Origin of the sequence: Bacillus sp. TH17 (genome assembly GCF_016651125.1) — a bacterium.
In the GTDB taxonomy this organism is placed as follows: Bacteria; Bacillota; Bacilli; order Bacillales; family Bacillaceae_G; genus Bacillus_A; species Bacillus_A mycoides.
The window spans coordinates 3979330-4037000 of sequence record NZ_JAEKEN010000001.1; the positions used below are offsets into that span (position 1 = coordinate 3979330).

The 57671-nt window shown below is 36.4% G+C and carries 54 protein-coding genes and 5 other annotated features (2 of these 59 only partly in view); of the genes, 10 read left to right on the forward strand and 44 right to left on the reverse strand.

Annotation, left to right across the window (positions count from 1 at the left end):
• The 9 genes from JFT95_RS20380 to zapA all read right to left on the reverse strand — a co-directional run.
• Window positions 1-3091, reverse strand: partial view of an NEAT domain-containing protein gene (locus tag JFT95_RS20380; RefSeq protein ID WP_201053094.1) — the 5' portion only. 275 nt of this gene lie to the left of the window's left edge; 3091 of the gene's 3366 nt are visible here — the first part of the coding sequence; the start codon lies at window positions 3089-3091; the stop codon falls past the left edge of the window.
• A 32-nt stretch (window positions 3092-3123) separates the two neighbouring features.
• Window positions 3124-3582 (reverse strand): NEAT domain-containing protein, encoded by a 459-nt coding sequence (locus JFT95_RS20385; RefSeq protein ID WP_201053095.1) that lies wholly within the window; start codon window positions 3580-3582, stop codon window positions 3124-3126.
• Between the two features lie 23 nt (window positions 3583-3605).
• Window positions 3606-4388 carry a heme uptake protein IsdC gene (isdC, locus tag JFT95_RS20390; protein WP_201053096.1) on the reverse strand — a complete coding sequence of 261 codons (783 nt, stop codon included), beginning with the start codon at window positions 4386-4388 and terminating at the stop codon, window positions 3606-3608.
• Between the two features lie 459 nt (window positions 4389-4847).
• The gene (gene brnQ6 / locus JFT95_RS20395; RefSeq protein WP_002184862.1) at window positions 4848-6173 is read right to left on the reverse strand and encodes a branched-chain amino acid transport system II carrier protein BrnQ6; all 1326 of its coding nucleotides are present in this window, start codon (window positions 6171-6173) and stop codon (window positions 4848-4850) included.
• Window positions 6174-6286: 113 nt separating this feature from the next.
• Window positions 6287-6537 (reverse strand) — a binding site (T-box leader).
• Between the two features lie 108 nt (window positions 6538-6645).
• A complete protein-coding gene (locus JFT95_RS20400; RefSeq protein WP_033731387.1) occupies window positions 6646-7335 on the reverse strand; it encodes a 23S rRNA pseudouridine(2604) synthase RluF in 690 nt (229 codons plus the stop codon).
• A gap of 196 nt (window positions 7336-7531) precedes the next feature.
• Window positions 7532-9892, reverse strand: coding sequence for an endonuclease MutS2 (locus JFT95_RS20405; protein ID WP_002129331.1), 2361 nt, complete (start codon window positions 9890-9892; stop codon window positions 7532-7534).
• A gap of 19 nt (window positions 9893-9911) precedes the next feature.
• Entirely contained in the window at window positions 9912-11630 is a 1719-nt protein-coding gene (polX, locus tag JFT95_RS20410) for a DNA polymerase/3'-5' exonuclease PolX (RefSeq protein ID WP_201053098.1), read from the reverse strand.
• A gap of 55 nt (window positions 11631-11685) precedes the next feature.
• Window positions 11686-12225, reverse strand: coding sequence for a CvpA family protein (locus JFT95_RS20415; RefSeq protein ID WP_002129333.1), 540 nt, complete (start codon window positions 12223-12225; stop codon window positions 11686-11688).
• A gap of 2 nt (window positions 12226-12227) precedes the next feature.
• Window positions 12228-12497, reverse strand: a complete 270-nt coding sequence (gene zapA / locus JFT95_RS20420) for a cell division protein ZapA (RefSeq protein ID WP_002112165.1) — start codon at window positions 12495-12497, stop codon at window positions 12228-12230.
• Between the two features lie 123 nt (window positions 12498-12620).
• Between zapA and rnhC the strand changes: the two genes are divergently transcribed.
• The 3 genes from rnhC to JFT95_RS20435 all read left to right on the forward strand — a co-directional run bounded on the left by rnhC (window position 12621) and on the right by JFT95_RS20435 (window position 14213).
• Complete coding sequence (gene rnhC, locus JFT95_RS20425) at window positions 12621-13556, forward strand: ribonuclease HIII (RefSeq protein ID WP_201053100.1); 936 nt, start codon at window positions 12621-12623, stop codon at window positions 13554-13556.
• Between the two features lie 137 nt (window positions 13557-13693).
• A complete protein-coding gene (locus JFT95_RS20430) occupies window positions 13694-13948 on the forward strand; it encodes a hypothetical protein (protein WP_201053103.1) in 255 nt (84 codons plus the stop codon).
• A gap of 13 nt (window positions 13949-13961) precedes the next feature.
• A complete protein-coding gene (locus JFT95_RS20435; protein ID WP_201053105.1) occupies window positions 13962-14213 on the forward strand; it encodes a hypothetical protein in 252 nt (83 codons plus the stop codon).
• A 43-nt stretch (window positions 14214-14256) separates the two neighbouring features.
• Here JFT95_RS20435 and JFT95_RS20440 read toward each other — a convergent pair whose 3' ends face one another.
• The 6 genes from JFT95_RS20440 to JFT95_RS20465 all read right to left on the reverse strand — a co-directional run bounded on the left by JFT95_RS20440 (window position 14257) and on the right by JFT95_RS20465 (window position 21990).
• Complete coding sequence (locus JFT95_RS20440; RefSeq protein WP_000039594.1) at window positions 14257-14391, reverse strand: YuzL family protein; 135 nt, start codon at window positions 14389-14391, stop codon at window positions 14257-14259.
• Between the two features lie 82 nt (window positions 14392-14473).
• On the reverse strand, window positions 14474-15376 hold the full coding sequence (locus JFT95_RS20445) for an SDR family oxidoreductase (protein ID WP_201053106.1): 903 nt from the start codon (window positions 15374-15376) through the stop codon (window positions 14474-14476).
• 131 nt (window positions 15377-15507) lie between these two features.
• Window positions 15508-16899 (reverse strand): asparagine--tRNA ligase, encoded by a 1392-nt coding sequence (gene asnS / locus JFT95_RS20450; protein ID WP_002167595.1) that lies wholly within the window; start codon window positions 16897-16899, stop codon window positions 15508-15510.
• Window positions 16900-16951: 52 nt separating this feature from the next.
• Window positions 16952-17203 (reverse strand) — a binding site (T-box leader).
• Window positions 17204-17354: 151 nt separating this feature from the next.
• The gene (gene pheT / locus JFT95_RS20455; protein ID WP_201053108.1) at window positions 17355-19775 is read right to left on the reverse strand and encodes a phenylalanine--tRNA ligase subunit beta; all 2421 of its coding nucleotides are present in this window, start codon (window positions 19773-19775) and stop codon (window positions 17355-17357) included.
• Window positions 19776-19793: 18 nt separating this feature from the next.
• On the reverse strand, window positions 19794-20828 hold the full coding sequence (gene pheS / locus JFT95_RS20460) for a phenylalanine--tRNA ligase subunit alpha (RefSeq protein WP_002015457.1): 1035 nt from the start codon (window positions 20826-20828) through the stop codon (window positions 19794-19796).
• A 43-nt stretch (window positions 20829-20871) separates the two neighbouring features.
• Window positions 20872-21100, reverse strand: a binding site (T-box leader).
• 92 nt (window positions 21101-21192) lie between these two features.
• Window positions 21193-21990, reverse strand: coding sequence for a TrmH family RNA methyltransferase (locus JFT95_RS20465; protein WP_002015458.1), 798 nt, complete (start codon window positions 21988-21990; stop codon window positions 21193-21195).
• Window positions 21991-22072: 82 nt separating this feature from the next.
• Between JFT95_RS20465 and sspI the strand changes: the two genes are divergently transcribed.
• From sspI to JFT95_RS20480, 3 genes are all read left to right on the forward strand, one after another.
• The gene (gene sspI, locus JFT95_RS20470) at window positions 22073-22288 is read left to right on the forward strand and encodes a small acid-soluble spore protein SspI (protein ID WP_201053110.1); all 216 of its coding nucleotides are present in this window, start codon (window positions 22073-22075) and stop codon (window positions 22286-22288) included.
• A gap of 171 nt (window positions 22289-22459) precedes the next feature.
• Complete coding sequence (locus JFT95_RS20475) at window positions 22460-23017, forward strand: HD domain-containing protein (RefSeq protein WP_201053112.1); 558 nt, start codon at window positions 22460-22462, stop codon at window positions 23015-23017.
• A 139-nt stretch (window positions 23018-23156) separates the two neighbouring features.
• Window positions 23157-23870, forward strand: coding sequence for a CPBP family intramembrane glutamic endopeptidase (locus tag JFT95_RS20480; protein ID WP_201053115.1), 714 nt, complete (start codon window positions 23157-23159; stop codon window positions 23868-23870).
• A gap of 26 nt (window positions 23871-23896) precedes the next feature.
• Here the strand turns inward: JFT95_RS20480 and JFT95_RS20485 are convergent, their stop codons facing one another.
• Together JFT95_RS20485 and JFT95_RS20490 are read right to left on the reverse strand one after the other, a co-directional pair.
• On the reverse strand, window positions 23897-24925 hold the full coding sequence (locus tag JFT95_RS20485; RefSeq protein WP_201053117.1) for a DUF4179 domain-containing protein: 1029 nt from the start codon (window positions 24923-24925) through the stop codon (window positions 23897-23899).
• Window positions 24926-24946: 21 nt separating this feature from the next.
• Entirely contained in the window at window positions 24947-25489 is a 543-nt protein-coding gene (locus tag JFT95_RS20490) for a sigma-70 family RNA polymerase sigma factor (RefSeq protein WP_201053119.1), read from the reverse strand.
• Between the two features lie 146 nt (window positions 25490-25635).
• Here JFT95_RS20490 and JFT95_RS20495 point away from each other — a divergent pair, with 146 nt between their 5' ends.
• Both JFT95_RS20495 and JFT95_RS20500 read left to right on the forward strand, forming a co-directional pair.
• The gene (locus tag JFT95_RS20495) at window positions 25636-26007 is read left to right on the forward strand and encodes a hypothetical protein (protein WP_063218383.1); all 372 of its coding nucleotides are present in this window, start codon (window positions 25636-25638) and stop codon (window positions 26005-26007) included.
• 24 nt (window positions 26008-26031) lie between these two features.
• On the forward strand, window positions 26032-26388 hold the full coding sequence (locus tag JFT95_RS20500; RefSeq protein ID WP_201053121.1) for an ammonia permease: 357 nt from the start codon (window positions 26032-26034) through the stop codon (window positions 26386-26388).
• A 21-nt stretch (window positions 26389-26409) separates the two neighbouring features.
• Here the strand turns inward: JFT95_RS20500 and JFT95_RS20505 are convergent, their stop codons facing one another.
• On the reverse strand, window positions 26410-28203 hold the full coding sequence (locus tag JFT95_RS20505; protein ID WP_201053123.1) for a DHA2 family efflux MFS transporter permease subunit: 1794 nt from the start codon (window positions 28201-28203) through the stop codon (window positions 26410-26412).
• A 12-nt stretch (window positions 28204-28215) separates the two neighbouring features.
• Complete coding sequence (locus JFT95_RS20510) at window positions 28216-28869, reverse strand: HlyD family secretion protein (RefSeq protein WP_002129345.1); 654 nt, start codon at window positions 28867-28869, stop codon at window positions 28216-28218.
• Window positions 28870-29165: 296 nt separating this feature from the next.
• Between JFT95_RS20510 and JFT95_RS20515 the strand changes: the two genes are divergently transcribed.
• Window positions 29166-29783, forward strand: coding sequence for a TetR/AcrR family transcriptional regulator (locus JFT95_RS20515; RefSeq protein WP_002015467.1), 618 nt, complete (start codon window positions 29166-29168; stop codon window positions 29781-29783).
• 41 nt (window positions 29784-29824) lie between these two features.
• Here JFT95_RS20515 and JFT95_RS20520 read toward each other — a convergent pair whose 3' ends face one another.
• From JFT95_RS20520 to JFT95_RS20635, 24 genes are all read right to left on the reverse strand, one after another.
• Complete coding sequence (locus JFT95_RS20520) at window positions 29825-30910, reverse strand: M42 family metallopeptidase (protein ID WP_002129347.1); 1086 nt, start codon at window positions 30908-30910, stop codon at window positions 29825-29827.
• Between the two features lie 69 nt (window positions 30911-30979).
• Window positions 30980-31471 carry a dUTP diphosphatase gene (locus tag JFT95_RS20525; RefSeq protein ID WP_002015469.1) on the reverse strand — a complete coding sequence of 164 codons (492 nt, stop codon included), beginning with the start codon at window positions 31469-31471 and terminating at the stop codon, window positions 30980-30982.
• A gap of 515 nt (window positions 31472-31986) precedes the next feature.
• Entirely contained in the window at window positions 31987-32343 is a 357-nt protein-coding gene (gene rplT, locus JFT95_RS20530) for a 50S ribosomal protein L20 (RefSeq protein ID WP_001138364.1), read from the reverse strand.
• A gap of 38 nt (window positions 32344-32381) precedes the next feature.
• The gene (rpmI, locus tag JFT95_RS20535) at window positions 32382-32582 is read right to left on the reverse strand and encodes a 50S ribosomal protein L35 (RefSeq protein ID WP_001125945.1); all 201 of its coding nucleotides are present in this window, start codon (window positions 32580-32582) and stop codon (window positions 32382-32384) included.
• A gap of 21 nt (window positions 32583-32603) precedes the next feature.
• Window positions 32604-33107: a translation initiation factor IF-3 gene (infC, locus tag JFT95_RS20540; RefSeq protein ID WP_002015470.1), complete on the reverse strand. Its 504-nt coding sequence runs from the start codon at window positions 33105-33107 to the stop codon at window positions 32604-32606.
• A gap of 63 nt (window positions 33108-33170) precedes the next feature.
• Window positions 33171-33291 (reverse strand) — a sequence feature (ribosomal protein L20 leader region).
• Window positions 33292-33497: 206 nt separating this feature from the next.
• On the reverse strand, window positions 33498-35435 hold the full coding sequence (gene thrS / locus JFT95_RS20545; RefSeq protein ID WP_201053125.1) for a threonine--tRNA ligase: 1938 nt from the start codon (window positions 35433-35435) through the stop codon (window positions 33498-33500).
• Window positions 35436-35483: 48 nt separating this feature from the next.
• Window positions 35484-35711: a binding site (T-box leader), on the reverse strand.
• A 31-nt stretch (window positions 35712-35742) separates the two neighbouring features.
• A complete protein-coding gene (ytxC, locus tag JFT95_RS20550) occupies window positions 35743-36624 on the reverse strand; it encodes a putative sporulation protein YtxC (RefSeq protein WP_201053127.1) in 882 nt (293 codons plus the stop codon).
• 389 nt (window positions 36625-37013) lie between these two features.
• On the reverse strand, window positions 37014-37952 hold the full coding sequence (gene dnaI, locus JFT95_RS20555) for a primosomal protein DnaI (protein WP_002015473.1): 939 nt from the start codon (window positions 37950-37952) through the stop codon (window positions 37014-37016).
• Between the two features lie 33 nt (window positions 37953-37985).
• A complete protein-coding gene (locus JFT95_RS20560; protein WP_078175951.1) occupies window positions 37986-39392 on the reverse strand; it encodes a replication initiation and membrane attachment family protein in 1407 nt (468 codons plus the stop codon).
• A 145-nt stretch (window positions 39393-39537) separates the two neighbouring features.
• The gene (nrdR, locus tag JFT95_RS20565; protein ID WP_001203686.1) at window positions 39538-39999 is read right to left on the reverse strand and encodes a transcriptional regulator NrdR; all 462 of its coding nucleotides are present in this window, start codon (window positions 39997-39999) and stop codon (window positions 39538-39540) included.
• A 196-nt stretch (window positions 40000-40195) separates the two neighbouring features.
• Window positions 40196-40579, reverse strand: coding sequence for an adenosylmethionine decarboxylase (gene speD, locus JFT95_RS20570; RefSeq protein ID WP_002003660.1), 384 nt, complete (start codon window positions 40577-40579; stop codon window positions 40196-40198).
• 385 nt (window positions 40580-40964) lie between these two features.
• Entirely contained in the window at window positions 40965-41993 is a 1029-nt protein-coding gene (locus tag JFT95_RS20575; protein ID WP_201053129.1) for a glyceraldehyde-3-phosphate dehydrogenase, read from the reverse strand.
• Between the two features lie 109 nt (window positions 41994-42102).
• Window positions 42103-42705, reverse strand: a complete 603-nt coding sequence (coaE, locus tag JFT95_RS20580) for a dephospho-CoA kinase (protein WP_002129351.1) — start codon at window positions 42703-42705, stop codon at window positions 42103-42105.
• A gap of 53 nt (window positions 42706-42758) precedes the next feature.
• Window positions 42759-43391, reverse strand: a complete 633-nt coding sequence (gene ytaF, locus JFT95_RS20585; RefSeq protein ID WP_002129352.1) for a sporulation membrane protein YtaF — start codon at window positions 43389-43391, stop codon at window positions 42759-42761.
• Window positions 43392-43463: 72 nt separating this feature from the next.
• Complete coding sequence (gene mutM / locus JFT95_RS20590; RefSeq protein WP_002015480.1) at window positions 43464-44294, reverse strand: DNA-formamidopyrimidine glycosylase; 831 nt, start codon at window positions 44292-44294, stop codon at window positions 43464-43466.
• A 12-nt stretch (window positions 44295-44306) separates the two neighbouring features.
• Window positions 44307-46940 carry a DNA polymerase I gene (polA, locus tag JFT95_RS20595; RefSeq protein WP_201053130.1) on the reverse strand — a complete coding sequence of 878 codons (2634 nt, stop codon included), beginning with the start codon at window positions 46938-46940 and terminating at the stop codon, window positions 44307-44309.
• A gap of 284 nt (window positions 46941-47224) precedes the next feature.
• Entirely contained in the window at window positions 47225-48988 is a 1764-nt protein-coding gene (phoR, locus tag JFT95_RS20600; RefSeq protein ID WP_002167588.1) for a sensory box histidine kinase PhoR, read from the reverse strand.
• Window positions 48981-49700, reverse strand: a complete 720-nt coding sequence (phoP, locus tag JFT95_RS20605; protein ID WP_002129355.1) for a two-component system response regulator PhoP — start codon at window positions 49698-49700, stop codon at window positions 48981-48983. Before phoP ends, phoR begins: the two co-directional genes overlap by 8 nt.
• Before the next feature lie 164 nt (window positions 49701-49864).
• Window positions 49865-50101, reverse strand: coding sequence for a hypothetical protein (locus JFT95_RS20610; protein ID WP_201053133.1), 237 nt, complete (start codon window positions 50099-50101; stop codon window positions 49865-49867).
• A gap of 95 nt (window positions 50102-50196) precedes the next feature.
• On the reverse strand, window positions 50197-50670 hold the full coding sequence (locus JFT95_RS20615) for a MaoC/PaaZ C-terminal domain-containing protein (RefSeq protein WP_002015489.1): 474 nt from the start codon (window positions 50668-50670) through the stop codon (window positions 50197-50199).
• A gap of 216 nt (window positions 50671-50886) precedes the next feature.
• A complete protein-coding gene (mdh, locus tag JFT95_RS20620) occupies window positions 50887-51825 on the reverse strand; it encodes a malate dehydrogenase (RefSeq protein ID WP_002131240.1) in 939 nt (312 codons plus the stop codon).
• 19 nt (window positions 51826-51844) lie between these two features.
• Entirely contained in the window at window positions 51845-53137 is a 1293-nt protein-coding gene (gene icd, locus JFT95_RS20625; RefSeq protein WP_002088934.1) for an NADP-dependent isocitrate dehydrogenase, read from the reverse strand.
• Between the two features lie 160 nt (window positions 53138-53297).
• Window positions 53298-54413 (reverse strand): citrate synthase, encoded by a 1116-nt coding sequence (gene citZ / locus JFT95_RS20630; protein ID WP_012261808.1) that lies wholly within the window; start codon window positions 54411-54413, stop codon window positions 53298-53300.
• 419 nt (window positions 54414-54832) lie between these two features.
• Window positions 54833-55294, reverse strand: a complete 462-nt coding sequence (locus JFT95_RS20635; RefSeq protein ID WP_000625507.1) for a DUF441 domain-containing protein — start codon at window positions 55292-55294, stop codon at window positions 54833-54835.
• A 420-nt stretch (window positions 55295-55714) separates the two neighbouring features.
• On the opposite strand from JFT95_RS20635, the gene ytvI reads away from it, so the two are divergent.
• A complete protein-coding gene (gene ytvI / locus JFT95_RS20640; RefSeq protein WP_002143350.1) occupies window positions 55715-56833 on the forward strand; it encodes a sporulation integral membrane protein YtvI in 1119 nt (372 codons plus the stop codon).
• Window positions 56834-57308: 475 nt separating this feature from the next.
• On the opposite strand, the gene JFT95_RS20645 is transcribed toward ytvI, so the two are convergent.
• Window positions 57309-57671 carry the 3' portion of an FxsA family protein gene (locus JFT95_RS20645; protein WP_201053136.1) on the reverse strand. 27 nt of this gene lie beyond the right edge of the window, so 363 of the gene's 390 nt are visible here — the last part of the coding sequence; its start codon lies off the right edge, out of view — the gene reads right to left on this strand; it ends in the stop codon at window positions 57309-57311.

A 57671-nucleotide genomic window follows, 5' to 3' on the forward strand; every position in this document is an offset into this window, starting at 1 on the left:
CACCAATATTATTTGTATCAAATTGAATTTGGACATCGTAGAAGTGGTGGTAGTTCATCTCATCAATGTCTACTTTCACTTTTGCATTTAATTTTTTAAATAAATCTTCTACTTCAAATTGTACTACTCGCGTATTTGCATTTTTATCTTCACTTACTACTTTTGCATCAGCCAAAAGACTATTGTTTTCTGTTTGGAATTTCGTAATCCACGCACTATTTTTCAGCGTCATCTCAATGTACTTTTTACCATCTTTAACGATTAATTTTGCTGGATTTACAGTATAGTCATGCATCTTTGAAAGTTCTTCTGTTTTGTCTTTTAACACTTTAAATGTAATATCATATTGACCATCTACTAAATTTTTCGGATCAACTATTACTTTCGGTGTATTATTTCCACCTTGGTTATCATTTCCGCCTTGGTTATCGTTTCCACCTTGGTTATCGTTTCCACCTTGGTTATCGTTTCCACCTTGGTTATCGTTTCCACCTTGGTTATCGTTTCCACCTTGGTTATCGTTTCCACCTTGGTTATCGTTTCCACCTTGGTTATCGTTTCCACCTTGGTTCCCTAAAGCTTTGATACTATCTTGATCAAATACAAATTGAACATCGTAGAAATGGTGATAATTCATTGAATCAATATCTACTTTTACTTTTGCATTTAATTTTTTAGACAAATCATTTACTTCTACTTCTACTACTCTTGTATTTTGCTCTTTATTTTCACTTAATACTTTTGCATTAACGAGCGAGCCATTCTTCTCAAAATCAAACTTTGTAATCCATGTACTATTTGTTAATGTAAACGATACATATTTCTTACCATCTTTTACTTTCAATACACCTGGGCTTTTTGTGTATGTATTCATCATTGATATTTCTTCTGTTTGATTTTTTAATACTTTAAAGCCAATGCTGTATTCACCGTCTTTAAGAGCGTTTGGATCAATTGTTGTATTATTGCCTTGGTTGTCGTTTCCGCCTTGGTTGTTGTTTCCACCTTGGTTGTCGTTTTCGCCTTGGTTGTCGTTTCCGCCTTGGTTATCATTTCCGCCTTGGTTGTCGTTTCCGCCTTGGTTGTCGTTTCCACCTTGGTTATCATTTCCGCCTTGGTTGTCGTTTCCACCTTGGTTATCATTTCCGCCTTGGTTGTCATTTCCGCCTTGGTTGTCGTTTCCGCCTTGGTTATCTAACGGTTTAATGCTATCTTTATCAAATGCAAATTGAATATCATAGAAATGATGATAATTCATTGAATCGATGTCGACTTTTACTTTTGCGTTCAATTTTTTCGATAAATCTGCTACTTCCACTTCCACTACACGCGTATCAGCTTTCGTATCTTCACTCAATACACTCGCATCAACAAACGAACCATTTTTATCAAATTCAAACTTTGTAATCCAAGCGCTATTCGTTAATGTGAATGATACATATTTTTTACCATCTTTCACTTTTAACACGCCTGGACTCTTTGTATACGTGTTCATCATTGAAATTTCTTCTGTTTGATCTTTTAAAGCTTTGAAATTGATACTGTATTCACCATCTTTAATTGTTTCAGCATCTGGATTTTCTACTTCCGGTTTCTCTACTTCTGGTTTCTCTACTTCTGGTTTTTCTACTTCTGGTTTCTCTACTTCTGGTTTTTCTACTTCTGGTTTTTCTACTTCTGGTTTCTCTACTTCTGGTTTTTCTACTTCTGGTTTCTCTTCATTTTTAATTTCTTCAAGCTTATCTTGTTCAAATAAAAGTTGCACATCATGTGTTTGCTTATAGTTTCTTGATGCCATTTCGATAAATACTTTTGTATTTAGTTTTTTAGATAAGTCGTTTACTTCAAACTCTACTACTCTTGTATCTTTTTCTTTATCTTCACTCACTACTTTTGCATCAACAAACGCACCATCTTTTTCCGTTTGGAAATTTTTAATTAATGAGCTACTTTTTAGTGTTACAATTGCTTTTTTCTTACCATTTTCTACTTTTAATAACCCTGGATTTACCATGTAAGTATTCATCTTAGATTCTTCATCTGTTTGATCTTTTAACACTTTAAACGGAACGCTGTACTCACCATCTTTAATTGTTTCAGTATCTGGTTTTTCTACTTCCGGTTGTTTCTCTTCATTTTTAATTTGTTCAAGTTTATCTTGTTCAAATAAAAGTTGTACATTATGTGTTTGCTTGTAACCTTGTGATGCCACTTCAATAAATACTTTTGTATTTAGTTTTTTAGATAAATCGTCTACTTCAAATTCTACGACTCTTGTATCTTTTTCTTTATCTTCACTCACTACTTTTGCATCAGCAAATGCACCATCTTTTTCCGTTTGGAAATTTTTAATTAAGGAGCTATTTTTTAGCGTTACAATTGCTTTTTTCTTACCGTTTTCTACTTTTAATACCCCTGGATTTACCATGTAAGTATTCATCTTAGATTCTTCATCTGTTTGATCTTTTAACACTTTAAATGGAATGCTGTACTCTCCATCTTTAATTGTGTTAGAATTTGGTTGTTGATCTGGGTCAGGCTTTTGGTCGGGCTTCTGACTCGGATCCGGATTTTCATTTGGATCTGGCTTATTAGCTGGGTCCTCTTTTTCATTTGGTTGTTCTACATGAATCGGTGTAATACTATTTTGATCAAATGCAATACGCACATCATAGTCATGATGATAATTTAAAAAATCAATGTCTACTTTTACTTTCGCATTTAATACCTTCTCTACATCGTCCACATCAAATTCTACGACTCTTGTATCTTTTTCTTGATCTTCACTAATTACATTTGTCGCAATAAACTGACCACTTTTTTCCGTTTCAAACTTTGTAATCCATGAACTATGTTCTAACGTAAAGGATACTTTCTTTTTCCCATTCTTCACTTTTAAAGTTCCTGGACTTACAGAGTATTGATTCATCATGGATTCTTCATCTGATGTGTCTTTAAGAACTTTGAAACCGATTGAATATTCACCGTCAGCTAGTTGACTAGCAGCTTGAACTGCAAGGGGTTGTAGCGTTGATACGAATGTGAAAATCGTTAGAAACATTGCAACAACAATTTTAAAATACCTGTTCAATAGAATGACTCTCCTTTTTAAAAAATTTCCAATTATTTAATGCTGTTCCCATCAAATACAAAACGAATATCATATGAAGCGTTATAATTAATAATTGGGATGTTAATTTTCACCTTTCCTTTTAGTTTTTCTGACAAGTCAGCTACTTCAAATTCTACTACTCTAGTATTCTCTTTTTTGTTTTCACTTAAGACTGTTGTTTCTAAAAATTGACCATCTTTTTCTACTTGGAAACTTTTAATAGAAACACTATCTTTCACTTTCAATGAAACGTATTGTTTTCCATTTTTAACTGTTAATGTTGCTGGACTTTCAAAATAACTATTCATTCTAGATGATTCATCTTTATCGCCTTTCCATACAGTAAAAGCAATATTATATTTTCCATCAGCTAGTTGTGTAGCAGCTTTTGCATCTTGTAACCCTAGTGTTGCTATAAACGTAAATAAGGCAGCAAATACGGCAATAATCATTTTAAATTGTTTAAACATATATTCATCGCCCTTCCAAAGATTTATTTACCTAACTTCACTTTACGAACTAAGAAAACACCTGAAATAAGAAGTAATGCTGCAAATAATCCGATACGTGCTTCATCACTTGTTTTTGGGTTATCTGTTTTTTCAGCTTTCCCACTTTCATTTGTTCCTTTATTTACATCTTTGTTTGTTTCTTTGTTTGTTTCTTTGTTTGTTTCTTTGTTTGTTTCTTTGTTTGTTTCTTTGTTTGTTTCTTTGTTTGTTTCTTTGCTCTCTTCTTTCTTCACTTCTTCTTTTACTTGTGTATTTTTTTGAGTTTGATCTTCATTTTTTGTTGCAGCAGTTTCCTTATTCTCTCCACCTACTGCTTTTACATTTGCATCAAACGCAAAGCGAATTGTGTAGTTATGGTCATAATTTACGTTCGGTACAACAACATGAATTTTTACAGCTGCTGGTTTAGATAAGTCGTCTATTTTAAACTCTACAGTTCTTTTATCTGCAGATTCATCTTTACTAACAACTTTTGCATCAACAAAGTTCCCGTTCTCTGGTGCTTTAAATTCTGTAATCCAAGCACTATGATTCATAGGAATTTGTACTCTCATCTCACCATTTTTTACAATTAACTTAGCTGGTTTTTCAAAATAATCATTTGCCATTGAAGCTGAATCATTTTCTGCTTTTTGTATGACATAGTTAATATCGTAAGTACCGTCAGCTACATTTGCCGAAGCTTGTCCGAATGGCACTACGAGAAAAGCTAGCATACATACGAATGTCATAATAAAAGCGGGTAATACCGAAAACTTTCTCATTTACCTTACTGCCTCCTTGTTTTTCTTTTTTTGAAAATGATAATTATTCTCAATATATAAGAAAAAAATAATCTTTCTATCTCTATTTTATAACGAGTAACACTATGTAGTTAGAAATATATTGATTATCATTCTCATTGATAGACAAAAAAATAATCCCACCAATTTTTCCTATAAGAATAAACATAAAACTCTTTCATCATTTTATTGATTATCATTCTCAACGAATTTCAAAAAAATAAACCGCCTAATTCTATCGTTCTATCACCTCTTCTTACAAAAATGATATAGTCATAGAAAACCTCTTCCCTTCCAATATTTCCACAACTAAGTCAATCTTAGCCTACTGGTAATTTTTTTGTCAACTATATTACGTATAAAATTTTTAATATCTGAATTCTTCTATATATAGTTTTTCTACAAAAAAAGAGGCTTTCTTTTAAAGAAAGCCTCTTTCCCTTATTTTTCTACAGCAATTTCTTGCTTTTGAAATAAAGAAACTACATATCCAATTGCAATTCCAATGATACCCGGAACTAGCCAACCAATCCCTACACTATATAATGGAATTTTATCTAAAATAGGAGCAAGGGCCGCTACTTGAAGATTTGCATTATGCAATCCATCAAAGAAGCTAATTGCAAATGCGCCTACAATACCGCCTACATACATAGCTAATGGAAGACGAATATAGTTTTCAACAAGTGATAATACGATCAGTACGATACCAATTGGGTAAATTGCAATTAAAATCGGCAATGCTAATGCGTTTAACTGAGTTAAACCAAGATTTGCTACCATAAATGCTAATACAGAGAAAATAAAAATGACTTTTTGATAAGAAAGCTTTGGTAATAACGAAGAAAAATATTCTCCACAAGCTGCTACAATACCGACAGAAGTTGTTAAGCATGCTGCTGTAATTGCGATACCTAGTAATAATGTTCCGTAGCTACCAAATAAATGATTCACGACGTTTGTTAAAATAATTCCGCCGTTTGCTCCCATTCCAAGTGAAACACTTGAAGCTCCAAGGTAAGCAAGTGCTAAATAAACAAGAAGTAAGCCAAGTGCTGCAATAAATCCTGCAAAGATTGTTACTTTCGCAATACTGTTCTTATTTGTAATGCCTTTTGCTTTTAAAGCATTGATCACAACATTTCCGAAAACAAGTGCTGCAAGTCCATCTAAAGTTAAATATCCATCAATAAAACCTTTAAAGAGTGGGGCACTATACGCTTCTGTAGGGGCACCAAACTCTCCCATTGGAGTCATAATTGCTTTCGCTACAATAATTGCAATAACAGCTAATAAAATTGGAGTTAACACTTTACCAATGCGCCCCACTAATTTCGATGGGTTTAATGCTAAATAGAAAGTTACTGCAAAGAAAATAAATGTAAAGATAACAAGTGGATAGGATTGACCAGCTATCTCACTTGGTAAAAACGGTGCAACACTCATTTCATAAGCAACAGTCCCTGTACGTGGCACACTAACAAATACGCCTAAACATAAATAAATTGCAGTAATGAAAATTAGCGCGAATACAGGATGTACACGTCTTGCTAATTCATTAATATCTCCCTTTAGAGCTATAACAATAACTCCTAATAAAGGCAGTCCTACACCTGTTACGATAAAGCCAAATAACGCGATCCATACATCTGTTCCAGCACCTTGCCCTAACGCTGGTGGGAAAATCATATTACCGGCACCGAAAAACAGTGCAAATAACATTAAGCTTATTGCAAACATCTCAGAAAACTTTAAAGATGACTTCATTTCTACTACCTCCTAATTATTTTATTGACAAAATATTCTGAATTAAAATCCGTCACATATCCTCTTTCAAGCATACTTCCCCGTAAAAGAACGCAAAAAACACCCGTCCCTAACAAAGGGACGAGTGTTGAAATCGTGGTTCCACCCTTATTCTAATAAAATGAATTTATAACGAAATAAGCTCATTTTATAGCTCGTGTAAATTGATAACGGTTTTATCCGCCAAGAATTACAATGCATCTGCAGTTCACTCTTGAAGTTTAGAGGTGGTAAGTTTGTCTTTCCGTATTAGGAAGCTCACAGCCTAAGGCTTCCCTCTCTGAGAATCGTCAAAAACAACTCATGTCCTCATCATTACTTTTATAAAATATGTTGTCGAAACTTGTTGTTTTTTTATTATATGGGCTATTTTTTAAAAAATCAATAGTTTTATTTTTTCTGACAAAAAAATATAGGGAGAAAACTTTCCTCCCTATAACTGCCCTATTAATATTTCTAATTCTTTAGGTGTAATGTCTCGCCATTTTCCAGCTTCAAGCTCATTTAGCTCTATATTCATAATGCGTACTCGCTTTAGCTTTGTTACAGTAAATCCGAAAGCACGACTCATTCTACGAATTTGCCTATTCATTCCTTGCGTTAAAACGATGCGGAATGTAGACTGATTAACTCTCGTCACTTTACATGGCTTCGTCATTCCATCTTTAATCTTTACACCGCTGGACATCTCATCAATAAACCAATCTGTAAACGGCTTATCAACAGTGACAACATATTCTTTCTCATGCTCATGATCACCGTGCAAAATTTGATTCGCAATCGCACCGTCATTCGTTAATAAGATGAGTCCTTCCGATGCTTTATCTAATCGTCCAACAGGAAAGATTCGTTCTGGATAATCGATATAATCAATAATATTATCTTCAATATGTTCAGCTGCTGTACAAGTAATTCCGACTGGTTTATGGAAGGCAATATACACCTTTTCTTTCTCTTCTTTTACAATAACTTGCCCATCAATCGTTACAATATCACCTTCATTAACGAGTGCACCGTGCGTACATACTTCACCGTTAATACAGGCACGTCCTGCTTTAATGAGACGGTCTGTTTCACGTCTTGAGCAGGATTTTGCTTCGCTTATGTATTGGTTGATTTTCATGTTTTGTTCCTTTTCTTATAGATTAAAAGCGTCAATCCATGGCGATATCATTATGCCAAGATTGACGCTCCTTTACTTCGCAAAAACAACTAAATAAATAACCCCAATTACCAAAAATATTCCGCAACAAGCTAACAATACTTTTGCAAGTTTGTCCATAAACATATAATGGTTTCCCCTTTTGTTTGGTTGTTTGCTATTTTAATTCGACAACTGTTACGCCTAGGCCTCCCTCGCCCATGTCACCGTAGCGGTAGGTTTTCACACCGCGATGTTTCTTCAAGTAATCTTGTACACCTTGGCGAAGCGCTCCTGTTCCTTTGCCGTGAATAATTGATACACGAGGATAGCTTGCAAGCTGTGCATCGTCTAAATATTTTTCAACGCGCATCATTGCATCTTCATAACGTTCGCCGCGAAGGTCTAGCTCTAACGACACGTGATAATCTCTACCCTTCACACTTGCGACTGCTTTTTTCTCAGTTTGCTTCGGTGTATTAATGTATTCCATATTGGATTCTTTCACTTTCATCTTCAGAATACCAATTTGTACGCTCCACTCTGTATCACTTACTTTTTCAAGCAATTGACCTTTTTGACCGAACGTTAACACTTTTACTTCATCACCTGATCGTAACTGTTGTTTCGGCGCTGTATTTTTCACATGTACTTTTTGTTTCTTCACAAGCTCTGGCGCTGCCCCTTCTAGACGGCTCTTCGCTTCAATAAGCTCATGGTCTTTCACATTTACAAGCTGTGCTTTACGCAATTGACGAAGTTCATGAATAATGCCTTCTGCTTCTTTCTTCGCAGCTTCGACTTTCTCTTCCCCTTCTTTTTGCGCTTTTAATAATTTTTCATCGCGCTCATCGTTAAATTCAATAATTTGACGCTGTAATTCACGATGAAGTTTTTCAGATTGCTTACGATGCTCTTCCGCTTCTTTTCGTTCGCGCTCTGCATTTTTTTGGCTTTCTTCTAGCTTTGCAATCATATTTTCGATTTTGTTCGTATCTGTACTAATATGGTTACGAGCGCGATCAATAACGCGATCAGACAAACCAAGACGCTTCGAAATTTCAAAGGCGTTACTACGTCCTGGTACACCGATTAATAATTTGTACGTTGGGCTTAATGTATTCACATCGAACTCAACGCTCGCATTAATAACTTGCTCACGATTGTATCCATATGCTTTTAATTCTGGGTAATGCGTCGTTGCAACAACGCGAGCACCACGGTTACATACTTCATCTAAAATAGAAATCGCTAGTGCAGCCCCTTCTTGCGGATCTGTCCCAGCACCTAATTCATCAAATAGGACTAAACTTTCAAAATCAGCTTTTTCTAAAATATCTACAATGTTTACCATATGAGAAGAGAATGTACTTAAATTTTGTTCAATCGATTGCTCATCACCGATATCAGCAAAGATGTTTTTAAATACACATATCTCTGATTCATCCATTACTGGAATATGAAGACCAGATTGCGCCATTAAGACACAAATACCGACTGTTTTCAGTGTAACTGTTTTACCACCTGTATTCGGTCCTGTAATAACGATTGTTGTAAAGTCTTTACCAAGCATAATGTTATTTGGCACGATAATTTCCGGATCAATAAGCGGATGGCGTGCTTGTTTTAAATCCATGTAGCGTTCATTATTTACGATTGGCTTCGTCGCTTTAATTCGCTTCGCATAAAGAGCTTTCGCAAAAATAAAATCAAGATTTGCAACTACTTCTACGTTTGATAAAACAATATCAGCTTCCACTGCCACTTCTTCCGTTAACATCATTAAAATGCGTTCTACTTCTTGTTTTTCTTTCACACGTGCTTCTTGAAGTGCGTTATTTAATTCCACGATTACTTGCGGTTCGATAAATAATGTTTGTCCAGAAGCAGATTGATCGTGAACAATACCACCATATACGCCGCGGTATTCTTGTTTTACCGGGATTACGTAGCGTTCGTTACGAATCGTTACAATTGCATCTGATAACATTTTTTGCGCGTTTGAAGAACGCGTCATGTTTTCTAATTTCTCACGAATACGGCTTTCCGCAGTACGAATTTGATTACGAATACCACGCAATTTGTCACTTGCGCTATCGACTACTTCACCGCCGTCACCAATACAATTTGTAATCTTCTTTTCTAAATCATATAAAGACACAATTTGCGCAACATGTGTTTCTAAAATTGGAAGCTCAACACCGTTGTCAATCATATCGTCAATGAAACGTTTCATTTGGCGACTACCGTACATCGTACTTGCGATTTCAATTAATTCATAAGGACTTAACATACTTCCAATTTTCGCACGCTTAATATTTGAACGAATATCAGAAATCCCTCCAAGTGGTACATGTCCTTTTAAACGGATGACTTTCGCTGCCTCATCCGTTGTTTCTTGCAATTCCACAATTTCTTCAAAATCTGTGCTTGGCACTAAATTCTTCACTTTATCACGACCAAGTGAAGATGCTGTATGTTCAAGTAATTGTTCTTTTACTTTATTGTATTCTAATACACGCAACGTTCGTTCTAACATGTTGCAGGTCCCCCCTGTATTACTTATTACGTTTAATATAGTCTAATAAACGTTCAATATCCCATGTGTTAATCACGTTATCTTTTTGAATCCAACCTTTACGCGCTGCTGCTACACCTGTTTCCATATCTTCTAACATTTCAAGTGTATGGGCATCCGTATTAATCGCTACTTTTACACCAGCATCTTGTGCTTGTTTTAATAATTTCGCGCTTAAATCTAGACGGTTTGGATTTGCATTTAATTCTAAAACTGTATTTGTTTCTTTTGCGAGCTGGATTAATAAATCTGTATCTACATCGTAACCCTCACGGCGCCCAAGAAGACGTCCTGTCGGATGGGCAATCATTGTGACATGCTTATTCTCAAGTGCAGTGCGAAGACGCTTCATAATCGTTTCACGGTCTTGTGAGAAGCTTGAGTGAATAGCTCCAATGACATAATCTAGTTCTGCTAATACTTCATCGTCAAAATCAAGTGTCGCATCTGGTAAAATGTCCATTTCAATCCCGCGCAAAATTGTAATGTCTGGATACTTTTCATTCATACGTTCAATTTCTTTCGCTTGTTCACGAAGACGCTCTTTCGTTAAACCGTTCGCTACTTTCAAGTATTGCGAGTGATCAGTAATTGCCATAAATTTATATCCATGAGCGCGGCACGCTTGTACCATTTCTTCAATTGAAAAAGCACCGTCACTCCACGTTGTATGCATATGTAAATCACCCTGTATATCAGAGAACTGAATTAAGTTCGGATACTCTTTAATTAATTCAATTTCTTTTCCATCTTCACGCACTTCTGGTGGGATGAATGGAAGGCCAAAGTGGGCGAAGAATGCTTCTTCTGTTTCGAATGTTTTCACTTCACCTGTGTCTAAGATTTCCACACCGTATTCACTAATTTTCTCGCCTCTATCTTTCGCAATTTGGCGCATTTTTACGTTATGGTCTTTTGATCCGGTGAAATGGTGAAGAGTTGTAATAAATTCTTCTGGTTTTACTAAGCGGAAGTCAATTGAAATATCATATTCATATTGAAGACGAACAGATACTTTCGTATCTCCACTTGCAATCACTTCAATCATATTATCAAATTGTAGTAAATGTTCACGCACTACTGCTGGCTCTGTCGTTGCAATGATGAAATCTAAGTCCTTCACTGTCTCACGAACACGGCGTAAACTACCAGCGCGTGAGAAACGAATTATTTCAGCAACATTCGACAATTTCTCCTCTATTTCCCCGGCAATAGGCAATACCATCGCAATTGGTAAACGCTCTGGACGAGAGCCTACTTGATCAATTGCTTCTAATATTTTCTCTTCTGTTTTCTTACCGAATCCAGCTAAAGCTTGTACTTTATTTTCTTCACAAACAGCTTTTAACGTTTCCATATCAACAACACCAAGTTCTTTGTATAACTTGGCCACCTTCTTACCACCAAGGCCTGGTAGTTTTAATAGTGGTAATAAACTGCTTGGTACTTCTTTTTCAAGTTCTTGTAGTACTTCAGATGTTCCCGATTCTATATATTCTTGAATAACTGCTGCCGTTCCTTTTCCGATACCTGGAATCTTTGTGAAATCTTCAATTTCAGAAAGACTACGGTCATCACTTTCTAGTGCTGTCGCCGCTTTACGGAATGCAGATATTTTAAATGGATTCGCGCCCTTTAGTTCCATAAATAGGCCGATTGTCTCTAGTAATTTGATAACTTGTTTTTTATTCACTTTCATCATTGCCCCGCCTTTCTTTCATAGAAAAAAACTTCTCTTTCCGAAAAAAGAGAAGTTACACTCTGCTACCTGTCTGCCATAGTTCCTTCACCTTTTCAGAAAGAATCGGTGTATCGTCTACAATTATTTTGCTAATTGATGATTTTTGTAATGGTGTTTGTATTTGTTCAATTGGAAGAATTGTTCCAACAATAATTAAGACAAACAGAATGATATACACTTCTAAAAAGCCAAGAAGTGCCCCAGCAACCGCATTGACTTGCTTTAAAACTGGGATTTCTGCAAACATATTCAGTAAATTACCAAGTAGTGAAAGTGCGATTTTTGTAATAATAAATAATACGATAAACGCAATTGCTTGATAGAAGACACCCTCAATATTATTCGCATCTATCCATTCTGGAACAGAAACATTCTTATCAAATGGATACGGAATAATTTTCGCAAGTGCTGGCGCTAAATCTTTACAATACCAGTATGCAACGAGGTATGCGATAATAAAGCTTGTTAACTTTACAAGTTGCAAAATAAATCCTCTGCGTAAACCGAGGAAGAATCCCATAACAAGCAATAAAATGATAATAATATCAATCATGTTTATTCAATTCCTTTTTGTGTCATACTTTCTTTCAATTTCTCATGTTCTTCTTTTAATTTTATGTAATCGTGTATGACGTTTACCGCCGTCAATACCGCTAGTCTACTCGTATCAAGCGAAGGATTCTTGGCATTGAGTTCGCGCATTTTATCATCCACAATCGCTGCTACCATGCGGATATGACTTGTACTTTCATCGCCAACAACTGAATACTGTTGGCCATATATTTCTACATTAATTCGACTTTTATTTCCCTTTTGTTGTGACAACTCACCGGCCTCCAATCACGTACAGAATCCTAAAGTTTATCATACCATGAACCATCATAATATGGAAACAGAAAGAACAATCCGATATGATAAAAATAACAACATAAAAAAGGAGCGACCATTTTGTCAAATTCTATCGTAATACAAACAAGTTCTACAGTAATTGAAGACATGAAACAACAATACAAACAAGCACTTAGCCCCAAAATTCCGCAAGGCGGTATCTTTATGGCAAAGGTTCCATCTTGCACAATTACAGCTTATAAATCAGGGAAAGTGATGTTTCAAGGTGGACGTGCTGAAGCAGAAGCTTCTCGTTGGCAAACTGTCTCTCAAACACCAAAATCAGCTGTAAAAAAATCGGTCAATTCACATCGTTATGCGCCGCCCGCTTCCATCGGCACAATGTCTATTCTAGGATCAGACGAAGTAGGTACTGGTGATTACTTCGGACCGATGACAGTAGTTGCTGTATATGTGGATGCAAAGCAAATTCCACTTTTAAAAGAACTTGGTGTAAAAGACTCCAAAAACTTAAATGATGCTCAAATTGCTGAGATTGCAAAACAACTCCTTCACGTTGTTCCTTACAGCTCCCTCGTTCTTCATAATGAAAAATATAACGAGCTATTTGATAAAGGAAACAACCAAGGTAAACTAAAAGCTTTACTGCATAACAAAGCCATCACAAACTTATTGGCAAAAATCGCGCCTACAAAACCAGAAGGCATCTTAATCGACCAATTTACACAGCCTGATACATACTATAAATATTTAGCGAAACAAAAACAGGTACAGCGTGAAAATGTTTACTTCGCTACAAAAGGTGAAAGTGTCCATTTAGCAGTAGCCGCCGCTTCCATTTTAGCTCGTTACTCATTCGTAAAACAATTTGACGAACTAAGCAAAAAAGCTGGTATGCAACTTCCGAAAGGTGCTGGTAAACAAGTTGATATTGCCGCTGCTAAATTAATTCAAAAGCTTGGTAAAGAACGACTACCTGAGTTTGTGAAAGTGCATTTTGCTAATACAGAGAAGGCGTTTCGCTTATTAAAATAGTATCGACAAAAACAGGAGCCTACAAACTCCTGTTTTTTGTTTCGCTTTAGTCCACTCTACTATCGCCTGTGTATTTTTGTTATAATTAAAATATACATATTTTTCAAACATATGAGTTCCTATTACTACTTCTACAAATGATTCTAGATATTTTACTAGGTGATCCACACGAAAAACAGTTCGAAATTAGAGAAAACATTCAGCTACTAAGTGAACAACCAGTGTTCAACGATTTAATAGAGCGCTATGGCCGATCTTTCTTATTAAACTTTCGGATTCGAAAGTTTATCGGGAAACACGATGCTCTCTTGTTAATACACAATCCCGCAAAACTACAACACTTCTGTGAGGAACTTGAATTTATGATTAGAAGAAAAGGATTGTTTACATAGGGAGGGAATTCATATGAACGCTGTAAAAGTTAAAAAGTTATTATATGTTTTCGTACACCTCGTCAGCCCACTTTCTTACCTCACTATTTCTACCATTTGGGGAGCTTTTTTCACTACTAAATCCACATTCGAAAATATATCTGATAATCTTTGTGTGATGGCCATCTATTACGTGCTCATGAGCTTACTGTGGCTTTTCTATTTAGATCGATTAGACAAAGATGTAGATAAGATTACACAAGAGATTCATAACAACAAGATGTAATACATATAAAAAAGGAGAGCCGCCAAGACTCTCCCTTTTTATGTTAGCTTCGTTTCTGCTTCTTATTTGATGAAGATACTTTATGAGAACCTGTTTCATGTGTCGTCGTTCCTTGTCCTTCTACTTCTGGAGAACCTAGGCTTGATCTTGAATGATCTTTTTTCACTTTTTTACTCATCGCACTCACCCCCAAGCTTACTTTTTACTTAAGGGTAAAAAACTATTCAACATAACAATCTGAACAGACACTCGCTACTCTTTTACTCTCGTGTCTGTTTTTCACTAATGTCCCATAGACGTTTTGCGGCATCCTTATCCAAAGCGGCTTCAGACGTTTTTCCTATTTGCTTATCAGCATAGTAACAGCCACTATGGTCAATGAATCGATTTGATTCTGCTAGCCATATTAAAGTTTCAGCACCTTCCTCGGGTGTACGAGAGAAAGGTTTCATTGCCGCCATAGTTAAGCGAGCAACCAGACCATTGTCCTGGTTAAAATTCGTATCCACTAGCCCCGGGTCAAAGCTATAAGCACTAACCCCGGTTCCCTCCAACCGCTGTGCCAATTCAGAGGTGAATAAAATGTTAGCTAGTTTTGTTTGCGCATAACGCATTGTAGGACCGCCCATGAACTTCTTAACACCGAGATAAAGTTGTTCTGCATCTAGATCACCGAAATCAATTCCCTTTTTAGCCATTTTGTGACCGTGAGATGCAGTGGTAATGACACGAGCAGGAGCACTTTCTTTTAAACGCTCCAACAACAAATTAGTGAGTAAGAATGGACCTAAATGGTTTACCGCCCAGGTCATCTCCAAACCGTCCTCCGTAATTTGCCTTGTTTGAAATAATGCACCAGCATTATTCACTAATATATCTATTCTCGGACACCTTTCCAAAATATCAGTAGCTACCCGGCGTATAGATTGTTGGGAAGCCATATCAGCTAAAAATAGATCTATCATCAAATTCCCATTCGTTACATCCTTAATTTGAGCAATAGCAGCATTCGCTTTTTCCTCGTTACGTGCAATGATTCCTAGTTTGGCACCGCGCTCTGTAAATGCCTTAGCTGCCGCTAATCCAATACCACTTGTTGCACCAGTAATCACCACATACTTGTCATGCAGTGTCCACTTTGTATGACTTGGAATCTCCCCCATCGAGCCAAAACCCCTTTCCCTTGCCCATAAATATTTCATTCGTTTTACTATATGTGAGATACGAACGAACCTATGAACAACATTTTTCCAAACAAAAAAAGCGAGAGCAACTGCTCTCGCTTTTTTTGTTTTTAGAACTCAGAAGAACCTGGAGTTCTTGGGAATGGAATTACGTCACGGATGTTAGCCATGCCAGTGATGTACATTAGGAAGCGCTCGAAACCTAGACCGAATCCAGCGTGTTTTGTACCGCCGTATTTTCTAAGTTCTAAGTACCACCAGTAGTCCTCTTCGTTCATACCTAATTCTTTAATTCTGTCTACTAAAACGTCCATTCTTTCTTCACGTTGACTTCCGCCGATTAATTCGCCGATGCCAGGAACTAGAAGGTCAGTAGCTGCTACTGTTTTACCATCTTCGTTCATACGCATGTAGAATGCTTTAATGTCTTTCGGATAGTCAGTTACGAATACAGGGCGTTTGAAGATTTCTTCTGATAAGTATCTTTCGTGCTCTGTTTGTAAGTCAATACCCCATTCTACTGGGTATTTGAATTCAGCACCTGATTCTTGAAGTACTTTAATTGCTTCTGTATAAGTGATGCGACCGAAGTCAGAGTTGATTACGTTGTTCATGCGCTCTAGAACTGTTTTATCAACGAAGCTGTTGAAGAAGTCCATTTCTTCCGGTGCATGCTCTAGTACGTATTTCATTGCATATTTCAGCATATCTTCTGTAAGATCCATTACATCGCCTAACTCAGCGAATGCAATCTCAGGCTCAACCATCCAGAACTCCGCTGCGTGACGAGTTGTGTTTGAGTTTTCCGCACGGAATGTAGGTCCGAATGTGTACACATCACGGAATGCTAATGCATAAGCTTCAGCGTTCAGCTGTCCACTTACTGTTAAGTTTGTTTCTTTAGCGAAGAAGTCTTTTGATTCGTCAACTTGTCCGTCTTCACCTTTTGCTACGTTGTTTAAATCTTGCGTTGTTACGCGGAACATTTCGCCTGCACCTTCTGTATCACTACCAGTAATAATTGGTGTGTGAACATGTACAAATCCACGCTCTTGGAAGAATTGGTGAATTGCAAATGCTGCGATAGAACGCACGCGGAATGTTGCTGAGAATGCATTTGTTCTTGGACGTAAGTGAGCGATTGTACGTAAGTATTCAAACGTATGACGCTTCTTTTGAAGTGGGTAATCAGAATCTGATAAGCCCTCGATATCAATTTTTTCTGCTTTAATTTCAAATGGTTGCTTCGCTCCAGGTGTTGCAATTACTTTACCTTCTACTTTAACTGAAGAGCTTAGTGGAAGCTTTGCAATTTCTTTGAAGTTCTCTAATTCTGTATCGAAAACGATTTGAACACCTTTGAAGAAGCTACCGTCGTTTAATTCGATGAAACCAAATGCTTTTGAATCACGTAAGTTACGAATCCAACCCGATACTTGTACTGTTTGATCTGCGTATTTATCTGTATCTCTATACAGACTTTTTACTAATGTGTTTTCCATAGTAAAATTCTCCTTTACTCATATATTTAAATACAAAAAAACCTTTCATCCATAAAGGGACGAAAGGTTAAACTTCGCGGTACCACCCAATTTGTCATAAAGACCAACTTTAACTCGTATGTAATACATACTTCCCGGTTTGTAACAGGCCGGATTCCCGTCTAAGTCTACTCTTGAATACAAGCTTCAATTTCGGTTAGCAACTCCAAGGTGTTCTTCACATATACCGCCTCATCAGGCTCTCACCGTCCCTGACTCGCTTTGGATTATAGTATATACTACTTTTCCTTATCATCGTCTTTCGTTTTGTTAAACTAAAATTAATGTACTACATTCGAGAGAAAGATGCAAGATGCCAGAAAATATATCAGCGATTTTTATAATATATCGACTTACCGACATTTTCCGACAATCGTGCCATAAAAAAATTGCCGGAATTAATCCGGCAATTTTTTTTACTTACGTAACTCCGCACCAAATTTCTCTTCTACCGCTGTTAATACACGGTTATGCGCTTCTGTTACTTCTTCGTCTGTTAATGTACGTTCTGCATCGAAGTAGTTCATAGAGAATGCAAGTGATTTCTTGCCTTCTTCCATTTTTTCACCTTCGTATAAGTCGAATAGTGCTACGTCTTTCAGAAGTTCTCCGCCAGCTTCAGCAATGACTTGCTTCATTTCACCAGCTTTTGTTTCTGTTGTTACTACAACAGCCATATCACGTGTCATAGATGGGAAACGTGGAATTGCTAAGTAGTAAGTTTCCTCAGCGTCTGCACCGAATACTTTTGCAAGAGATAATTCGAATACGAATGTATTTTTCACATCTAATTGTTTTTCTGTTTCCGGGTGCAATTGACCGATGAATCCGATTGCTTCACCATCTAATACGATGTCAGCTGTACGGCCTGGGTGCATACCTTCACGTTTTGCTGGTGCATAAGTGATTTGATTTGCCACGCCAAGTACGTCGAATAATCCTTCTAATACACCTTTAACAACGAAGAAGTCTACAACTTTCTTCTCACCTTGCCATGCATGGTGAAGAGCAAGACCTGTCATAACACCTGCAAGATGTTGTTCTTCTTTCGGAAGTTCTCCTGCTTCTGTTGGTAAGAAGATAGAACCTACTTCATATAATGCAACGCTGTCGTTTTTACGTGCAACATTGTATGAAACTGCTTCTAACAATTGTGGCACTAAGCTTAAACGAAGTTGGCTACGCTCTTCGCTCATTGGAAGCGCAAGATTTACAGGAGCTTTTTCGTTCGGCTCAACCATATATTGTTTCGCTTTGTCAGCGCTTGTTAATGAATATGTGATTGCTTCATATAAACCAGCACCTTCTAGGAAGCGGCGTACTTTACGACGTTTCGTTTGTGCTGATGTTAATTTACCACGTGTCATTGTTCCAGATGGTAATGTAACTGGAATGTGATCATAACCATACAGACGACCTACTTCTTCTACTAAGTCTTCTGAAATTGTAATGTCAGGGCGACGTGCTGGTACATTTACATGGAATGTTCCTTCTACTTCTGTGAATGGGAATTTCAGGTTTGTGAACATTGTACCCATTTCACTCGCAGAAATATCTGTACCTAATACACGGTTTACTTTTTCAGCTGTAACAGATACTGTACGTTCTTGTACTTGTAAGTTATCAGCTTCTACTACACCTTCAAGTGCTTCTCCACCAGCGTATTTTGCCATTAAAGCAGCTGCATGTTGAATTGCTTCAAATGTACGTGTTGGGTCGATTCCCTTTTCAAAACGTGCACTTGATTCGCTACGAAGACCTAAGTCTTTTGATGTACGGCGCACTGTTTGACCTGCAAAGTATGCAGACTCAATTAGAACGTTTACTGTCTCGCTATCAACTTCAGAATCCGCTCCGCCCATTACACCAGCAACAGCTAACGCTTTTGTGCCATTTGTAATTACAAGATGGTGGCTTTGTAACATACGTTCTTGAGCATCTAATGTTTGAATCTTTTCGCCTTCTTTTGCAAGACGAACAACGATTTCTTTTGAACCTAATTTATCGTAATCGAATGCATGTAACGGTTGACCGTATTCCATTAAAATGTAGTTTGTAATATCAACTACATTACTAATTGGACGAATGCCAGCTGCCATAAGACGAGTTTGCATCCACATTGGTGATGGACCAATCTTTACGTTTTTAACCATTTTTGCAATATATAATGGGTTTTCTTCTTTCGCTTCTACACTTACAGAAATGTAATCAGAAGTTTTTTCTGCTGTTTCTTGTAAGTCGATAGCTGGAAGTTTTACTTCACGGCCGTAAATAGCAGCTACTTCATATGCAACACCTAACATGTTTAAGCAATCTGCACGGTTTGGTGTTAAACCAAGCTCAAGTACTTCATCATGTAAATTTAAAATTTCAAGTGCATCTGCACCAACTTCAGCATCACTTGGGAAGATGAAGATACCGTCTGCATATTCTTTCGCAACGAATTTCCCATCAATACCAAGCTCTTGAAGAGCACAAACCATACCGTGAGAAGCTTCCCCGCGTAGTTTTGCTTTTTTAATTTTGAAGTTACCAGGAAGTACAGCGCCAACTTTTGCAACTGGTACTTTTAAACCTTTTGCAATGTTAGCAGCTCCACAAATAATTTGAACCGGCTCTTCTTCACCAATATCGATTAAGCATTTGCTTAATTTATCAGCTTCTGGGTGTTTTTCACATTCTAATACGTGACCAACTACAACACCTTTTACACCTTTATTTAATACTTCAACACCTTCTACTTCAATACCACTTTTCGTGATTTTGTCTGCTAGTTCTTGTGCTGTTACATCTTTAATATCTACATACTCTTGTAACCAACGATATGATACGAACATATTTATCCTCTCCTTCCCTTACGCTCGTTTGAATTGTTGTAAGAAACGTACATCATTTGTATAGAAATGACGAATGTCATCTACGCCGTATTTCAACATTGCGATACGCTCTGCGCCCATACCGAATGCGAAACCTTGATATTCTTTTGAATCATAACCAGCCATTTCAAGTACGTTCGGGTGAACCATACCTGCTCCTAAAATTTCGATCCAACCAGTCCCTTTACAAGTGCCACAACCTTTACCGTGACACATCATACAAGAAATATCCATCTCTACAGACGGCTCTGTGAATGGGAAGAAACTTGGACGAAGACGAATTTCACGATCTTCACCGAACATCTTTTTCACGAATACTTGCAGTGTACCTTTTAAGTCACTCATGCGAATGTTTTTATCAATTACAAGACCTTCAATTTGCATGAATTGGTGTGAATGCGTTGCATCATCGTCATCGCGGCGATACACTTTACCAGGACAAATAATTTTAATCGGTCCTTTTTCTTTATTCTTTTCCATCGTACGTGCTTGCACAGAAGATGTATGTGTACGTAGTAACGTTTCTTCTGTAATGTAGAATGTATCTTGCATATCACGCGCTGGGTGATCTTTCGGTAAGTTTAATGCTTCGAAGTTGTAGTAGTCTTTTTCTACTTCTGTGCCTTCAGCTACTTCATAACCCATACCGATGAATACATCTTCAATTTGTTCAACAACTGCTGTTAACGGATGGTGACAACCTGTTTCAACAGGACGACCTGGCAGTGTAACATCAATTGTTTCAGTAGCTAATTTCGCCTCAATTACTGCTTTTTCTAAGTTGCCAATTTTGTCTTCTAGACGCGTTTGAATCGCTTCACGTACTTCATTTACTAATGCTCCCATACGTGGACGCTCTTCTGCTGATAATTTTCCCATGCCGCGTAATACTTCTGTAATTGGACCTTTTTTCCCTAAATACGCTACGCGTACGTCGTTTAAGCCCTTTAGCTCTTTCGCTTCTTCAATAAGCTCTAACGCTTTTTGCTTTAGCTCTTTTAAACGTGCTTCCATTTGGAACCCTCCTAATTTTAAAAATAAAAAAACCCCGCTCCCAAAAAGGGACGAGGTAAATTCGCGGTACCACCCTAAATTGACAGAACAAGTCTGCCCACTCATTAGTTATAACGATCAATTCTGACCGGAACGCCTTTACATATAAATGGTCCTGGCGCCAACTCCAGAGGTGAATTCACTTCCATCTACCATAAGAATGCTTTCAGTCTACGGCACTCTCTCCCTATATGGCGATTTTGTAAGCTACTCTTCTCTATCAACGTTTTTCATTAATATACTTTTATTATATGTTCAAAAAAGTTCGATACTCATTTCACCACTTTTTTATGAACATGTACTTCAACTTATTATAAGAAGTTTTTTATCGATTCGCAACTGGGCTTTGTAAATAATACGTTAAAATCCCTGCTGCAACCGCAACATTTAATGATTCTGCCCCGCCGTAAATCGGAATATACAAGTTTTGATCACTTTTCGCCAGAATTTCTTGGCGTACGCCGCTTCCTTCATTCCCTACAATTAATGCAAAACTTCCAGCCGGGGTTACTTCACCAAATGGAACTCCATTTTCAAGAGCTGTTCCATATACAGGGACGTTATTTTCTTTTAACTTGTCTACCCATTCTTCTAAGTTCCCTTTTACAACCGGTAAGTGGAAAATAGAACCTTGTGTAGATCGTAGTACTTTACTATTATAAACATCAACGCACCCTTCTCCAAGCACAACGGCATGAATACCAGCTGCATCCGCTGTACGAATAATCGTTCCCAAATTACCTGGGTCTTGAAGGCCGTCTAATAAAAGAAATTTCCCATCAGTAAGAGCTACTTCTTTCTCATGTTTCTCACAAACAGCAAATACACCTTGCGTTGTTTCTGTTTCGCGGAGTACTTTTACAATTGCTTCAGGCACAATATACATTTCAACATCATTAACTGTCCAATCTTTCGGAAGATCTGTCTGATCTGAAACGATAAGTTCTGTTACAACTCCTGCCTTTAACGCTTCCTCTACTAAATGGAATCCTTCTACAAAAAATAAAGCTTTGTTATCGCGCTCTTTTTTCGTCTGCAGCTTTTTCCACTGCTTCACACGCGGGTTTTGTACTGAATCAATGTTTTTCATAATATGTATTTCCCTCTCTTCTTGTCTTATCATTATAGCCTATTTTTCATACATATTTACATAAAAAAGAACAAAAACTAACGTCAGTTTCAATTCTGAAGAAGAGGTGAAGATAATGAGTTTTAATTTACGCGGCGCGGTATTAGCGAATGTATCTGGAAATTCACAAGACCAATTACAAGAAACGATTGTCGATGCAATTCAAAGCGGTGAAGAAAAAATGCTTCCAGGTCTTGGCGTTTTATTCGAAGTCATTTGGAAAAATGCTGATGAAAATGAAAAACACGAAATGTTAGGAACACTGGAGCAAGGATTAAAAAATAAGCAATAAAAGGTCACCTTAGAAAAAAACTAAGGTGACCTTTTATGTCTATAAAATTTTTCTTCTCCTAAACATTTCTACTTTACTAACGCTACCCCGATGGAGTACAATGTTCAAAATACATTTAAACTGATCGATTTTTCTTCATATACATCATTGGATAAAAGGAGTGAATGTTTTATGCACCGTATTACGCTTGAACAAATTTTTAAACATCACATTACGCAAAAATATGTAAACCGTTCTGGAATGGTCCACGCGATTGCTGTCGCTTATCATGCGTTTCACTTAGCCAAAAAGCATCACGCCTCAGTCGATGCTGCGACAAAGGCTGGCTTCCTTCATGATATCGGACATCATACGTGGTACACAGGTGGCGAATGGGACTATGACTTGTATAAAAAGAATGATATACATGCGATTAAAGGGGCAGAAAGATCTCATAAATTGCTTATTAGATTAGGAGAACATCCTAAACTAGCAAAAGAAATTTCTATTGCGATTCTTCTTCATACAGATTCTTTCTTAGTACAGCAAGAAATTGAAAGAACATCTCTTCAAAACATTATTAAATGGGCAGACGAAGCAGATGAAGAACCGGGCGGAGCGCATCATTATAGAACGATTTCTTATGAAAAAGCATTGAAAGTAATTCAGCAATTAGACCGATTGGTAGAGCGTGAATTACAAATAGAGCAAAAGAAATTGAATGACAAGGCAGAACATAGTTATCAATGAGAAAGAGGCATCACTATAGGGTGATACCTCTTTTATTATTTTGCGAAAAATACACCTTTGTATGTAATATTTAAATGTTACACTCAAAAGCAAAATACTTTATAATTAAATATACAAATATAAAGAGGTGGTTTTACAAATGCAACCCGCTACACAACTTTCTAATGAACAGAAATACTCTATGTCATGGGGACAATTTATTAGCTCCGTTTTATTCGCTTTTTTCGGAACCGGACTTATTACTGTGTTCCTCGCAATGCCCTTAACAATTTATACAGCCGGCCTTACAGATAAAAAACAAATTGCCCTGTATGAATCTATTGCAAATACTGCAAGTATCATATTACAACTAGCCGTGTTGTTATTCTTCATTTTCAAATTCGAACCCGCAAAAAAATTACTACTAAAATCTTTTAACTTTAAAGTACTTAAAGAATGGCGTACATACGTATACTTACTTCTTTTCTTCGCTATAAACATTATACTCAATTACACCTTGTTAAATTATGTGTTCCAAGACGCAACGAAGCAGCAATCTTCCGCACTAAACTTAGACGTTTTTAAGCAGTATCAAATATTATTATTTCTCGGCTTCGCTATACTCACACCAATTTTTGAAGAGCTGATTTTCCGTGGTTTTATACTTCGCTTCTTCTCAGAACGCTTTCCATTTTGGATTGCAGCTATCGTAACAAGCTTCTTCTTCGGTATCGCTCATACATACTCACTTGGAGTAATGGTAATTACTTTCTTCATGGGATTATTAATGGCTATTTTATGTAAAAAAACAAAATCCATTATTCCAGCTATGTTATTTCATATTATGAATAATATGTTAGCATTCTTGAGTTAGAAAGAGGTGTCATCGCGATACCTCTTTCACTCTTTTATCACAACTTCAAACTCTTCTTCCGTTAACACTTTTCGATAATTCGTTTTCTTTTCTCCCTCTTCACCAGAAGTGATAACAGGCGTCAGTACAATTTTCGTTACACTGTCCTCTAGCTTTTCAAAACGCCAATAACTATTTTCCGCTAATGTATGACCTGAAACTGGTTTTAACTCTTTCCCATCTTGATCTTTTGCAGTAAATGTCACATCTAACTTTGTTCCGTTCATCATTTTATAATTTAACTTCGTAGATACAGGAGACACTTTCAAATCTTCCACTTCTATTTTTTGACCATTTTCCAATTTAAAATGTTTATGGATTGGGATTGTTTTCGTTTCAGCTTTTAATTTGTCTCCAGATGCCTTAAAGGAAAAGCCCCATTCTCCTTTTATTGAGGTTTTATCTTTTAACGGCATAAGTCTTCTATATATAATTTGTATATCTAGTTCCCCATCCAATTCCATTGGCTTCATTTGTGAATCTTTCAAATTTGTAGTAGTAAAAAATGTGTATGTATAATCATTTACTTTTTGTTTACCTCCACCACCACTACCATTTAACTCTTTTCCATTTATATAAACATCTGGGTACGGTAAAAAAATACCTCCCAGATTAACACTGTTAGACTTAAACGTACTATTAACAATAATCTGTCCCTCATCTATCATCACTTCATCTAACCTTACTTCTACACCGTTATCATAAACCGTTTGTCCTATTGTCGTTTTATATTCTTTTAAAAGTTCTCCTCTACTGTTTACGTAGTCTTCCATTTTACTTCCGATTAACGGTATATCTGCAATCATCCTTCTCATATCTACAGTCATCATCATGATAAATAATGCCGCAGCCAATGTTACAATAGCTATATTACGTTTCGTATGACCTTTGTTCTTTCTTATCTTTTTGCTAATTCGCTTTTGTATTTGCTTTTTCTCTATATGAGTTAAGTTAACTTCTTTATATTCATTTTCATCAATTTTTATATCATTTAACATTTCATACGGATCTTTCATTTCCTTCACCTCTTTTCTTATTTACTTCATTCGATTATGTAAAAATAATGCCCTTAGCTTCTTCCGGCCTCTCGACAGACGATTGTATATAAAAGAAGTTTTCATCCCCATTTTCTCTGCAATATCTTCTACACTGTCTTCTTCAACGTAATGCTTCATAAAGATTTCTTTATCGTTCTTCTTTAAATGATCTAATATATGTTCCATATCATTACTAATTTCATTTTTAGTAGTATCGGTATGTACCGCTATTTCACCTATTTGATCTAATCCTTTTTCATTTACTGTCTTCGCATATTTCCTCGCATAATCGATAGATTTATATTTTGTAATAGCTGCAATCCAATTTTTCAAAGTATTTTTCTCCTCATCATACTTTTCAATATGATTCCAAATTGCCAATAACACATCATCCATGCATTCCTCTTGTACATCTTGAAAAGAGGCTAAATGCTTCTGAATAATACTTTTTATAAGTCCGCCGTACCGGTCGATAATAAAATATAATGCTTTTTCGTTCCTTTTCCGTAGTTGCATTGCAACGTTCTCTTCTTTAATTTTCATATGTCCCCTCCTCTCTAACGTTCTCTACATCTATTAATTCGTATCGTTGCTTCTCATTTCTATCAATTTATACATATTTATTAATAATATCCAAAATAAACCTCATGTAGTAAAATATAACTCATCACCATAGAAGGAGATTATTTATGTCGAGCTTACTTTGGATTTTTTATATGCCACTTCTTGTTTTATGCGGATTTTTCGGTGGTATTTTTTTAATTATTACTAGCATTAAACATCTTAAATTATTTGTGGGTTTAATGGGGCTACTTATCCTATCTTTTGTCACACTACCTTTTGTTTTTTGGGGCATGGGGGTGAATAGCGATACGATCCTCCCTATTTCAACTACTTTATATTGGATACTGTTTTCTTTAACTGGATTATTGGCAGGATTAAATGGATTACAGGCAAAGATTAAAAGTATACGTAATATGGGATTCATTATTTTTATCGCTGGCATATTAGGGGTTATTTTCTGGGTACTTATGTCTGTAGGGGATTCATTCTATATATAATATTTTATCGGAGGTAATACAGAAGTGTTTGGAATATTAACTTGGATGGTTTTGGCTCTTACTTTGATGTTATGCCAATTCATCGTTGGCATTTTTTTAATTATTGCTGGCATTAAATATCGTAAATCACTTACTATTATAGCTGGTTTGATTAGCATATCGCTTATCTTTGTTCCTATCATTTGTATAGGTTTTGGAATAGATTTAGAGGGGATGGTTCCAATTTCAGGAACTTTATATTGGTGTTTCTTCTCTTTAGCTGGACTATTAGCTATTATAAGTGGAAGACAAACATCCAGCATTCGTGCTATGGGAACAATTTTGTTTATAACAGGGCTGTGCTCCGTAGCTGGTTATCATTTTTTATATCTCACTCTTTAAAAAGACAAAAAAGCAGGGAAATTAATTCCCTGCTTTTCTATTTGGTTTATTGCCTGATGGTAAGAAGAACGATAACACCCAAGCAATACCGGCTAATATTGTTGCAATTAAGAAGGCATCGTTAATACCGTTAATTGCAGATAGCCTTGAAATTTGTCCGAATAATAGTTGTGTACTCATCGCATCTCCTGCTTGAGCTGATCCGGCTAATGCCGCTAAGCTTTGGCCCATACCGTGTACTTTATCAACTAAAATCGGGTTTGACGTTGTTAACATATTGCCGTAATCCGCTACGTGAGCAGTAGTTTGTTGCGTCATAAGCGTGATTAATATCGCTGTTCCAATTGAACCAGCTACTTGTCTTGACGTATTTTGCGTTGCTGTACCGTGAGAAATTAATTTCATCGGCAGTGCATTCATACCAGCTGTCATAATTGGCATCATAATGAATGACATACCAATTGAGCGTATAATATAATCCGTCATAATAACGCTATACGGTGTATCCATCGATAACGTTGTAAATTTATATGTCGCAAATGTTGTAATGGCTAATCCGACAATTGCTAACGGACGAATACCATACTTATCAAATAGTTTACCTGCAACTGGTCCCATGATCCCCATAATTAATGATCCTGGAAGTAATAATAAACCAGATTCCATCGGCGTAAAACCGCGAATGTTTTGCAAGTATACTGGAAGTAATAACATACCTCCGAATAAGGCCATCGTTACAATCGCGTTAATTACTAATGTGAAAGTGAACGTCGGATATTTAAACACTTGTAAATCAAGCATTTTATTGTCTGTTGTTAACTCTCTCCAAATAAATACAGCTAAACCAATGACACCGATGATAAGTGTTATAACAACTTCTGCACTAGTCCAGCCATTATTTCCAGCTTCACTAAATCCGTACAGTAAGCTACCTAGTCCAATACTTGAACTAATAACACCGAGTACATCTAACTTTGTTTTAGACACTGGCTGAGCTAGTGTAAAGAATTTAAAAGATAAGAACGTAATAATTAAACCGATAACAAACATCCCATAGAACATTAAGTTCCAGCTATAGTTTTCAATTACCCAACCTGTTACAGTTGGTCCGATAGCTGGTGCTAAAATCATCGCTACCCCAAGTAACCCCATAGCTGCTCCGCGTTTATTAGGCGGGAATAATGTCATGAAGATATTCATACCAACTGGCATTAAAATACCCGCACCAACCGCTTGAATAACGCGGCCCGTCATCATCATTGTAAAGTTTCCTGATGTAGCACAAATGATAGATCCTACAGTGAAGAATAACATTGCTGCTATGAATAATTTACGATACGTAAATCGTGAAACTAAAAATGCACTGATTGGTACTAAAATTCCGTTTACAAGCATGAAGCCTGTAATTAACCATTGTGCTGTTGAAGTTGATACGTTAAATTCGTTCATTAATGGAGGCAATGCAACATTAATGATCGTTTGGTTTAAAATAGAAACGAACATACCGAGAATTAGTACAGCTACAACTGCCTTTACATTCACATTCTCTACCGGCAATTGTCTCTTCAGCATTTCTTTTTCCTGTTTTACTTGCTCTTGCTTCCCTGTTTCTAATTCCACTACGTTAGAAGCTTCTGTTTCTTGTTTTTGTTCAAGTTCTTTCTCTACTGTTTCTGCTTGACTTACTTCTATCTTACTTACGGCTGGGACTTGTTCTTCTCCCACATTCGTTTTTTTCTTTCGTAAAAGACGATTTATAAGGAAGAAGACGATTATACAAAATAGTGCATATCCTACAATTGCAATTGAGGACATCTCATCTCCCCCTTACTTATGAATACGAACTGACACATTCATTCCAGGAACAATATTTACTGATTTACTATGATCTAAAGAAATTTTAACTGGTACAACTTGCTTTACTTTCGTATAGTTCGCTGTTGAGTTACTTGATGGTAACATCGAGAATGTATTCGCCGTTGTTAATCCAACTTGTTCTACTTTTCCTGTTAACGTTGTATCTGGGTATGCATCTACATACACATCTACTGTTTGGCCTTTTTGAACATCATCAATATTTGTTTCTTCAATATTTGCTGTTACCCATAAATTGTTCATATCAAATGCGTAAGCAATTGGGCTTCCTGCTCCAACGAACGCATTAGTTGTTGCGTTTGATTGTACAACTGTTGCATTTTGTGGAATTGTTACATCTACTGTTTGCTCACCATTTGCTCCTGCTACAGTAACCGCACCTAATTTATCGTTCTCATTGTAGTTTTTTCCTACTTCAGCTTTCCAGTCTGTTAATTTACCTGCTGCTGGTGATGCAATTGGGATTACTTTCCCGTCAATCTTTGCATTTTCTGTTTTTAAATAGTTTTCTGTTTGATTGTAATAGTAATAACCGCCAATACCGCCGCCAACTAATACAATTAATGTGATAATGTTGATAATTACCATTCTTCGAAACTGATTCATTGCATTCCTCTCCTTATATCGCATATAATTTTTTTCTAAACTATTTATATCCTTAGTGTTTATATTGTTTAATTGTTAATTATATTAACCTTTAAACAAAAAAAGCACACCTTTTACGACGCAAACTATGTTTTGTCTGCATCCTAGCGGTGCTGATTTCTAAAGGACTATCGTTTATAATTATAAATAATTATCCCGAATCTACAACCAACAATTTAAACCTATATGTTGTTTAAACAACATTACACTATACATGTGTTGTTTAAGGTTAAAAAATTAAACGAGGTGAAGTAAAAATGTCTATTAAAAATACAAATGATCCACGTGTAAAACGAACGAGACAACTCATACAGGATGCTTTTGTCGCTTTAGTAGGCGAAAAGGGCTTCGAAAATGTAACTGTGCAACATATCGCGGAACGCGCTCCTGTAAATCGCGCTACATTTTATAGCCATTACCATGATAAATATGATTTATTAGAAAAAAGCATAGAAGAAATGTTAGAAAAACTAGCTGCAGTAATTAAACCACAAAATCGAAATAAAGAAGATTTCCAGCTCACTTTTGATTCACCGCATCCAACTTTTTTAGCTTTGTTTGAGCATATCGCAGACAATACTAATTTCTATAACGTTATGCTCGGCGATAAGGCAGCTGGAAACTATTCTTATAAAATGATGAAAACAATTCAAACACATTTAACATTAAGCCTATCTATTTCCCAGCCAGATGATGAAGACCTTATGGTCCCTCGTGATATTCTTATTAGTTATGTTACAGGCGCTCATATCGGAATGATTATGTCATGGTTAAAAAGAGGCATGATTTATACCCCACATTTCATGGCAATGCAATTAACTCGCTTAATTATTTTAGGAGCTCATACTGCAGCAGGATTAGAAAGACCATTTTAAAAATGAAAAAAGCGAAGGAGGTTATCCTTCGCTTTTTTCTATTAATTAAATGTAATGTTATGTACAGCCTCTTTATCAAGACGTTTAATAACTTCTACAATTAACTTCACTGCGTTTTCATAATCATCACGATGTAACATCGCTGCATGAGAATGAATGTAGCGTGTCGCAATCGTAATTGCCATAGACGGAATACCGTTTACAGAAATGTGAATTGCTCCTGCATCCGTTCCCCCGCCCGCTACAGAATCATATTGGTATGGAATTTGTAATTCATCAGCAACATCAACTACGAAATCACGTAAACCTGTATGACCAATAACAGAAGCATCATATAAAATGATCTGCGGTCCATCGCCCATTTTACTTTGCGCTTCTTTTGCCGTTACACCTGGTGTATCCCCAGCAATACCTACATCTACTGCGAATGCGATATCGGGCTTAATATAGTTTGCAGATGTTTTCGCACCACGAAGACCAACTTCTTCTTGTACAGTACCAACGCCGTATACAACGTTTGGATGCTTTTCATCTTTTAATTGTTTTAATACGTCAATTGCAATTGCACAACCAATTCGGTTATCCCATGCTTTTGCAAGTAACATCTTTTCATTCTTCATCACTTGGAATTCGAAGTACGGTACAACTTGATCTCCTGGTCGTATGCCCCACTCCATCGCTTCTTCTTGGCTAGAAGCACCAATATCGATGAACATGTCTTTAATTTCAACTGGCTTTTTACGAGCTTCTGGAGGTAAAATGTGCGGTGGTTTTGAACCAATTACACCTGTTACATCTCCTTTACGCGTTACAATCGTTACGCGCTGTGCAAGCATAACTTGCGACCACCAGCCACCCACCGTTTGGAAACGAAGGAAGCCTTTGTCATCAATTTGCGTAATCATAAAGCCGACTTCATCTAAATGACCTGCAACCATAATTTTCGGGCCGTTTTCTTCCCCAACTTTTTTCGCAACTAAACTTCCTAAATTGTCAGTAGAAAGTTCATCTGCAAACGGCTCAATATATTTCTTCATTACTTCACGTGGTTCGCGCTCGTTACCCGCAATACCGCGTGCGTCTGTTAATTCTTTTAGCATTGTCAATGTATCGTCTAATTTTATCATTGCCAACACCCTCCTTTTTCTTCAGTCACTTTATTATACAAAAGGAAATTGAAATATTCAAAAATTAAATTAGTATCCTTGTGTTTGACGCTGATGATTTACTTCATTTTTATCTAAATATGCTTTTTCAATTTCATCTTGTTCAAATTCAAGCGCTTGTCCAAGGCGAAGATAGCTTGTAAATAGTTCAATATAGTTCGTAATAGAAGGTTGATCTGTAAAACGAATTACTTTCGCATATGTGTCTAAGAAAATTTCCACTTGTGTTTTATTCGTTTGCGCACATTTATAGAATAAGAAGTTTTTATCAATTCCTAAATCGATTCCGATTGATAAAATAAAATGTAAACCATCTACGTATTCTTCTAATATTACTTCACGTTCTGAAGCTGGTTTATTGCTCCAATATTTAAAACAACGTGTTTCATTTGCAAGTTCTCCAATTTCTACAAGAAGAGCTAACATTTTTTCTTTTAACAATTTTTTCGGTTGTAAGTCATGTTCTTTCACAATACGGTCATCTAATTCTTTTTGTAATTTAAATAGTTGTAGTAAGTCCATTCTATTGTCCTCCTCCAACATCGCATTTTCCGCAACAATGTTGTTTCATCTCAAAGTTCATTATTATTTTTCGTTTCTTATTAACAAGTCAGCTACCTACATCTTTATAAAGATAGCTTGTCCTTAATTTGCAAATACGTTTCAATCATCACTCATATATTGTTCACTTGATGAAAGTTCCATATCATCTTTCCATTATAGCAGTGTCGTTTCTGCTAGGAAAGATGCACTTCTCACGAATGAGTTCAAATAAAAAAAGTCAGGAGGATTCTCCTGACTTTATATATATATTCTTTTATATCGCTATAGCTTTTATATTGATTTTGTCATATCGATAACGACACATCCGTTAATCTTTCCTACTTTCATGTAAAAGTCTCCTCGTTATCGTTACAAAAATTCTTACAAGCACATCTTAATATACTTGAGCAAGAAATAACGATAATAAGTGGAGGATTTTACAATAAATGCAAACAAAAAAACCTTAGAAGAAAATCTTCTAAGGTTTTAAACAATTAGTTAATGTTGTTTTTTGCAACTGTTGCTAATTCAGCGAAAGCTTTTTCGTCATGAACAGCTAAGTCAGCAAGCATCTTGCGGTTAACTTCGATGCCAGCATTTTTTAAACCGTGCATTAAGCGGCTGTAAGAAAGACCATTCATACGAGCTGCTGCGTTGATACGTGTAATCCATAATTTACGGAAGTCACGTTTCTTTTGACGACGGTCACGGAATGCATACATTAGAGATTTCATAACCTGTTGGTTAGCAACCTTAAATAATGTACTCTTAGAACCGTAGTAACCTTTTGCTAATTTTATAACTTTTTTACGACGTTGACGAGTAACTGTACCACCTTTTACTCTTGGCATAATATTACCTCCTAGTTTGTTCTATATATCAGCCGAACTTATTTTAAGTTGTCAAGCATTTGACGAATGCGTTTGAAGTCACCAGCGCTAACTACACCAGCTTTACGTAGTTTACGTTTAGCTTTTGTAGATTTGTTAGCGAATAAATGGCTTGTGTAAGCGTGAGAACGCTTCAGTTTACCAGATCCAGTCTTTTTGAAACGCTTTGCAGCGCCGCGATGAGTTTTTTGTTTAGGCATAGGTATTTCCTCCTCTATCTATTACTTATCGTTTTTCGGTGCTAAAACTAAGAACATACTACGTCCTTCCATTTTAGGCTTAGATTCAATTGTACTAACTTCAGCACAAGCTTCTGAGAAGCGATCTAAAACACGTTGACCGATTTCTTTATGAGTAATGGCACGTCCTTTAAAGCGAATTGACGCTTTAACCTTGTCGCCTTTCTCTAAAAACTTGACAGCATTACGAAGTTTTGTGTTAAAGTCATGTTCATCAATTGTTGGACTTAAACGAACTTCTTTCATGCTAATTACTTTTTGATTTTTGCGCTGTTCTTTTTCTTTCTTCTGTTGCTCAAAGCGGAATTTACCGTAGTCCATAATGCGGCATACTGGTGGTTTCGCATTTGGAGCAACCAATACTAAATCAAGATTAAGACCTGCAGCTAAGTCTAAAGCGTCATTACGAGACTTGATTCCAAGTTGATCGCCGTTTGCGCCAACTAAGCGTACTTCACGTGCACGAATTTGCTCGTTAATCATCATATCCTTGCTAATAGTAAGCCACCTCCAAGGTTTTCTTAGAATACGTTTTGCAATTGTAGAACCCGAACAAAAAAAGTGCGGGCACACGGCACCCACACTTGTAATATCTTTAGTAAGAAATACATTTACCTGCTAACTGCGAATGCGTCCATCAGGTGAGAAGCGGGTGCTTCTACTTGTCAAAACCATATTCTATTATCCTTGATGAGTTTATCATAGGACATGACGTCTGTCAAGAAGACGCGATGTGTTTTACTAACAACAAGAAATATTGTAACAAACAACCAGCATACTTGCAATACTTTTTTATGATAAGTATTGTTTGGTTATTTTTTCTAAATTTTCTTTTTTATAATACATAAAAAAGCCGCGGTATACCGCGGCTCTTTCTTATCGTTTTCCTTCTACCTTAATCATTTCAACAAACGCATCTAATGCGATTGTTTCTGATTTTTGTTCACCATATTTACGTACGTTAACGCCATTTTCAGTAACTTCATTGTCACCTACTACAAGCATGTACGGAATCTTTTGCATTTGTGCTTCACGGATTTTGTAACCAATTTTCTCTTCACGAGTGTCTAATTCAACACGGATACCAGCACGTCGTAATTCATCTTGTACTTTCTTCGCATAGTCTAAATGTACTTGCGGAGAAACTGGAATTACTTGCGCCTGAACTGGAGCTAACCAAGTTGGGAATGCGCCTTTGTATTCTTCAATTAAGAAGGCTACGAAACGTTCCATAGTTGATACAACACCACGGTGAATTACAACTGGACGATGTTGTTTACCGTCTTCACCAACGTAAGTTAATTCAAAGCGTTCTGGAAGTAAGAAGTCTAATTGTACAGTTGAAAGTGTTTCGTCTTTTCCAAGAGCAGTACGAACTTGAACGTCAAGTTTCGGACCATAGAACGCCGCTTCACCTTCAGCTTCATAGTAATCAAGACCCATTTCATCCATAGCTTCTTTTAACATACCTTGTGCTTTTTCCCACATCTCATCATCAGCATAATACTTTTTAGTATCTGCTGGGTCACGATAAGATAGACGGAATGAATAGTTTTCTAAACCAAAATCTTTGTACACTTCTAACGTTAAGTTTACAACACGTTTTAATTCTTCTTTAATTTGATCTGGACGAACGAAAATGTGCGCATCATTTAAAGTCATTCCGCGTACACGTTGTAATCCAGATAATGCTCCAGACATTTCATAGCGGTGCATTGTTCCAAGTTCCGCAATACGGATTGGTAATTCACGGTAGCTGTGAATATCATTTTTATAAACCATCATATGGTGAGGGCAGTTCATTGGACGAAGAACTAACTCTTCATTATCCATTTCCATTGATGGGAACATGCCATCACGGTAATGGTTCCAGTGACCAGAAGTTTCATAAAGCTCTCTACTTCCTAATACTGGAGTGTATACGTGATCATAGCCTAAGCTTGCTTCTTTATCAACGATGTAACGCTCGATAATACGGCGAATTGTTGCACCTTTTGGTAACCAAAGTGGTAAACCTTGTCCTACTTTTTGGCTATTAGTAAATAGTTTTAACTCTTTACCTAATTTACGGTGATCGCGCTCTTTCGCTTCTTCAAGCATACGTAAGTGCTCATCTAATTCTGCTTTCTTAACGAATCCAGTACCGTAAATACGTTGTAACATTTTATTATTGCTATCGCCGCGCCAGTAAGCACCAGCAACACTTAATAATTTAAACACTTTAATCTTCCCTGTAGATGGAAGGTGAACACCACGGCAAAGGTCGAAGAATTCGCCTTGCTCATAGATTGAAATAACTGCATCTTCTGGAAGATCGTTAATTAAATCTAATTTTAACTCATCGCCGATTTCTTCAAAGCGACGAAGTGCTTCTGCACGCGGTACTTCATGACGAACGATTTCTAAGTTTTCGTTCACGATTTTTTGCATTTCTTTTTCGATTTTCTTGAAGTCTTCAACTGTAATTGCTTCTTCCATATCAATATCGTAGTAGAAGCCATTTTCAATTACTGGACCAATGCCAAGCTCAAGCTTAACATCTTTATATAAACGTTTTAACGCTTGTGCTAAAAGGTGAGCTGTTGAGTGGCGTAAAATATATAAGCCATCTTCAGAATCTAATGTAATAATAGAAACTGCACCATCTTCTTCGATTGGTGTAACAAGATCGATCATCTCATCGTTTAATTTTCCAGCCACAGCTTTTTTCTTTAAGCCTGGGCTAATAGAAGCTGCGATTTCTTCAGTTGTTACTCCTTTTGGAAACTCCTTCACAGCTCCATCAGGGAAAGTAATTTTAACTACATCTGCCATCACTGGTCACTCCTCTTTTTTTTCAAAATAAAAAACACTCATCCCATAAAAAGGGACGAGTGTTGAATTCGTGGTTCCACCCTTGTTCCAATTAACCTTATTGTTAATTGCTCAAGTTCAACATAACGGTGTTGTCCGTTAGCAATTACTAGAAAAACGTTCACTGCTAAAGTTTAGAGGTGGTAAGTAATAATCCCGTACTAGGAAGCTCGCACCCTAAGGCTTCCCTCTCTGAAAATCGTAGAAAACTACCCATGTCCTCATCATGACATTTCAATATATTTCATTTATGTAGGTAATTATATGCTCAAAAACTTAGAAAATCAAGGGCGTTACCTTTATTTTTTAAATTTTTCACATTGCGCTCAAACTCATGCAAACCATGTAATTGGACCCGTTCCTGAAATACATTTCGCAAAGTAACAATCATGTTATGATCTTGTTCTTTCGTATATAAATAAATCTTTTTCGGTGAAATAGAAAGAAGTGGTGCAATTACTTTCGTATCGATATATACATCCTGTTTCTTTAATAATTCTTCATCTATATATTGAACCAATTTCTCCTGTTTTAAACGCCTACCTTTACCATCATAGAAAATAAAACTTTCATCAAAAATAAGATGTACACAGGACAAACGTGATTTCCGGCTACTTACTTGTTGGCGAAGTGTCTCAATGAATATTTGGTATTCCTGCTCCATCTTATACTCATCAATTGCAACTTCAGCAAGCTTAGTTACCATTTCCCTATATGTACGAAGACGAAAACGAACGTATGATGAAAACGAGAATGAGAGCGGATCACAAAGCCAATCATTCAAAGACGACGCAATATAAGATTCAAATTTTTGACGTGTTAAATCACTAGCTGCTCCTTTTCTTCTTTCCTTTAAAATCTCATGTGCCATATGCAATATTTGATGACACTCTTCTTGTTCTTCATAAAAAAACTTTTCCTTTAAAATGGTATGAATCCATTCATTTTGTTTCACATTCATAATGAAATATAGTAATACTGGCAATAAAATCTTTTCAATATAATTTGATTCACATAATGGTATATGAATAACAACCTTTTGTTCGTTTAAATATACACTTGTTTCCTTATATAAGGATTCTGTTCTTTTCGTTAGTTGTCTGTATACGTACACAGCATCATTTTTTTCTTCGAAGCAAATTTCAATCACTTTTGTCCCCCCTTTTATCCCCGCTCTAAAGGATTGCATCTATACGTTACAAATCCTATAAGAGTCCGATCTATGGAAGTTCACTCTTAGTAGAAACCTATCTCCCATTGTTAGAACATCCACTCGATATGGCTTGCTAATTTTATATATATTAAGGGAGGGAGAAAAAAATGATACAAGCTACTCTGAAAAAATGATTAAAATAAAGTGGAACTTTAATCAGTGGAGGTTTTGTCCATCGTCCACTGATTATTAGCCCGCACCAATCGGGCTTTTACGGGCAGCAGGGCTCCCACCTAACTTCTTTGCTTTACAGCCGAATTTTGAGGTGGGAGTCTTACTGCCCGCCAATAGCGGGATAAAAAAGAGCAAGCTTCTCAGCTCGCTCTTTACTTATTACGACGATTCTTCCCGCCAATTGGGATTGGCTTCGCTAAATATTTAATTCGTTCCATAATACGGGCCGCTTTCATCTCTTCTGCTTCACCGCGCTGTGTATACGTTAAATGATGTTCCAACTGTTTGAAATCAAAGTTAGATGTAAAGAACGTCGGTAAGTTTTCCAACATACGGAATTGCAAGATTGCACCGAGTACATCATCACGTACAAAACTTGACATCGCTTCTGCCCCGATATCATCTAACATTAATACTTGTACACGTTTGACAGCATCAATCTTTCCGCTAATCGAATTATCTTGAATCGAACTTTTGATTTCACGTAAAAATTCAGGGAAGTATACGAGCATCGAACTAATTTTCTTTCGCGCAAGCTCATTTGCAATTGCCCCTAAAAGATACGTTTTCCCTACACCAAATTTACCGTACAAATATAAACCTTGTGCTTTTTTACCTGGTTCGTATGTGTTTAAAAATTCATTCGTTGCACCTATTGCATCAATACGTGCATCTAAATCTGAAGGGTCTAAATTTTCCATAGTTGCCTGCAAAATGTCAACTGGCATATATACACTTTGAACGAGTTTTTCATATTTTTTTCTCTCATCATATGCTACTTTTCTAATACAACGATCGTATTGAATATCAATCATCTTACCTTGAATGACGAGCTTCGGCTCATATCCTTGTAGCATATTTTTACATGACCCTAAATCTGGACAATCCGCACACCCTACACTTTGTCCAATATATTCATATAACTTCACAAGACTTCGTTCAATCATAGAAGTCGTTACTTCACCTTTATGTTCGTCTATAAATTCTTTCACACGAGGGTGCGCCATCACTTCTGCCTTTAAGACTTCATATCTATTTTTAAAGTTTTTATTTTCCATTAATTTCGTAAATGAATTTTGAATATGCTCCATTTTCTCACCTCAAAGAGCGTTCATTTTCTTTTATTAATCACGCTTATATTTTTTCAATACTTCTTCTAATCGTTTCCGTTCATCTTCTAACGTACTTGCATCTTTTTTCGCACTTACGTCATTTTTTACAGGTTCTTTCTCTTCTTCTTTCGACTCTTCTTTAAGCCAATCTGGTACCATTTCTTTTCGCACTGTTTTCTTCGCTGTACGACCTTTTTTCTTCGTCTCAGCCCACTCTTGATATTGACGATTCTCTTCTTTCGCTAGCGCCATCGCCTCGCCTACTGTACCGACCTTTTTTCGCGCCCAATGTCCAGCAATCTTCTCGACATACGTTTTAGCAAGCTTCATATCTGAGCGTAGCATAACGTAATAAATAAGTACATTCACAACCCCTGGCGTTAACTTTTGATTTATCATTACATCCTCAACGATTTGCAAGTCCGCTTTCGTCGCCTCTGCACCGCCTGAAATCTCTTTCAATAGTTGTTTTGGCGAGATTTCCTCTAACTGCTTCATTAGCATCTCTTCTTGCGTAGATGGCTCTTTCTCTTTCATTGTACGAGCAGCATGAGGTTGCACTCTTTCACTTAATACAGGTAACGCTTGACCATTTTCGAATTGATACCAATCGCGTGCTCCCTTCCGAAGCCTTTCGATATCAATTGTTTGCACTTCTGTCACTGCGCCAAGAACGATATTTTGCATCGATAACACATCCACACCGTACACATAAGCGAGTGTAATAACACATTCTCTCACTTGATCTGTAATCGCCTTTTTAGGAACAAGGGCTGATAGTCCGTCTACAAATAAAGAGAAATCAAAGAAATCGTTCCAAACTTTCGGAGCATCCCCATTCTCGTTACTTGGCATACTTGTCGTTTTCGGGATACGCAGTTCTTCTTGCGCATATTCAAACTGACCTGGGTTAAACGAATCAAATATATCGTTGAAGGAGCGCGTAACATTTTCATAAGAAGCAAAATCGAATTCTTCTTCTAAGAAATATTGCTTTACTTGGTTGTATTTTGTCCGACTCAAGCGATTATATAAAAAGATACTTAAAACAATATCATCAAAAAACTGCTTCGGAGATAAAGGTGGTTGCAATTCATATATAAACATCCGAATATCTTTTTCTTTCTTAATATATACATTTAAAAGACCAATCGCTTCTAACTTTACTCGTTCCCCATATATTTCAGGAAGTTGCATTTGCATAGTCACCATAAGGGAGTGATGTGTATTCTCTTTTCCAAACACACGATCTTGCTCTAACTCTCCCCATAGTGTCATGTATAAGCTAAAAGCTCTACTACCTATTAACGGCTGATACAACATCGTTAATACTTTCCGGTCGTAATTATGTAACAACCCTTTCGCACTTACTTTATAACGATCAATCGGCAATAGCTCCATCCATGACTGTTTTTCCATTCTTGCTTTTCCTTTCTCTCATCCAATCTAGCCTACATTTCACTCGTTCTATCTTTATTATATAATTTATTAGCGAAAAAGAGCTATTAGCTTCCGCTTCTAGCTCTCTTATCTCGTTTACTTACAGTATATAAAGAGATTCCTTCTACTCTCTCTCTTTTTGCAGTATATCTTTTAATTCTTCAATAAATACATTTAAATCTTTAAATTGACGATACACAGAAGCAAAACGTACGTAAGCAACATCATCAATATCACGAAGTTCTTCCATAACAATTTCACCAATCATATCACTTTTCACTTCTGATATACCTAAGTTACGAAGTTCACGCTCCACACTTTGTGTTACTTCCTCTAACTGCCTTAAAGATACAGGTCTTTTTTCACACGCTTTAATTAAACCGCGTAAAATTTTCTCTTTATTAAACTCTTCTCGTGTTCCTTCTTTTTTAACAACGATAAGAGGTGATTCTTCTACTCTTTCAAATGTCGTAAAGCGACTTAAACAACTTTCACACTCTCTTCTTCTTCGAATAGAGCGCCCCTCGTCTACCGGACGCGAATCTAACACTCTTGTTCCATTATGAAAACAGGATGGACAACGCAATTCATTCACTCCTTTACACTATAATCTTTATTCTTTCGCTACTCACCTACATGTGAAAATATATATACAATATTATATAACTCATTCTTCTATAATGACCACTCTAAGTTATTACATATCGTGATCCTATTTTATATAAACTAAAAAAGAGGTGCATTATACACCTCTTTACATTTTAAATCAATTATGTTCTTTTTTAAAGAGCTTTTGTTTCTCTCTGCTTAATTTCGAAGCTACCAGTGCCTCGAGGAAGCTCGATGCTCTCACGCGTTTTTGCGTTTAAACCTTCTGCAATATATTCTGCAGCAACATTTGGATCAATACGATCCCCACAAGTATAAACATCAATACTTGCGTAACCGTGCTCCGGAAAGCTATGAATTGTTAAATGTGATTCCGAGATAATTACTACTCCACTTACACCTTGTGGTGCAAATTTATGAAAAGCAACCTCACGTACTTCAGCACCAGCTCTTAGTGCTGCATCCACAAATAATTGTTCAATATACGGCATGTCATTAAGCTTGTCGAAATCGCAATCCCAAAGTTCAGCAATCACGTGACGACCCATCGTATCCATAGTATCCATTCTACAGTTCCCCCTTGTAAATTTATTCTAACTGTTCGAATTGAAAACTAATTTGCAATTTGGCTTGCTCCACTACCACGGGGGAAAGTTAGTCCAGAGAGGTCCTAACCCTTTAAGTAGTGACTACGTACCTCAGCTCTTAAGTTTACGAGTGTTAGTATACTTTGTTTATTTTCATTTTGCAACAACAGTTTTTTCGATTTTCTGTCATATTTTCCTCTTTACTTTTCCCTAAAAAAGATTAATGATTCACGAATACAGTAATCCCAACGTTTCGTGGTATGTCCACTATTTAAAAATATACTTATATAATTTTTTTCCTTTTCAGAAAAAAATAAAAAAGAGGGCAAATTTTCACTTGCCCTCTCTCGTTCACTTAAATATGTTGCACATTTTTTTGTTTCGCTAATTCATCAACAACTAACGTTACAAGATCTACAACACGACGAGAGTAGCCCCACTCGTTATCATACCAAGCAAGTACTTTCACTTTACGATCACCCATTACCATTGTAGACAAACCATCAATAATAGCTGAGTGTGTATTTGTATTAAAATCGATAGACACTAAAGGCTCTTCGCTGAATTCTACAATTCCTTTTAATGCACCGTTTGCAACAGTTTTGAATGCTTCATTAATATCTTCAACTGTTACATCACGTTTTACGTCTACTACTAAATCAACAAGAGACACGTTTGGTGTTGGTACACGAAGTGCCATACCATGAAGTTTTCCCTTTAAGTGTGGAAGAACTTTTGCTAGCGCTTTTGCAGCACCCGTCGTTGTTGGAATGATAGACTGTCCGCAAGCACGCGCTCTTCTTAAATCTTTATGTGGGTTATCAATATTTTTTTGGTCATTTGTATAAGCATGAACAGTTGTCATTAAACCGTTTTCAATTCCGAACTGCTCATCTAACACCTTTACAACAGGCGCTAAACAGTTTGTTGTACAAGATGCATTTGAAATAACAGTATGCTTTGTAATATCTAATTGGTCTTCGTTCACACCAACTACGATTGTTACATCTTCATTTTTACCAGGTGCTGTTAAAATAACTTTTTTCGCTCCAGCTTCAACATGAAGAATTGCTTTTTCTTTCGAGTTAAATTTACCAGTTGCTTCAATTACAACTTCAACACCTAGATCTTTCCAAGGCAACTCCTTTGGATCGCGGTTGTTTAAAAGGCGAATCATTTTCCCATCAACTAGTAAGTGATCTTCAAATGCTTCCACTGTTCCGTCAAACTTTCCATGAACTGTATCATATTTAATTAAATGCGCTAACGTTTCTGATGGATAGCTTGCATTTATTGCTACAATTTTGAATGCGCTTTCTTTTATTGCTTGACGAAATACCATTCTCCCGATACGTCCAAATCCATTAATTGCCACACGAGTCATAATATGTTATCCCCCTTGAATGCGTTATACTATTTATCTCCAATCCCAATAATAGTATAACACAAAAAGGAGATATGTCACTAAGCATTTTCATTAATTTCACAATTTTTTAATCAATAATGTTCCATTCTTTCAAAATAGAGGCTAATTGTGTTTTCGTTCCAGTAATTGTGCCATCATTATAAATTACTTCATCTGCCTTCTTTACTTTTTCTTCTAATGGCATTTGAGATTGAATACGAGCCGTTGCTTCTTCTTCTGAAAAGTTATTTCGTTTCATTAAACGTTCCAATTGCGTATTCGGTGTGACTGCTACAACTAAAACACGATCAACGAGATTTGTTAATTTACTTTCAAACAAAAGAGGGATATCTAACACAACCGCTTGCATACTTTCTTTTATGTACATCTCCTTTTGTGCATTCATTTCTTCACGCACTGCAGGATGAACAATTTCGTTTAACTGCAATCGTTTTTCTTCATTATAAAAAACGACACTCCCAAGCTTTGGTCGATCAAGCTCTCCATCTTTTTGTAACACTTCCGTTCCGAACACCTCTACAATTTTGTTATATGCCGGTTTTCCTCGTTCTACAACTTCTCGCGCAATAATATCTGCATCAATAACCGGTATACTCATTTCACGAAACATTTCTGATACCGTACTTTTTCCGCTTGCAATGCCTCCTGTTAATCCAATTACTACTGTCATAATAATCCTCCTCACAATATTAAAGGCGCGAAACTAATGTTCCACGCCCATACTTACATTTTCCAAATTCCAATAATAATGAGTAATACCCCAGGCAGGAATGTAAATTTTTGTAACCATTTCATATTTGATAAAATCGTACCGAGCTTCATTCCAATAAATAAAAATAAAGAACTCATAACCGCGACTAATACCGCCATCATCGCGGGTGCATAACCTAATAAAGATGCACCAATTCCAGCACCAAACGAATCTATAGAAAGAGCGATACCGAGAAGTAGCGCTTCTCCTGCAGAGATAGTTCCTGATTTATCAAAATCTGCAACAGTCGGCTTCCGCAAAATTTGAATCACTAACCCTAGCGAAGCAATTTCTAGTTTCCAAACCTTCTCCTCTTGCTTCGGTTCTTCTTTTTTATCACTTCGAAAAAATTGATATAATACCCAAATACCTATTCCAATAAGAACAAATCCGCCGATACGCGTTGCGATAACAGGTGAAAATATTTTCGCGATCATATGTCCAATTCCCATGGAAACGAGCATTACAGCCGCTGAACAAATCCCGATAATTATAATTGATCTTAGTGGAATTCTTACGCTCCTTAACCCGTATGTTAGCCCTACACTACAGCTATCTAAGCTTAATGTAAAAGCTAATAAAATAAGAGATAAATAAAGGTACATCGGTAAGCTCCTCCCTTATACATAGCTCTGCTCTATGTATATGACAAATGCCTATCCGATGTTATCCCTTTTCTATATTCTAGGTTGGCAAATTGGGCAGTAATGTGTTCCCCTTCCGCCAACAACTGTTTTTTCTAATAGCGTACCGCAAGTCACACACGGTTCTCCTTTTTTCCCATATACATTTAGAAGTTCCTGGAACGAACCAATTTGTCCTTGTGAATTAATATACGTTCTAATTGTACTTCCGCCTCGCTTAACAGCTTCGCCCAGCGTTGTAACAATCGCCTCGTAAATTCTTTCTATTTCTTCTTCTGTTAAAGATGCAGCTTCTCGTTCCGGGTGAATTTGAGAACGGAATAACACTTCATCTACATATATATTTCCAAGCCCTACTAAAAGACGCTGATCTAATAATACGACTTTTATTTTACGATTTGTTTTTTGCAATCTTTCTTGTAAATACTGCGGTGTCAATTCAGCATCAAATGGCTCCGGGCCTAAGTCAGCAAGAGGCATTTGATTCAACTCTTCACCTTTCTTAAAGAGATGCATCGTACCAAACTTTCTCACATCTTTATAATGTAATTCAGTTCCATCTGTAAATAAGAAACGGACGTGCGTATGTTTATCAATCGGCTCATCCTCTTGATGAAGTAAAAACTTACCTTCCATGCGCAAATGTGAAACAATTACATAGTTCGTTACATACAAAAGCAAAAACTTACCTCTTCGCTTTATATTTTCAATTGTCTCGCCTCTTAGCATTTCTTTAAAAATTTCTGCATCATCCGGTCGTTTTACTATTTTGGGATAAGTAATAACGACATCTTCAATCGTTTTTCCTGTTACAAGATTTTCAAGCGTCCGTCTAACATTTTCAACCTCTGGTAATTCCGGCATTTCATCACGTCCTTATTTCGCGTCGTACCAAGTTGGACCGTAAGAATAATCAACTTTCAATGGAACGACTAGTTCAATTGCATGCTCCATTACTTCAGGTACAAGCTTCTCTAATTTTTCAATTTCTTCTTTTGGTGCTTCAAATATCAATTCATCGTGTACTTGCAGAAGAAGACGCGCTTGTAATCCTTCTTCTTCTAGACGATCTGCCATAATAATCATCGCTTTTTTAATAATATCAGCCGCACTACCTTGAATTGGTGTATTCATAGCTGTACGCTCAGCAAAGCTACGTAAATTGAAATTACGACTCGTAATTTCCGGAATATAACGGCGACGATTTAATAATGTAACCACATATCCTTTTTGTTTCGCATCTTTTACGATTTCATCCATGTATTCTTGTACACCAGGGAAACTTTCTAAATACTTTTCAATAAATTCCGCTGCTGCTTTTCTTGTAATTCCTAAGTTTTGCGAAAGACCATAATCACTAATACCATACACAATTCCGAAGTTAACAGCTTTTGCTTGTCGTCTCATGTTAGATGTTACTTCATCTTTCCCAACACCAAATACATCCATAGCTGTTTTCGTATGAATATCCATGTCATGTTGGAACGCTTCAACTAACCCTGGATCTTTTGCAATGTGAGCAAGCACACGAAGTTCGATTTGTGAATAATCAGCCGCGTACATGATCCATCCTTCTTCTGATGGAACGAATGCCTGACGAATCTTTCTTCCTTCTTCTAAGCGAATCGGGATATTTTGTAAGTTCGGATCTGTTGAACTTAATCGACCTGTTTGCGTTAACACTTGATTAAAACGAGTATGGATTTTAGATGAATCTTCATGTACAACTTTCAATAAACCTTCAATGTAAGTTGAATTTAGCTTTCCTAATTGACGGTAATGTAAAATATTCGGAATAATTTCATGACGATCCATAAGTTTATCTAATACATCCGCCGACGTAGAATAACCTGTTTTCGTCTTTTTAATAACTGGTAAGTTTAAATTCTCAAACAGAATAACCCCAAGTTGCTTCGGTGAATTAATATTAAATTCTGTTCCCGCAAGCTTATAAATTTCCTTTTCCATTTCCTTTAATCTACCTGCAAGTTCTTCTCCCATATTACGAAGACGCTCCGTATCAACTTTTACACCTTTCACTTCCATATCAGCTAATACACGTGCAAGTGGTAATTCTAATTCCGTAAATAATTCATATTGCTCGTTCTTTTTTAATTCTTCTAAGAACGTTTGCTTTACATCATATAATACATGCACTTTACGAGCTACATGCTCCGCTACTACCTCTAGCTCCGGAACAGCACGCTTCGCACCTTTCCCGTAAACTTCTTCGTCAGATTTTACGGCATGCGTTTCTTTCATTTTCGCTACAGTACGGAAATCTTTATCTGTATCGGCTGGATCAAGTAAATAAGCGGCAATTAATAAATCAAAGTCAATCCCTTGAATATCTACACCTTTCCACTTGAGAGCAACGATAGCACGCTTCGCATCAAATGTATGTTTTCTCATTTCTCCATTTGCAAGCCACTCTTTAAAAGCATCCGATTTAAGAGCAACATCGGCCGGAATGAAGTAACAACCATTTTCATTTTGAATACCAAAACCTTGAATATCGGCTTTATGATAATTATCTTCTTGCACTTCAACAATAAGCGCACTATCTTGCTGAAGCATTTCTTCTGCAACTTCTTCTACAATATCAAATGTAATATCATCTAATTCAGCTGGAGCCGTTTCCTCCGGCGGAACACCTAACTTATTTAAAAGGGATGTAAACCCTAAATTCTCGAACATTGGAATCAAATCGCTTGGTTCATACCCTTTATATTCCATATCATCTACATGCACAGTAATCGGTGCATCTGTAATAATAGTCGCAAGTTCTTTACTCATAAGAGCTTGTTCTTTATTTGCTTCTAACTTTTCTTTTAATTTCTTTCCACTCACTTGATCTAAGTTTTCATATACTGCTTCTACTGTTTCAAATTGCGTTAATAATTTAATGGCTGTCTTCTCACCAACACCTGGTACACCTGGAATGTTATCCGATTGGTCTCCCATTAAACCTTTCATATCGATAATTTGCTTTGGTGATAAGCTATATTTCTCAAATAAAGCTTCTTTCGTATATTCATCTACTTCCGTAATCCCTTTGCGAGGAATACATACGAGTGTATTATCTGAAACAAGTTGCAGTAAATCTTTATCTCCTGAAATAACTTTAACATGAAACCCTTGCTCACTCGCTTCTTTCGCTAACGTTCCCATAATGTCATCCGCTTCATAATTTTCCAGCTCATAACGCGGTACATTGAATGCATCAAGCACCTCACGAATAAACGGGAATTGCTCTGATAACTCAGGTGGAGTCTTTTGACGCCCTCCCTTGTAATCACTATACGTTTTATGACGGAATGTTGTTTTCCCCGCATCAAACGCCACAAGCATATGCGTCGGTTTTTCTTCCTCTAGTATCCTCATTAACATCATTGTAAAACCATAAATTGCGTTCGTATGTATACCTTTGTCGTTATTTAAAAGCGGTAGTGCAAAGAAAGCACGATACGCGATATTATTACCATCTACTAATACGACTTTTTTTTCCAAACTACAAACCTCCCCATACATATTTGAAACGATTTTTTCCACAGAAAAAAACCGTTCCTGTCCTCTCTCTATATTAACATGACTAATAGAGAGAAGAAAAATAACGGTTTTTTTCTATCATATATAAACAGACTTACATTGGCATAAAGGGAAGTGACGAGAATAGCATAACTACTCTCGTCCAAAATTACTCCTTGGATGAAGGGGTTTTCATATATTATATTAACAGAGCTTTATTAATATTTAATTAAGCCATTGTTAATATATTGTAAATATCCTTCATCCTATTTTTCAGTAGCTGATTTTGGTAAAACAACTGTAAATGTTGTTCCTTCCCCAACCTCACTATCCACCGTAATCGTACCTTGATGCGCTTCAACTAAATGTTTTACAATCGATAAACCAAGACCCGTTCCACCCGTATTTCTACTTCTTGCTTTATCCACTCGGTAAAAGCGTTCAAAAATACGTGGGATTTCCTCTTTACTAATACCAATTCCAGTATCAGATACTTTTATATAAGCATTATATTTATCTTCTGCCAATTCAACAGAAACAACGCCTCCAGCCGGTGTGTATACAATCGCGTTATTAATTAAATTAATAAAGATTTGTTTCAAGCGGCCTGGATCTCCAATAACGGAAACTCGTTTCAATGCATTCACTTGTAAAGAGATTTCTTTTTCTCCCGCTTTATTATCAAGCACCATATGAATATCTTCAAGAAGTTCCTTCATATCAACGGTCCCCATATTTAGTTTAAACCCTTGTTGCTCGATCTTTGACAAGTCTAATAAATCTTCAATTAATCCTTGCATGCGTTCACTTTCTTTTAAAATAATATGTAAGAAATGTTCGCAGAATTTTTTATTATCCATAGCCCCATCCAAGAGCGTTTCTGAAAAACCTTTAATAGAAGTAATTGGCGTCTTTAGTTCATGAGAAACATTCGCTAAAAAGTCTTTTCTCATTTGTTCTAATTTCTTTAACTCTGTTATGTCATGGAACACAAGAACAATACCTTTCCATTCATGGTTCGTCCCAATAATTGGCGCTCCATATACTTCGAAATGCTTTCGCTCAATTCCAAGCGGCAATAACATTTGTTTACGCACTTTCACTTCTGTCATAAAGATTTCTTCCACAAGCTCAATAATTTCTGTATGATGAAACGATTCATAATATAAGCGATCTAAATATTCTTCATCTGTTACGTGGAAAGTTTCCTTATAAGAACGGTTTACAAGGTTTATATAACCGCGGCTATCAATTAAAATCATTCCACTTCCCATATTTTCAATTAACGTATGCAGACGATCCTGTTGCATTTCCTGCTCAAGAGTCATCTCTTGTAAATTACGAGCTAAAATATTAATCGCTTTACTCAGCATCCCTGTTTCATCCGAATGACTTTCATAAGCGCGTGCTTTATAATTTCCCTTCGCTAATTCAATGGCAACTTTCGTAACCGATTCAATCGGCCTAATATATTGCCCCGTAATTTTCATACCTAAAAATACGACTACGAGACAAGCGATAACAAATCCTATAATTAATAATCCCCACGTTTTTTGATGTACGTCTTTCAATGGCTCAATTGTACTTTTCACCAAAATATATCCTTGTTTTCCTGCTAGATCTTGAACGAACACCGCATGATAAAATTCATTCTTTTGATCTGTTTCTTGCGTAATCACTTTACTTCGTTGTTTTGCTGCTTCAGAAGAAAGTTCTTTAATCATCTCTTGATTAAATGCAGATGGTTGCCCTCCGCTATATTGAACTTTCTTTTTTTCATCAACAAATATAATAGAAGCTGGTATTTTTTCTTCTAACTTTTCAAATACATAAGGCTTTTTTAAAACAGCATCAAACCCTTGCTCTTCTGCTAATACCGCAACATACTGTGTCTCTTTTATCATTCTCTCTTTAGCATGATCTATATAGTAGTTTTCAAATACAGTTTCTAATAATACACCTAGTCCAACTAAAATAAAAACGATAAGAGAAACAAATGTAAAAAGAAGCCTGGAACGAAACTTATTCATCCACTTTTGGCTCCTCTAATTTATAACCTAAACCACGTATCGTTTTAATGTACGTCGGTTTTTTCGTATTTTGTTCAATTTTATCGCGCAAATGGCTAATATGGACATCAACAATTCTTGTATCACCGGCAAAATCATAATTCCATACAGCACTTAATAATTGGTCACGAGTTAATACACGACTTTTATTTTTCGCAAGATAAACAAGTAACTCAAATTCTTTCGGTGTTAATTCCAGTTTCCTTCCTTGGAAGTACGCTTCATAAAACTCCGGTAAAATTTTAAGCTCTCCAATTTTGATGCTCTCTTCATCTGGCGATTCTGAAACTTGTTCTTCCTGCTGTAATTTCGTACGGCGCAAAATCGCCTTCACACGAGCAACAACTTCCCTTGGACTAAATGGCTTCGTCATATAATCATCAGCCCCAAGCTCAAGACCTAGCACCTTATCAAATTCATCATCTTTTGCTGTTAACATTAAAATCGGCGTCATAATACGCTGCAATCGTAATTCTTTACAAACTTCCATACCATCCATTTTTGGAAGCATTAAATCTAATATAATTAAATCTGGGCGTTCTGTAGTCGCTTTTTGAAGCGCCATTTCTCCATCCATTGCTGTAATAACTTCAAACCCAGCTTGTTGTAAATTAAATTCAATTAAAGTTAAGATAAATTCCTCATCATCAACTACTAAAATACGATTGTTCATTCTTTTCCTCCAAGTTATAGACTTGAAACCTTCTTCATCCTAGTATTTTCCCCGTTATTCTCATCATACTAGAAAACAAGGTCTCCCTCAATATAATTGTCTATTCATGGAGCTCGTTTGTACTAGAGTTTCGGAAAATAAAAGCAATCGTAACTTCATTCCCTCTATCCGGTCGCTATCCAAACTTTATAGATGAATCTATCTTTTTTAAACTCTTTTTCCGTATGAACTATAAACTCTCGATTTTGCGCTAGGAAAAACGAAAGAGCATACGCTATTTTATAATCTGTTGTTTCATATCCATCAAATACTTTCCCATACATTTCATTCGCGATTGAATCGGCCCATACTTCAGCTTCTCTTATCGTTTCAAAAATAATGTCTTCCCTCTCCCATTTCACAGTTATATCACCCTTTCCAAACAAAAAGTAGCGCTAGCATACCCTTAATAAGAATATGACTAACGCTACTTTTATATCATTCTAACTTTCATTTTTTAAAAATTATCTAATGCTTTTTCCATAATGGAAACAGATTTAAAAGGTGGTGTTACTGTTAATGAACCTTTTACAACAGTTTCTCCTTTTTCATCATGAGCAAATACAAGCATATCAATTGTATGTTCCTCCTCTGAAACAGCCACAACTTCAAAGTGGATTTGTAACGTTTCATAATGGTGAACATGTTTCACGAACGTAAGGTCCTTCCTAGTAATATGACTACCTGGACCTGGTAAATATTTCGTAACCGCCGTTGTAATCAGTCCCGTTAGCATAATGCTTGGGACAATCGGCTTTTCATACGGAGTTTGGGATGCGTAATCATGCTGAATATATAATGGATTGGCATCATTCGTTAACCCTAAGTACAATAACAAATCTTTATCCTCAATTTTTTCAGTGATAGATAATTTCTCTCCTACTGTAATTTCATCCATTCTACGACCAATTTGAACTTTTTTCTTTAACATGTTACAACCCCCTCCGATTTTTTCACCTTATTATCCTACTAAAAGCGATACCTTATCCGAAATTCACTGTGATGAGGGCAATGTATAGTATAAGTCTATAGTTTCATTATAGGATACACCAAATGATAGCGTTTTCATATTATTTCAAAAAAACATTTCAATATATAGTAGAAAAAGATTCGGGGCCCCGAATCTTTTTCCACTTATATTTAATTATTAAACAAGAACTTTCATAACGTTACGTACAGATTCTACAGAGCGATCTAACGCTTCTTTCTCATCTGCAAGAAGTTCTAATTCAATAATTTTTTCAATTCCGTTACCACCTAGAATTACTGGTACCCCTAAGTAAAGGTCACTATAACCATATTCACCTTCAAGGTACGCAATAGCTGGTAATACACGGCGTTGATCTTTCAAGATCGCTTCTGTCATTTCAACTAAAGAAGCTGCTGGTGCGTAATATGCACTACCGTTTCCTAATAAGCCTACAATCTCACCGCCACCTTTACGTGTACGTTCTACGATTGCTTCTAAACGCTCTTTTGGAATTAATGTTTCTAACGGAATGCCACCTGCATAGGAATAGCGTACAAGAGGTACCATATCGTCACCATGTCCACCAAGAACAAATCCTGTAATGTCTTTCACAGAAAGGTTTAACTCTTGTGAAATAAATGTACGGAAACGAGCTGTATCTAATACACCCGATTGACCGATAACACGCTCTTTCGGGAATCCTGCTTCTTTAAATACAGAATATGTCATTGCATCAACTGGATTTGTTAATACAAGAATAATCGCATTTGGTGAATGTTTCGCAATGTCGCGCGTAATACTTTTCATAATTTTAGAGTTTGTTGCTACTAAGTCATCACGGCTCATACCAGGCTTACGCGCAATACCTGCTGTAATAACGACAACGTCAGAATCAGCAGTATCTGCGTAATCAGATGTACCAATAATGTTAGCATCAAAACCTTGTACTGGGCTCGCTTCTAACATATCTAACGCTTTCCCTTTTGTTGGATTTTCCAGCTGTGGAATGTCCACTAATACAACATCTGCAAGTTCTTTTTGTCCTAATAAGAATGCTGTTGTTGCTCCTGTAAATCCTGCACCGATGACTGAAACTTTCTTGCGTTTGATTGTCATAATTTACCCCCCGCTTTAATTATGCGTTTTTGATTATCGCTACATCCATGTTTTTAATAAGTTCATTAGCGAACTCAGAACATTTCACTTCTGTTGCACCTTCCATTAAGCGTGCGAAATCATAAGTTACTACTTTTGATTCAATTGTTTTCTCAACTGAATCAGTTACTAAATTCGCTGCTTCGTTCCATCCTAAGTGCTCTAATAATAATACACCAGAAAGAAGAACTGAAGATGGGTTTACTTTATCTAAACCTGCATATTTTGGAGCTGTACCATGTGTAGCTTCAAAGATAGCATGTCCAGTCACATAGTTAATGTTTGCACCAGGTGCAATACCAATTCCACCTACTTGTGCAGCAAGTGCATCAGAGATGTAGTCTCCGTTTAAGTTCATTGTTGCAACAACATCAAACTCACGTGGACGAGTTAAAATTTGTTGTAAGAAGATGTCTGCAATAGAATCTTTTACGATGATTTTCCCAGCCACTTCTGCGTCTGCCATCGCTTTATTCGCTGCATCTTTTCCATCTTTTTCAACAATGCGATCATATTCAGCCCAAGTAAATACTTTGTCGCCGAATTCTTGTTCAGCTACTTCGTAACCCCAGTTTTTGAAAGCACCTTCTGTAAATTTCATAATGTTTCCTTTATGAACTAATGTAACAGAAGAGCGTTTTTCGTTAATTGCATATTGAATTGCAGCGCGAACAAGACGCTTTGTCCCTTCCTCTGAAATTGGTTTAATACCAATCCCTGATGTTTCTGGGAAGCGGATTTTATTAACACCCATTGCTTCTTTTAAGAAAGCAAGAACTTTTTCTGCTTCTGGAGAACCTTGTGCATATTCAATTCCAGCGTAAATGTCTTCTGTATTTTCACGGAAAATAACCATATCAGTATCTTCCGGACGTTTTACAGGTGAAGGAACACCTTCAAAATAACGAACTGGACGTAGACATACATATAAATCTAATTCTTGACGAAGCGCTACGTTTAGAGAACGAATACCACCGCCAACTGGAGTTGTAAGTGGACCTTTAATTGCGATTAAATATTCACGAATTAAATTTAAAGTCTCTTCTGGTAACCACTCGCCTGTTTGGTTGAATGCTTTTTCCCCTGCAAGCACTTCTTTCCAAACGATTTTCTTCTCACCATCATAAGCTTTTTCAACTGCTGCTTCTATTACGCGAGATGCTGCAGCCCAAATATCAGGACCAATTCCATCTCCTTCGATAAATGGAATAATCGGATTGTTTGGTACATTCATAACACCATTAGTTACAGTAATTTTTTCACCTGTCGTCAATGTGATAACCCCCATGTTTGAAATTTCATATGTATGAAACTGAGGGAATAACCCCTCAGTTCAAACCGTTAGTCAAATTTAAATATTCTAATCATTACATCTTCCCAAAAAAATCAGACTTTTGAAAGCGTATTTTCACTATCAAAATAGTGTTTTTCGCTTATCGTTGCGCTAGCGGAACGTACACTTGATGTGTCGGTCCATCATAATCAGCACGCGGACGGATTAAACGGTTGTTTTCATATTGTTCTAGAATATGAGCTAACCAGCCTGACATACGGCTAATTGCAAAGATAGGTGTAAATAAGTCATGGTCAATTCCTAAACAATGGTATACAGAAGCTGAATAGAAATCAACATTTGGTGGAAGACCTTTTTCTTTTGTTACAATGTCTTCAATTTTGATAGACATATTATACCATTTGTCTTCTCCTAAAAGCACGCATAATCTCTTAGACATTTCGCGTAAGTGTTTCGCGCGTGGATCACCATGCTCATATACGCGATGACCAAATCCCATAATTTTCACTTTATTTTGAAGAGCATTATGAATATATGATTCTACATTTTCTTCTTCGCCAATTTCAGTTAACATCTTCATTACATTTTCATTTGCCCCGCCGTGAAGAGGACCTTTTAATGCACCGATTGCTGCTGTAATACCAGAATACACATCTGAAAGTGTAGCTACGCAAACACGTGCAGTAAATGTAGAAGCGTTTAACTCATGATCGGCATGAAGTACAAGTGCCTTATCAAAAGCCTCAATTTCAACTTCATTTGGCTCACGATCATTTAACATGTACAAGAAGTTTGCAGCTAATGATAGATCTTTTCTTGGCTCAACAACATCTAACCCTTTACGAATTCTTGCATAAGCCGCAATTAAAGTTCCGACTTGAGCCTGTAATTTAACCGCTTTCAAATAATTAGACTTTCCATCCATTATTTCAGCGCTCTCATCATATAATGATAGCATGGAAATCGCAGTTCGTAAAACCGACATCGGGTGCGCGATTTTTAAATCTACTTGTTTCAAATATGTTAAAACCTCACCTGGTACTTTATAGTATTCAGATACTGTTCCACTAAATTCCGCTAGTTCTTTTTCGTTAGGAAGCTTGCGGTGCCATAATAAGTACACTACTTCTTCGAACGTAGCATTCTCAGCTAAATCATCAATATTATAACCAACATAAGTTAATGTATCATCAATAATAGAGCTCACAGATGATGTTGTTGCTACTACCCCTTCTAAACCTCGAATAACAGTCATGACATTCTCTCCTTTTCCTGAAAATTCTCCCAACCTTGCTCCTTATATCTATTTGCTCCCCTTATAAATTATGAACGCTCGTTCACTCTTTAGGCAAGCAAAATGCACGTTCATGCAAATTTATTGCGATGTTCCCCTCTTATTGTCCATTGCTTACATGGAAAGCATGAGCGTGAATGTCTCCCCGAATCCTCACGCTCAGAACAACAAGTTAGTGAGGAAAATGAATTCCGAAGAGTTTATGATAAAAACAACATAAAACAATATCATTATAAAATTGTTTTATGTTGTTTTTATTTTATCTGGTGTAAAGTCTCTGCTGTTATGTAACTTTTCAAAGTTTCTAATCCTATTATAAACAATTATCTGACTTTTGTGAACAGAAAGAATTCAAAAATTTTATATTACTATAAAATTCCTTATTTAAACATCTGTATAATACTCATAACTGCGTAGGCAATTCCAGCCCCAATTAATGGACCTACAGCGACTCCATTAAATAAAGCTACAGCTATAATTGTCCCAAAAACAAGTGCGGTTGTAATATGTGGGTCCGTCGTCAATAATTGTACGCCGCCTTTCGCTAACAAAGCGACCGCCACACCTGAGGCTAAAGCAATCCATGCATAATACGATTTCGCTGCTTCTCCGAGTTGTTTAAAGCCTATTTCCCCTGTCGCAATCGGTACGAGCACTGCTATTGTAATGACTGTTACACCAAGGTTAATCCCTTTCGTTTGTAGATAAGGAAAGACTTTATCTCCTAAAAACGTAAATTTCAATAAGAATAACACTCCAATAGCTACAGTAAGCGATTGGTTTTTAGCAATAAGTCCTATAATAAGTAGTATGAATAAAAATAACGTTGACTGACTAATCATGTTTGCACTTCCTTTCTGAAAATAATGAACTCGCTTCCAAACAAAAATACCTTTAAACCTATCGTTATACATGCTATATCGATGTATATGCAACAATAACCACTTCATTTTTTTCATATTTTAAAATGACAAACTGAAACTCTAACCATCAAAAATTTAAGCATGTATACATTTTTAAAAACGGTCGTCTCTCCTTTCTTTTCTATTAAGAAACAGGTAAAATAAAAAGAAGAGAAAATGAAGTTTTTACCATATAGTAGAAGCATCAACACCAAGCTTTTCCGGTCACTCATATATTGAAAAAGCAGGAAAAATCCATCATTCCACTATAACATAAAGTGAAACTTTGATCAGTGAATCTCACTAGTTATAAGTTGAACGAATTAGGATAATCCAAATTGGAATGGGAGGTATACATCTTTGAACCGAAACTTACTATATATGATATTACGACTCATGTTTGTCATTGTAGCAACGGTAGTTGGGTTCTATGCATTGCTGTACATGTCAGGCCTTATCTACCCTTTTATTATCGCTTTTGCATTCGCTTATTTGATTAATCCTGTCGTCAATTTCCTTAATCAAAAACTACAATTCCCTCGCGCATTAGCGGTACTCGTTAGCTTAATTCTCGTATTCGGAGCTATCGTTGGACTTGTTACATACCTTGTAACTGAAGCAATATCTGCCACAACGTACTTACTACAAATTGTTACAGTTAAGTTTCCAGATATCGTTGCATTCGCCCAACAATTTGCACTTAATCATATTATGCCTCTCTATGATGATTTAATCTCTAAATTTAATCATCTCGGAGAACCACAGCGATATACTATTACACAAAACATTCAAAACTTAGGCACCGAAGCAACGACACAAATGAAAGAACTTTTAACCGCCATTATAAGTGGGTTAACAAATTTCATTAGTGCATTACCAACAACTTTAACTGTCCTTGTCTTCGTCTTATTAGCCACCTTCTTCATTAGTTACGATTGGCACCGTCTTGCTCATAAAGTAAGAAAACTTCTACCTAATCGTTTGCATGGATACGGAAAAACTATTTTTGTCGATTTAAGAAAAGCTTTGTTTGGTTTTGTTAAAGCGCAACTTACACTCGTATCTATGACAACTATCATTGTACTAATCGGCCTTTTAATATTACGCGTGCCATACGCAATTACTATCGCGATTATTACAGGGGTTGTAGATTTACTCCCGTATTTAGGAACTGGAGCCGTCTTCGTTCCTTGGGTTATATACGTATTTTTCACAGGCGATACTGCATTCGCCATCGGTCTTCTCATCCTATACATCGTCGTGATTGTCCAAAGACAAATCATGGAGCCAAAAGTACTTTCATCTAATATTGGACTAGATCCATTAGCGACACTCATCGCTCTATTTGTCGGCTTTAAGCTCTTTGGTTTTTTAGGATTAATCATCGGTCCAGTCATATTAGTACTACTTAATACATTACACAAAGCTCATGTATTCCACGACTTATGGAAATTCATTAAGGGTTCACCATCAAAATAATATTTCCTAATTCATACGCAATAAAAAATCAACTGTAATCAGTGGGAATTTCCCACTGATTATTCACTGTACTTTTTTGTACTACCTACATCTGTAAGAGAATTTCCTAAAAAAGGATGATCCTCTTATTTTTTTGCATAAAAACGCATATTTTAGGACAAGAATACATTTTTATTCTATATACTTTATAATTATTACTTACTTTTATTACTTTTTATGTAAATGAATAAATATACAAAACGAGACAGATGAACCCTTTAATCAGTAATTTTTCTTCTCCTGTCTAACTTCTGCTCACTAATCGAATCTTACTACAAGCAAAAAATATCATCCTAATGTAACACTTTTCATTCACAAGAACCCTCTGCATCCTATCGTTTACTAACTAACAAAAATCCAACCCGAGCAGGAAGCTAACAATTGACTATAAATAGTAAATAAAAAAAATAACGCGTAGATCGCTATAATCTACGCGTTATTTCTGAACAATAATAGTAGTTCTCTTTCTAAATTTCCAATCAATCCACTTCATAACAGCCGGCTTCAATAAAGCCCTCGTTATAGGAACAGCAAAGATAAAACCTATTATATCCGTCACATATCCAGGCAGTACTAAAAGAATACCTCCTACGAATATAAAAATACCATCTAGAACCGCATCACCCGGCATTTCTCCTCTATTTAGCCTAAATTGAATCTCTCTAAGCACTTTAAACCCTTGTCGTTTCGCCAAATATACACCCACAATACCCGTAAATACAATCATAGCGAACGTAGACCATAAACCTATTACATGACTCGATCCTATTAACACCGTAATCTCAATCGCCGGCACTAA

Coding starts and splice junctions, on each gene's coding strand:
- dnaI (WP_002015473.1), bottom strand. CDS start 37,952: ATGGAGCATATTCAAAATTCATTTACGAAATTAATGGAAAATAAAAAC.
- JFT95_RS20560 (WP_078175951.1), bottom strand. CDS start 39,392: ATGGAAAAACAGTCATGGATGGAGCTATTGCCGATTGATCGTTATAAA.
- JFT95_RS20465 (WP_002015458.1), bottom strand. CDS start 21,990: ATGATAAGACAAGAAGAGAGGGAAATACATATTATGAAAAACATTGAT.
- JFT95_RS20475 (WP_201053112.1), top strand. CDS start 22,460: ATGCACCGTATTACGCTTGAACAAATTTTTAAACATCACATTACGCAA.
- JFT95_RS20485 (WP_201053117.1), bottom strand. CDS start 24,925: ATGAAAGATCCGTATGAAATGTTAAATGATATAAAAATTGATGAAAAT.
- JFT95_RS20480 (WP_201053115.1), top strand. CDS start 23,157: ATGCAACCCGCTACACAACTTTCTAATGAACAGAAATACTCTATGTCA.
- JFT95_RS20495 (WP_063218383.1), top strand. CDS start 25,636: ATGTCGAGCTTACTTTGGATTTTTTATATGCCACTTCTTGTTTTATGC.
- citZ (WP_012261808.1), bottom strand. CDS start 54,413: ATGACTGTTATTCGAGGTTTAGAAGGGGTAGTAGCAACAACATCATCT.
- JFT95_RS20435 (WP_201053105.1), top strand. CDS start 13,962: ATGAACGCTGTAAAAGTTAAAAAGTTATTATATGTTTTCGTACACCTC.
- JFT95_RS20415 (WP_002129333.1), bottom strand. CDS start 12,225: ATGATTGATATTATTATCATTTTATTGCTTGTTATGGGATTCTTCCTC.
- JFT95_RS20445 (WP_201053106.1), bottom strand. CDS start 15,376: ATGGGGGAGATTCCAAGTCATACAAAGTGGACACTGCATGACAAGTAT.
- JFT95_RS20510 (WP_002129345.1), bottom strand. CDS start 28,869: ATGAATCAGTTTCGAAGAATGGTAATTATCAACATTATCACATTAATT.
- brnQ6 (WP_002184862.1), bottom strand. CDS start 6,173: ATGAAGTCATCTTTAAAGTTTTCTGAGATGTTTGCAATAAGCTTAATG.
- isdC (WP_201053096.1), bottom strand. CDS start 4,388: ATGAGAAAGTTTTCGGTATTACCCGCTTTTATTATGACATTCGTATGT.
- JFT95_RS20490 (WP_201053119.1), bottom strand. CDS start 25,489: ATGAAAATTAAAGAAGAGAACGTTGCAATGCAACTACGGAAAAGGAAC.
- JFT95_RS20615 (WP_002015489.1), bottom strand. CDS start 50,670: ATGTTAAAGAAAAAAGTTCAAATTGGTCGTAGAATGGATGAAATTACA.
- polX (WP_201053098.1), bottom strand. CDS start 11,630: ATGAAAGTGAATAAAAAACAAGTTATCAAATTACTAGAGACAATCGGC.
- JFT95_RS20505 (WP_201053123.1), bottom strand. CDS start 28,203: ATGTCCTCAATTGCAATTGTAGGATATGCACTATTTTGTATAATCGTC.
- JFT95_RS20430 (WP_201053103.1), top strand. CDS start 13,694: ATGATTCTAGATATTTTACTAGGTGATCCACACGAAAAACAGTTCGAA.
- JFT95_RS20635 (WP_000625507.1), bottom strand. CDS start 55,294: ATGATTAGTCAGTCAACGTTATTTTTATTCATACTACTTATTATAGGA.
- sspI (WP_201053110.1), top strand. CDS start 22,073: ATGAGTTTTAATTTACGCGGCGCGGTATTAGCGAATGTATCTGGAAAT.
- asnS (WP_002167595.1), bottom strand. CDS start 16,899: ATGGAAAACACATTAGTAAAAAGTCTGTATAGAGATACAGATAAATAC.
- infC (WP_002015470.1), bottom strand. CDS start 33,107: ATGATGATTAACGAGCAAATTCGTGCACGTGAAGTACGCTTAGTTGGC.
- rplT (WP_001138364.1), bottom strand. CDS start 32,343: ATGCCAAGAGTAAAAGGTGGTACAGTTACTCGTCAACGTCGTAAAAAA.
- phoR (WP_002167588.1), bottom strand. CDS start 48,988: ATGAATAAGTTTCGTTCCAGGCTTCTTTTTACATTTGTTTCTCTTATC.
- mdh (WP_002131240.1), bottom strand. CDS start 51,825: ATGACAATCAAACGCAAGAAAGTTTCAGTCATCGGTGCAGGATTTACA.
- JFT95_RS20575 (WP_201053129.1), bottom strand. CDS start 41,993: ATGACTCGTGTGGCAATTAATGGATTTGGACGTATCGGGAGAATGGTA.
- rpmI (WP_001125945.1), bottom strand. CDS start 32,582: ATGCCTAAACAAAAAACTCATCGCGGCGCTGCAAAGCGTTTCAAAAAG.
- phoP (WP_002129355.1), bottom strand. CDS start 49,700: ATGAACAATCGTATTTTAGTAGTTGATGATGAGGAATTTATCTTAACT.
- JFT95_RS20515 (WP_002015467.1), top strand. CDS start 29,166: ATGTCTATTAAAAATACAAATGATCCACGTGTAAAACGAACGAGACAA.
- ytaF (WP_002129352.1), bottom strand. CDS start 43,391: ATGTACCTTTATTTATCTCTTATTTTATTAGCTTTTACATTAAGCTTA.
- JFT95_RS20525 (WP_002015469.1), bottom strand. CDS start 31,471: ATGGACTTACTACAACTATTTAAATTACAAAAAGAATTAGATGACCGT.
- JFT95_RS20400 (WP_033731387.1), bottom strand. CDS start 7,335: ATGAAAATCAACCAATACATAAGCGAAGCAAAATCCTGCTCAAGACGT.
- JFT95_RS20440 (WP_000039594.1), bottom strand. CDS start 14,391: ATGAGTAAAAAAGTGAAAAAAGATCATTCAAGATCAAGCCTAGGTTCT.
- JFT95_RS20405 (WP_002129331.1), bottom strand. CDS start 9,892: ATGTTAGAACGAACGTTGCGTGTATTAGAATACAATAAAGTAAAAGAA.
- JFT95_RS20385 (WP_201053095.1), bottom strand. CDS start 3,582: ATGTTTAAACAATTTAAAATGATTATTGCCGTATTTGCTGCCTTATTT.
- coaE (WP_002129351.1), bottom strand. CDS start 42,705: ATGACAGTAGTAATTGGATTAACAGGAGGCATTGCAAGCGGAAAAAGT.
- JFT95_RS20520 (WP_002129347.1), bottom strand. CDS start 30,910: ATGATAAAATTAGACGATACATTGACAATGCTAAAAGAATTAACAGAC.
- pheS (WP_002015457.1), bottom strand. CDS start 20,828: ATGGAAGCACGTTTAAAAGAGCTAAAGCAAAAAGCGTTAGAGCTTATT.
- thrS (WP_201053125.1), bottom strand. CDS start 35,435: ATGGCAGATGTAGTTAAAATTACTTTCCCTGATGGAGCTGTGAAGGAG.
- pheT (WP_201053108.1), bottom strand. CDS start 19,775: ATGTTCGTATCATATCGTTGGTTACAAGAGTATGTAGATATTAAAGAT.
- mutM (WP_002015480.1), bottom strand. CDS start 44,294: ATGCCGGAATTACCAGAGGTTGAAAATGTTAGACGGACGCTTGAAAAT.
- speD (WP_002003660.1), bottom strand. CDS start 40,579: ATGGATACGATGGGTCGTCACGTGATTGCTGAACTTTGGGATTGCGAT.